Genomic DNA, 57671 nt, shown 5'->3' on the forward strand with positions numbered 1-57671 from the left:
CTGCCGCATCGAAGCGCCGTCTCTGCTCGTCGCGATATTGCTCAAGTTGCTCGACCGACTCGATGCCGACGCAAAGTTTAACCAGATTGAGTGGCATGCTGCGATCCGCCGCCTCTCTAGCCGAACATGCCAAGCATCCACCACCAGATGAAATCCAGAGGCAGGATGACGAGGAACGAAAGCAGCGCGAGCGCAAGACAGGCCCGCGCACCGGAGGCGAGCGGCACGTTGCCGAGCTGCATCCCGATAACGAAAGGCGGAACCTGATAGGGCATGATCACGGTCGAGAAGCCAACGACGATCAGGTTCATGACCTGAAAGAGCGGAAAGCCGCTCGCAGCGGAGAGTTCACTCGCGAGCGGCGCCAGCACCGCCGGCACGGCCGGCATGGTGGAGATCATGCCGAGGAAGGTGCCTAACCCGGCGATCACGGCAAAGGCCTCGGCGGGGTTTCCGGGTTCAAGTCCCTCGGCGGCGATGAGCTCGGCACCGACCCAGGTACCGAGACCGGACTGCGCGACCAGCGCCCCGACCGCGAGAATACCCGCGATATAGATCAGCGGATTGAACGAGATCTTCTGTCGATAGACATCGGGAGAAACCAGACCCGCGCCGGGCAACAGACAGACAATGCCGATCCCGAGAGAAATCCATGCCGGCGAGATTCCGTGCACCGCATCGGTCGCCCAGAGAACCAGCGCAATGGCAAGATAGAGCGCCATCTTCTTCTCGGAGAGGGTCATCCCAGCCCAGGTCGGCCCCGTCTCTTCCACCTCGTCCGCCTTCGGCTCGGCCGCTTCCCCGAACATCCAGGTGAGCAGCAGCGCGATCATCACCGCCTTGACGGCGCCGAGCACGGGAAAATGCAGCAGCAGATAGTCGAAATAACGGATCACCACACCGTGCGAGGTTTCGGCCGCGCCAACCAGGACATTGTTCGGGACATTGGAAGGAAGCACGCCGACGGAGCAGAGATAGGAGCTCAGGATCATCGCAAGGACCATGCCCTGCCGCCCCTTGCTGCCGTCGGCATACCCCAGCCGGTCCGCGAGGGCGAGAATGATCGGCATCAGCAGGACGATGCGCGACAGCGTCGAGGGCATGAGGAAGATCAGGACCACAGAGACCGTGACGATGCCGGCAATGACCGCACCGTAGCCGCCCGAAATCCGCGCCGTGATCGCCCGCGCGAGCCGCTTGCCGAGTCCGGTGACGTCGACTGCGGCGCCGATGATCAGGCCGCCGAAGACCAGCCAGAAGGCGCCCGAAGCGAATCCGGAAAACACCGTCGCGGGCGGCGCGATGGCGAAGACCATGGCGAGGAAGAAAAGCAGCATCGCCACCAGATGCTCGGCGATCGCCCCGGTCGCCCAGAGCCCGATGCAGAGCACCACCAGAGCGCCCGCCGGCGCCGCTCCGGGCGGCATGCCTTCCGGCGGCAGGAAGGCGAGCCAGGCGCCGATGGCCAAAACCGGCAACAGGATCAGGTGACGGGGCGCGAAACTCTGCATCTTCGGGATCTATCCAACTCTTTCGGACGGGACAATTCGGAACCGGACAGGTGCCCGGCCCCGTGCCGGCGGCTCAGCCCCCGCCGGCTTTCTCGAAGAGAAGCAGGTCCGCCCCCTCCTCGACCTGATCGCCGGCCGCAAAATGAAGCGCGGCCACCACACCGTCCTCCGGCGCGCGAATCACATGCTCCATCTTCATCGCCTCCAGCAACATCAGCGGATCGCCTTTGGACACTTCCGCGCCCGCAGCAACCTGCACCGCGATGAGCTTTCCTGGCATCGGTGCCGTGACATGGCCGGAATCCTCGCCCGCATCCGCACCGGAGGCCAGTGCGGATTTCAGATGATAGCGATGCGCCGCCCCACCCGAAAAGAGTGTCACACCATCACCGCCCGCGCGTAATTCGCCTTCGAACGTGACCCCATCGATCCGGACCGCGTAGCCTCCTTGTGCGGAGGGAAGAATCGTCACCAGCGCCGCATCGCCGTCATTCTCGAACAGGTATCCGGCGGCCACGATGCGGTAGGCGCGCTCGATCTCCTCACCGTCCCGCAGGAGTGTGATCCGGTGCAGCGGGGAATCGTTGAGGCGCCAGCCGTGCGCCAGCGCCCAGGGGGAGAAGGGATCACGGCTATGGCGGGCCATTTCGGCGGCCGCCACCCTCTGCGCCTCCATCGCGGCCGCGGCCGCGATCCGATGCAATCTCTCCTCGTCGCGCGGCGGCGCGGCGAGATCCGCGCCGTGGCGCTCGATGAATCGGGTGTCGAGTTCACCCGCGGCGAAAGCCGGATGGTCGACGATCCGCTTCAGGTAGGCGACATTGTTCGCGAGCCCGGCGATCCGGGTCTCTTCGAGGGCGCGCGAGAGCTTCCGCAGGGCCTCGGTCCGGTCCCGCCCGTGGGCGATCAGCTTGGCGATCATCGGATCGTAGTGAACGGTCACGGCATCGCCTTCCACAACGCCGCTATCGACACGAATGCCGTCCTCTTCCGCCGGGAAGGCCAGCCGCGTCAGGTGCCCGGTCTGGGGCAGGAAATCCCGTGCCGGATCCTCGGCATAGATCCGCACCTCGACCGCATGGCCGTTCGGACGAATCTCTCCCTGCGAAAGCGGCAGGACATGGCCCTCTGCCACCCGTAGCTGCCATGCGACGAGATCCTGACCAGTGATCATTTCCGTGACAGGATGCTCGACCTGGAGACGGGTGTTCATCTCCATGAAATAGAAACTGCCGTCCTCGTCCATGATGAACTCGACCGTGCCGGCGCCGACATAGTCGATCGCTTTCGCCGCGTTCACGGCGGCCTCCGCCATGGCGCTCCTGATTTCCTCGGCGAGTCCCGGCGCCGGCGCCTCCTCCACGACCTTCTGGTGGCGGCGCTGCACCGAGCAGTCCCGCTCGAAAAGATGCACGACATTGCCGTGCCGGTCCGCGAACACCTGCACTTCCACATGACGCGGGCGGGTCAGGTATTTTTCGATCAGCATGCGATCGTCGCCGAAAGCCGCCTTGGCCTCGCGCTTCGCGGCGGCAATCTCCGCTTCCAGATCCGGCTCCGATTCGACGACGCGCATGCCTTTGCCGCCGCCGCCGGCACTTGCCTTCAGCAAGACGGGAAAGCCGATCGCGAGGGCTTCTTTTTTCAGGATGCCTATATCCTGTTCGCCGCCATGATAGCCGGGCACCAAAGGCACGGCGGCCCTCGCCATGATCTCCTTCGCCGCCGCCTTCGAACCCATCGCCTCGATCGCCGGAACATCCGGTCCGACGAAAACGATCCCCGCCTCGGCGCAGGCTTTCGCGAAGCCCGCATTCTCTGAGAGGAAGCCGTAACCCGGATGAATGGCGTCGGCTCCCGCAAACCTCGCGGTTTCGATCAGGCGCGGAATGTCGAGATAGGATTTCGCCGCTTCCGCCGGCCCAATCGGATAAGCGGCATCAACTGCGGCAACATGCTGCGCCGACGCGTCCGCCTCGGAATAGACGGCGACGGTACGGATCCCCATGGCTTTCGCCGTCCGAGCGATACGGCAGGCTATCTCGCCCCGGTTGGCGATCAGGAGGGTGCGGATGGTCCGGATGCCGCTCATCGGGAAATCCAGTTCGGCTTGCGTTTCTCGAGAAAGGCGGCGAGGCCCTCGCGGCCTTCCGGCGATGCCCGCTGGTGAGCGATTCGCTGTGCCGCCTCACGGCGCGTGGTATCATCCACTTGGCGTCCGGCAATCTCCCGGAGCAGCGCTTTCGAGGCGCGGACAGCATCAGGGCCGGATTTCATGATCTCGCCGACTATTTTCGCAACCGCTCCGTCCAGTTCCTCCTGCGGATGGACCGCGTGAACAATTCCGATACGCTGCGCCTCGGCCGCCCCGATCCGCTCGCCGGTCTGGAACCAGCGATGTGCCTCGCGCACACCGATCGCCTGGATCACATACGGACTGATCACACCCGGAATGATCCCGAGCCGGACTTCGGAAAGAGCGAAGCTCGCGCTTTCCGAAGCCACAGCAATATCGCAACAGGTGCAAAGTCCGAAGCCGCCGCCCATGGCGGTTCCGTTCACCTTGGCGACAGTGGTCATCGGCAGGTTGTAGAGCGCGTCCATCATGTTCGAGAAGCGCATCGCATCCTCGAAATTGTCGTGCTCGCTATGGTCTGCCGCCCGCCTCATCCAGTTGAGGTCCCCGCCGGCCGAGAAGCTGGTCCCGCTGCCGGTCAGGATCAGCACGCGGACGTCGTCGCGCCCGGCCATGGCGCGGAACAGCACGTGCAGGTCTTTGATCAGGATCTCGTCGAAGGCATTGTGGATTTCGGGCCGGCTCAGCGTGACGGTGACGATGCCCGCCGCGTCCTCCACAAGGAGGCTTTCCGGCCGTTCCAATCGGTACTGGGTCTGCATGGACCTACATCCTGAAGATGCCGAACTTCGTCGGCTCGATCTCGCGGTTCAGCGAGGCTGAAATGGAAAGGCCGAGCACGGTGCGGGTATCGGCGGGGTCGATGATGCCGTCGTCCCAGAGCCGGGCACTCGCGTAGTAGGGATGCCCCTGGCTCTCATACTGCTCGCGGATTGGAGCCTTGAAGGCCTCTTCCTCGTCTTCCGGCCAGCCCTCACCCTTGGCCTCAAGACCGTCCCGGCGCACCTGGGCGAGAACGTTCGCCGCCTGCTCGCCGCCCATGACGGAGATCCGGGCGTTGGGCCACATGTAAAGCATGCGCGGACTGTAGGCCCGGCCGCACATGCCGTAGTTCCCGGCTCCGAAGGAGCCTCCGATGATCACTGTAAATTTCGGCACCTTTGCCGAGGCGACCGCGGTCACCAGCTTGGCGCCGTCCTTGGCGATGCCGCCGGCCTCGTATTTCCGCCCGACCATGAAGCCGGTGATGTTCTGCAGGAAGACGAGCGGAATGCCACGCTGGCAGCAGAGTTCGACGAAATGCGCCCCCTTCAGGGAGGATTCCGAGAACAGGATCCCGTTGTTGGCGACGATGCCGACAGGATAGCCCCAAAGATGCGCGAAGCCGGTTACCAGCGTGGTGCCATAGAGCGGTTTGAACTCGTCGAACTCGGAGCCGTCGACGATCCGGGCGATGATCTCGCGCACGTCGAACGGCTTGCGGCTGTCCTCCGAGACGACGCCATAGATCTCTTCCGCATCGTAGAGCGGCTCAACCGGCTCGCGGATGGCGACATTCGGATTCTTCACCCGGTTCAGATTTCCGACGATCCGCCGGGCGATGCCGAGCGCATGGGTATCGTCATTGGCGATATGGTCGGTCACGCCGGAGACGCGGGAATGCACGTCCGCACCGCCGAGATCCTCCGCGCTCACCACCTCGCCGGTCGCCGCCTTAACCAACGGCGGGCCGCCGAGGAAGATCGTGCCCTGCTCCTTCACGATGATGCTTTCGTCCGACATGGCCGGGACATAGGCACCGCCCGCCGTGCAGGAGCCCATCACCACCGCGATCTGCGGAATGCCGTCCGCCGACATGTTGGCCTGGTTGTAGAAGATGCGGCCGAAATGGTCGCGGTCCGGAAAGACCTCGTCCTGCGCCGGCAGGAAGGCACCGCCGGAATCGACCAGATAGATACAGGGCAATCGGTTCTGCCAGGCGATCTCCTGGGCCCGGAGATGCTTCTTCACCGTCATCGGGAAATAAGTGCCGCCCTTCACCGTCGCATCGTTGGCGACGATCATGACCTCCTGCCCCATGACCCGGCCGATGCCGGTGAGGATCCCCGCCGATGCGATATCGCCGGAATACATGCCATGCGCCGCGAGCTGGGAGAGTTCGAGCCAAGGCGCGCCGGGGTCGAGCAGGGTCCGGACACGTTCGCGCGGCAGCAGCTTGCCGCGCGCGACGTGACGGTCACGGCTCCGCATACCGCCGCCTTCCTTGGCGACGGCGACCTGGGCCTGAAGATCCGCAACAAGCCCCCGCATGTGTTCGGCGTTACGCCGGAAAGTCTCGTCCCGGCTGTTGAGCGCCGTCGTGAGAACACTCATTGAAATTCGCCTCTTACCAGCCGCCGGTGCTGAGCCAGCGCTCGATATGGTCGATCCGATCGGCGCCCCAGAACGGCTCACCGTCGACGATGAAATAAGGCGCGCCGCAGACGCCGGCCTCGATCGAGGCATCCACCTCGGTCTTCAGCTTCTCCTTCACGGCCGGATCGTTCAGCGCCGCCTTCAGTTCCTCAGGATCGACGCCGTTTGCGGCGGCGATCTCGATCACCGCCTCGGCGCTGTTGATGGCCTTTTTCTCCTGAAAGGCCGCATTGAACAGCGCCAGCGCGACCTTCTGCGCCAGGGCCTCGTCCTTTGATTTCAGCCACCAGACGGCACGCGCCGCGGCGACGGAAAGGAAGGGGAAGCTGTCGGGAAACTGCATCGGCACCCCGAACATCCGCGCGCAGCGATCGAGATCGCGGCGGGCATAAGCGCCTTTCAGCGGCTGATCCATCAACGGCTTGTTGCCGTTCATCTTGAAGACGGCACCGAGCAGGGTCGGCCGCCAATCGACCTCGCGGCCGTAGAGCTTGGCCACGTCGTTGATCTTGTGCGCGGCCAGATAGGCGAAGGGCGAGGAAAAGTCGAAGTAGAAGAGGATCGGATCGCCGCCCGTGTCACTCCCGGTCATGGTTTCGCTCCCTTGTATGCGTGCCGCCTACCAGGGCAGCCCGGTTCCGTCGTAGTTGAAGAAACGCCCGTTGTCGGAGGGCTTGAGATTGTCGATCACCGATTTGATCCCGGCCGCGCTCTCCGTCGCCAGGACAGGGGCAGAAGGACCGCCCATATCGGTGCGGACGTGTCCCGGATGGAACATGACCGCCGTGACTCCTTTCGGCGCGAACTCAAGCGAGAGACACTTTACCGCCATGTTCAGGGCCGTCTTGGAGGACCGGTACATGTAGGACCCGCCGGTACATTCGGCGACCGAACCCATTTTCGAGCTGATATAGGCCATCTGCTTGCGCTCGCCCGCGAGCACGTTCGCCATCAGCGCCTCGGAAACCCGCATGGGCCCGAACACATTGGCGTCCATTGTCTCCGCCCAGTTGCCGTAATCGATCTCGGAGAGAGTGGAGCCCCGGTGATTGATGCCTGCATTGTTCAGCACCACATCAATTGGCCGGTCCCCAAGCTGCTCCGCGAGAGCGGCAACGCTCGCCGGATCGGTGACGTCGAGAGCGACAATCTCGACACCGCCGACCGCTTTCAGATCCGTCGCGTTCTCCGGTTTCCGGCAGGTGCCGATGACGTTCCAGCCGTCCGCGGCGTAGGCGCGGGCGAGCTCGAGACCGATCCCGCGATTGGCTCCGGTGATGAGAACTGTCGGCATGGAAATCTCCTCAGCGTTCGTTGCCCTGCGGGCGATGGACCGTCTTTGCCGTCACTTCGACCTCGACCCGCATCTGTTCCTCCGCGAGGTCGCAGATGATCGTGGTGTTGGCCGGCCGCGCGGCGTCGCAATACTTTTTGATGATCGGCTTGATCCGGTCGAACTCTTCTCGGCTTGCCACGAAGATCCGAACCCGGAGCATGTTCTCGAGGTTGCTGTGCGCCTGGACGAGCGCTCGCTGGATATTATGAAAGCAGAGTTCGGCCTGTTCCTCGACACTATCGGGGAAGCTCATGGTTTCGGGATTGAAGCCGGTCGTCCCCGAGACATAGACCATGTCGCCATCGACGACGGCGCGGGCATAGCCGGCCATCTCCTCGAATGGCGAACCGGAATAGATGCGCTTGCCGATCATGTGTCCTCCCCGACGGTGCGGCACAGGCTACCGTCTCTCTCCGACCGTTACGTGACAACCCTCGACATGGTCATCGACCATGCCCATCGCCTGCATGAATGCATAGCAGGTCGTCGGCCCGACAAAGCTCCAGCCGCGCTTCTTCAGATCTTTCGAAAGTGCCGTCGATTCCGGTGTCACCGCCATCTGCCGGAGCGTCGGATAGTCGAGCCTCTCCGGCCCCCGGTGTTCTGCCCGGAACTGCCAGACATAGTCGGAAAGCGAGCCCTCCTTCTCGATCAGCTCGATTGCCCGGCGTGCATTGTTGATGGTGGAGACGATCTTGCCGCGATGACGGATAATCCCCGCATCCTTCACGCAGCGTTCGATATCGGCTTCCCCGAACGAGGCCACCTTTGCGATTTCGAAATTGGCGAAAGCGGCGCGAAAGTTCTCCCGCTTGCGGAGGATCGTCAGCCAGGAGAGACCGGATTGGAAGCCTTCGAGACAGATCTTCTCGAACAGCGTCCGGTCGTCGCGCACCCGCTGGCCCCACTCGGTATCGTGGTAGTGACGATAGAGATCGTCCCCAGCGCACCACCAGCAACGCGGTTTGCCGTCCGCCTCGATGACGAGGCCGTTATCGTGTTCGATGGCCAATTGGCCCTCCCCGTCAGGCGGTTTCCTTGAACAGTTCGCGCCCGATCAGCATGCGGCGGATCTCGCTGGTCCCGGCGCCGATCTCGTAGAGCTTGGCGTCGCGCAACAGGCGGCCGGTCGCGGTCTCGTTGATATAGCCGGTGCCGCCAAGGCACTGGATCGCCTCCAGCGCCATCCAGGTCGCCTTCTCCGCGGCATAGAGGATCGCGCCGGCCGCGTCCTTGCGGGTGACCTCGCCCCGGTCGCAGGCCTTGGCGACCGCGTAGACATAGGCCTTGGCCGAATTCATCGTCACATACATGTCGGCGATCTTGCCCTGCATGAGCTGGAACTCGCCGATCGGTTTGCCGAACTGTTTGCGCTCGTGGAGGTACGGCACGACGATATCCATGCAGGCCTGCATGATGCCGAGGGACCCGGCAGCGAGCACCGCGCGCTCGAAATCAAGGCCGCTCATCAGCACCCGCACGCCGCCATTCAGCTTGCCGAGGACGTTCTCCTCCGGCACCTCGCAATCCTCGAACACCAGCTCGCAGGTGTTCGATCCCCGCATGCCGAGCTTGTCCAGCTTCTGCGCCGTCGAGAACCCTTTGAAGCCCTTTTCGATCAGGAATGCGGTGATGCCGTGCTGATGCGCGTCGGGATCGGTCTTGGCATAGACCACCAGCGTGTCGGCATCGGGACCGTTGGTGATCCACATCTTGTTGCCGTTGAGGACGTAGCGGTCGCCCTTCTTCACGGCGCGCAGCTTCATCGAGACGACGTCCGACCCGGCGCCCGGCTCACTCATCGCCAGCGCGCCGACATTCTCGCCCGAGATCAGCTTCGGCAGATATTTGCGCTTTTGCTCCTCGGTGCCGTTGATGCGGATCTGGTTCACGCAGAGATTGGAATGGGCGCCGTAGCTGAGCCCGACCGAGGCCGAGGCCCGACTGATCTCCTCCATGGCGACGGAATGCTCGAGATAGCCCATGCCGGCGCCGCCATATTCCTCGCCGACCGTAACGCCGAGCACACCGAGATCGCCCAGCTTCGGCCAGAGATCCATCGGAAACTCGTTTGTCCGGTCGATATCGGCGGCCCGCGGCGCAATCTCGTCCGCCGAGAAGGATCGCACCGCGTCGCGCAGCATGTCGGCAGTCTCGCCCAGATCGTAATTCAGGGACGGAATGTCGTTCGGGATCATCCTCTGTTTCCTCCGCTGCGGATCTTTGTCCGCTCCGTAAATATTGTTCCGATCAGTAGACATTTGGGCCGTCGTCGCGGCCATGCATCAGCATCAGAGTGCCGAGCGCGGTGGCGACCAGTTTCTCGCTCCCGTTCTTCTCGGCATGGATATCGGCCTGGCAGACCACCAGCGAGCGCCCGGGGCGAACAACTTTCGCTCGCGCCACCAGCCGGTCCCCGTCGCCGGGCGAGACGATGTTCATCTTGTATTCGACGGTGAGGATGCTGGCATCGGCGGGGGCGAGCGTAAAGGCGGCATAGCCGCAGGCATTGTCCGCCAGCGTGCCGATCACGCCGCCATGAAAGAATCCGTGCTGCTGGGTCAGTTCCTCGCGATAAGGCAGAACGATCTCGCATCGCCCCGCTTCGACTTCCGTCAACACAGCCCCGATATGCGTCATGAAAGCCTGACGCGCGAAACTCTCACGCACCCGGACGGCGAAGTCGGGATTGGGGGTGCGGAGCGCGACCATCGGACTCTCGTTGACGTTCACGTCAATCATTTGCCTGCCCCGAGAGATCCGTCAATGTCTGAATGCAGCTTGCTTCGACGGAATCGAGCTCTTCGAGAATGCTGGTCAATTCCCGCACCTGCTCCTGCAACTTCGCGCGGCGCGCCCTCAGCTTACCGAGCAGCAGCAGGATCTGGCGCTCCTCGCCGCGTTCGGCATCGTAGAGATCGATGATTTCACGGATTTCCTCAAGCGCCAGGCCGAGCCGACGCCCCCGGGCAATGAGGCCCAACCGCACCCGGTCGCGCTGGCTGAAAAGCCGCGTACGGCCACGCCGCGCCGGCGCGATCAGCCCGACGGACTCGTAGTGCCGGATTGCCCGGGTGGTCAGCCCGAACTCGCGCGCAAGATCCGCCGTGGTGATTTCCTTCAGCATGGAGCAAGGAGATCACCGATTGACGTCCACGTCAATTAGGCAAGTCAGATGAGGAACAGCGCCGCCAGACCGAGGAAGGTAAAAAACCCGACCACGTCGGTCACCGTTGTGAGAAAAACCGTCGAAGCCACGGCGGGATCGACTTTCATGCGTTCCAGCGTGATCGGGATCAACGTTCCGGACAACCCGGCGACGAAGAGATTGATGACCATCGCCAGCGCCATCACCGCCGCGATCTCCCAGTCGCCGAACCAGAGCCAGCAGACACCCGCGGCGATGATCGCGAACATGATCCCGTTCAGCGAGCCGACGGTCATCTCCTTGATGACGAACTTGAGCGCATTGGTCGAACTGAGCTCGCGCATCGAGATCGCGCGAACCGCCACCGTCAGCGTCTGGGTTCCCGCGTTACCGCCCATCGAGGCAACGATCGGCATCAGGATCGCGAGTGCCACAATCTTGTCGATCGTGGTCTCGAACGCGCCGATCACGCCGGAGGCGAGTATCGCCGTCACCAAGTTGACTGCGAGCCAGGAGAACCGGCTGCGTGTGGTGTTCAGCAGCCCTCCATGGAGATCGTCATTGGCAACACCGCCGAGGCGCAGGATGTCTTCCTCGGCCTCTTCGTTCATCACCTCGACCACGTCATCCACCGTGATCATGCCGAGCAGCCGGTCATGTGCGTCGATGACCGGCGCGGAGACCAGACCGTATTGCCGGAACAGCATGGCGACGTCTTCCTGGTCCATCACCACAGGAACCTTGTGGAAGTCCGTCTGCATGATGTCCTCGACCAGCACCGGACGCTTGGTCCGGAGCAGGCGGCTCAGAGAGAGCTTGCCGAGCGGGCGGCGCGCCGGGTCAATGACGAAGATATCGTAGAACGAGTTCGGCAGCGCCGCATTGGTCCGCAGGAAATCGATCGTCTGGCCGACGGTCCAGTGCTCCGGCACGGTCACCAGTTCGCGCTGCATCAGGCGGCCTGCGGTTTCGTCCTCGTAATTGAGCCCTTCCTCGACGATCGCGCGCTCGCTCTCGGGCAGAACCTCGAGCAGCCGGGCCTGCTCTTCCTCGTCCAGCTCGCCGAGGATCTCGACGGCGTCGTCGGACTCCAGCTTCTGGAATGCGAGCTTCAGCACTTCCTCGTCGAGCAGCGGGATCACTTCCTCGCGCACCCGGTCATCGAGATAGGTCAGGGTCTCCGGGTCGAAATAGCGCCCGAGCACCGTGACCAGCCGCTCGCGCGCGCGGCCCGAATAGCGCTCGATAAGGTCGGCATGATCGGCTGCGTGAAGCGGTCGAACGAGGCGGTAGAGCTGGCGCGGATTGTCCTCCGCGAGCGCCTCGGCAACGGCGCGCTCCAGTTCCGGCGTCAGGCCGTAAAGCTTGGAGGCGGCCACACTGTCATAGACGGCGAGCTCCTGCTCCAGATCCTTGATCCGGCGCTTCAGCTTCTTTTGCTTGCGCTTCGCTCTGCGCGCACGCTGAACGGCGAGATCGTTTTCCGACGCCCCCTTCGATTCGGGCGCGGCCGCCTTCACGTTCGGCGATTCCGGTCCGTTCGGGGTTTCGTCGGTCATCCCGTCATTCCTTCTTGGAACGGGCCTGATGATGCGCCTGCGCGTCGACCACCGCGACCGCCGCCATGTTCACGATGCCGCGCACCGTGACCGAGGACGGCAGGATATGCATCGGATAGGCGGTGCCGAGCAGCATGGGGCCGACGGACAGGCCGCGCCCAAGGGTCTTCAGCAGATTGAAGGAGATGTTGGCCGCATCGATGCTCGGCATGACGAGAAGGTTTGCCGCTCCCGTGAGCCCGGCCTTCGGAAAGGCCCGCTCGCGGATCGACTCCGAGAGTGCCGCGTCCGCATGCATCTCGCCCTCGATCTCGACATCCGGGTAGTGCTTCTTCAGCGCCGCCACGGATTCGCGCATACGCACGGCCGATTCCAGGCTCGAAGAGCCGAAATTCGAGTGCGAGAGCAGCGCCACCTTGGGCTCGATGCCGAAGCTGCGAACCTCGGTAAGGGCGAGGCCAACCATCTCGATCAGGTCCGAGGCGGAGGGCTTCGGATTGACATGGGTATCGAGAATGAAGACCGGCCCCTGCGGCATGATCAGAAGGCTGAGCGCGGCGCAGCGATGCACGCCCTGTCGCGGACCGATGACGTCTATCACCTCGACCAGATGATCGCGCCAGCGTCCGATGGCGCCGCAGATCCCGGCGTCGGCCTCGCCGCGGCAGACCATCACGGAGGAGATCGCCGTCGGCCGGTTGCGCATGATTTGCCGCGCCCGGTCAGGCGAAACGCCGCGACGGGCCATCATGTCGTGGTAGGTCTCGGCGAAACTGTCCAGCCGCTCGTCCGCCTGCATATCGACGATGTCGATATCGACATCCGGACGCATACGCAGATGCAGCTCCTCAATCTTCTCGGCGATCACGTTGCGCCGGCCGACCAGAATCGGACGGGCGATCTGCTCGTCGACCACAGTCTGCGCCGCGCGGAGGATGCGGTCCTCCTCACCCTCGGCGAAGGCGACACGCTTCGGATCCTGCTTGGCGGAGAGAACGATCGGCCGCATCACCTGGCCGGAACGGTAGACGAACTGGCTGAGCTTCTCGTGATACCAGCCGAAATCGTCGAGCGGCATGGTCGCGACCCCGCTCTCCATCGCCGCCTTGGCGACACGCGGCGCGATCTCGAGGATCAGGCGCGGATCGAACGGCTTCGGGATCAGATAGTCCGGCCCGAAGGTCGGCGCCTCGCCGCCATAGGCGCTCGCAACCACATCGGTGACTTCCTGCTGCGCCAGATCGGCAATCGCCTCGACGGCCGCAATCTTCATTTCCTCGTTGATCGTCGTCGCCCCGACATCGAGCGCACCGCGGAAGATGTAGGGGAAGCAAAGGACGTTGTTCACCTGATTCGGATAGTCAGAACGGCCGGTGCAGATCAGCGCGTCGGGCCGCACCTCACGGACATCTTCCGGCAGGATCTCGGGATCCGGATTGGCGAGCGCCAGAACCAGCGGGTCCTTCGCCATCTTCTCGACCATCTCGCGCTTCAGCACGCCGGGCGCGGACAGCCCGAGAAAAACGTCGGCGCCGTCGATCACATCGCCAAGCGTGCGGGCGTCCGTGTCCTGTGCGAAGGGCTCGAGATGCGCGTTCATTGCGGCGCGGCCCTTGTAGACGACACCGTCGATATCGGTGACGGTGATATTCTCGTATTTGACGCCCATAGAGACGAGCAGCTTCAGGCACGCGAGCGCGGCGGCGCCGGCACCGGAGGTGACAAGCTTGATCTCTTCCAGCTTCTTTTCGACGCAGCGCAGACCGCTCAGGATCGCCGCGGCGACGATGATCGCCGTGCCGTGCTGATCGTCATGGAAGACCGGGATGTTCATCCGCGCGCGCAGTTTCTCCTCGATCTCGAAACATTCCGGCGCCTTGATGTCCTCGAGATTGATGCCGCCGAATGTCGGCTCCAGCGCCGCGACCACGTCGCAGAATTTGTCGACGTCGGTCTCATCGACCTCAAGGTCGAAAACATCGATATAAGCGAATTTCTTGAATAGAACCGCCTTGCCTTCCATCACCGGCTTGGAAGCCAGCGGGCCGATATTTCCAAGACCGAGCACGGCAGTACCGTTGGTCACCACGCCGACGAGGTTGCCGCGGGCCGTCAGGTTGCGGACTTCGGACGGGTCCTCGGCGATCGCGGTGCAGGCATAGGCGACCCCCGGGGAATAGGCGAGCGACAGATCGCGCTGCGTCGCGAGAGGCTTGGTCGCTTCGACCGTCAGCTTCCCTGGCCGCGGATGCTTGTGAAAATACAGTGCCGCGTCCTTCAATCCTTCAGCCACAATGGCTCTCCCCGATCAGATCTGCATCCGTCTCTTGGATAGACCGACGCCGTCCGGAACGCCACAGCCTATTGCGGCGCCGTAAGGCAATTATTTCATTATGATACAGAGAGAGATGGTGCGGTCGAGAAGACTCGAACTTCCACCCGTGTTACCGGACAGCGACCTCAACGCTGCGCGTCTACCAATTCCGCCACGACCGCACGATATATTGTGGCATCTGAGGGCTTGCGCCCTCGGGATGCGGGGGAGTAGCAAATCCCTCGAAGCGGATCAAGTGGCATTATGCCGAAAAAAGTGCGCGGGCGAAAAAACCGCGCATCTTGAGGAGAGTGAGCAGCATGAATGTCGAATGGCGGGTCTCGGACGATCCGGTTGCCTATCCCGACGCGGTCGCGGAGATGGAAACGCGCGCCGCGGCCATTCGCGACGGCAGCGCGCCGGAGCTCGTCTGGCTGCTGGAACATCCACCGCTCTACACCGCCGGCACCAGCGCGAAGCAGGCGGATTTGCTGCAACCGGACCGCTTCCCGGTCTACGAGGCCGGGCGCGGCGGCGAGTACACCTATCATGGTCCCGGCCAGCGTGTGGCCTACGTGCTGCTCGACCTGAAAGCGCGGAAACCGGATGTCCGCGCATTCGTGCAGGCTTTGGAGGATTGGGTGATCCGGACCCTCGCCGCCTTCAACGTGAAAGGCGAACGCCGCGACGGACGGGTCGGGATCTGGGTCACGCGCGGCGATCTGGGCGCGCCTTCGAAAGAGGACAAGATCGCCGCCATCGGCGTCCGCGTGCGCCGCTGGGTCACCTTCCACGGCATCTCGATCAATGTCGATCCCGAGTTGTCCCATTTCGAGGGAATCGTGCCCTGCGGCATCGCCGAGCATGGAGTAACGAGCCTGCACGATCTGGGTCAGCTCGCCGCCATGGCGGAGGTCGATATGGCATTGCAGGAGGCGTTCGAGGGCGTTTTCGGAAATGCCGGGGCTTTCGCCCGCCGGGAGCCGTCAATGCCGGTGGGCGGCGGCATGACCGCTCATGGCTGAAAGCCGCGAGACGATCCTCGAAAAAGCCAGCGGCCTTTTCCTCGCCCGGGGATATGGGGCCGTCGGAACGGCCGAGATCTGTCGCGTAGCGGGCGTGAACAAGGGGACGCTCTACCACTTCTACCCGACCAAGCTCGATCTGCTGCTCGCTGCGATAGACCGGTATGCCGAAGCGTTCAGGGACGACTTCAGGGCAATTGCCGTCTCGGGTCGCCCGGCGCCGGAGAAACTGAAGGCACTGTTCGGAGTCACAGCGCGCGCCAATCAGGACTGGAAGGAGCGGAACGGGCATGCGCAGGGCTGCCTTGTCGGCAACTCCGTGCTGGAACTCGGCGCCAGCGAAGAGGCGGTGCGCGCGCATGCCGAGGCGGCCTTCACGAGTTGGGAACGGGAAATCGCCCCGGTGATCGAGGAATTGCAGGCGAACGGCCAACTGGAAGGGCTGGACCCGCAACGCGGGGCGGCTGCCGTTATCGCCTTGATGCAGGGTGGCCTCGTTCTCGCGAAGTCGCGCAACGACCCTTCGGAGATCAGCCGGCTCGCCGGCGCCGCTATCGGCGCTCTGACAGCATTACAATCCGACTGAGTAACGAAATGCCAAGGCGTCCTCAGTCACGCTTTAGTGAATTTGACCGACCGGTCAGTTAAGATACAGATCGCCGTGTCACTTAACCCGACACGGAGTTCAGAAATGACCGGAATGACCCCAATCGATCCCGCCAATGCGGGCCCCGACGCCCTCGCCGCGATGAACGAAGCCAAGGCGCAATTCGGCGCCGTCATCAATCTGTTCAAGGTGGCGGCCAATGCGCCGAACGTCCTGATGGGGCTGATGCAGATGAAAAAGGCGATGCATGTCGGAAACGAACTCGACGCCAAGCTCACCGAGCAGGTGGCGATGCTCGTCTCGGCCCTCAACCGTTGCGACTACTGCGTCAACGTCCACATGCATGTCGGCAAGATGAATGGCCTCTCAGAACAGGAGATGCTCGGCGCAATGGCCGGAAAGGGGGCGGATGCGAAAGCTCAGGCCCTGATGGACTATGCCAATGAGGTCGTCCGCAACCGCGGCCTCGTCTCTGACGGCACGATGCGGAAAGTCCGTTCCGCCGGATTCTCCGACAAGGCCCTGCTGGAGACGGTCGGCGTCATCGGTTTCTACACCACGCTTCAATATATCCGGCATGTCGCCGATCCCGCCCACGATTTCCCGGTTGTACGGGACTTCGATCCGGAGCGGCACGGAACCAACGACGGACCGGCTTACGTGACCGCCTGATTTCGGGGCGAAGGCCAGCAGCTCGCCACAACGCAGCCCCGAAACCGATGACCGCCAATTTGTCTCGCGTTCGGGGCTACACACCTTTCTCGGAAAACCTCGCGAAAAAACAACTTAATCACGACGACTTTCATCGTACTATTTGGTGCCGCTTTACTCTTGTTGGTGCCGCCGTGTCTCTCCCCCGTCATGATCTCGCCCAGACCGTCAAAAACATGACCGCCGAGGAATGTGAGGTCTTCGACCTTCTTCTTCGTGGACACGATCCCTCGGACCGGCAGCAGCTCGAAATCTTTCTCTCTCGCATAACCTCGCCGCTGTCGGAGATCCTTCTGGGCATGATCAACAAGGGCGTTATCCGCAAGGTCGAGGGTAAAACAGCCGCGCATCTTGCCGTCGATCCGGCTGCCGCCTGGTTCCTCGCGTCGCCAGAGGACAGAGGCCGTCGCGGAGAGCCCAAAGAGCAATAGGCAGCTTAAGTAACTGCTTTTAAGAACAATTCGAAAGCGCGGCGCGCGTCCTGCTCCAGGGTTGCCGTGTTCCTCTCCAGGTCCTCGAGCGTGACCGCCGGCATCGGATCGTCGACATGGAGCAGGTGGTTCCGACGGTTCCGAAGCCAGACATAGTCGGCGCCGAAACGGATCTCGTTCTGGGCGAGCCCGTCTATCTCGCCCTGCTGCAGCTCGGCATCGAGCGCGGCCTGCGCCAGCACCAGAGCCGCGAGCCAGCAACCGGCGGCAAAGCAGTGCCGCATCTCGTCGAAGAGCGCTGCGGCCTGCGGGGACAGCGTCACCCCCTCCCCGTCGCTTACCTGATCGACGAGCCGATCGATCCAGCCGAGCCGCTGGCGCATTTCAGCCTGGGAAGGGAGTGCGCGGGCCGGCATCTGCGAGCGGCGTCTCAGAGCGTAGGACGTTGATGGAAACCGGACTGGCCCGGCGGGTCGGTATCGTCGAAACACTCGATGCCGCTGACCTGCGCTGCCGGAGGACCGGCTCGGCAGGCCTCGATCATCGCATCCACCCGCTCCGCCGGACCCGAAAAAACCGCTTCCACCGTCCCGTCGCTCCGGTTTCGGACCCAGCCGTCGAGACCGGTGGCGCTTGCCTCGCCAACGGTCCAGCCCCGGTACCAGACACCCTGAACACGCCCGGAGATCACCACACGCACTGTTGTCCGCGGTACATGCTCGCTCATCGTCCCGCCGCCTGTTCCCCGATGTTGCGCTCCTTAGGGAAGAGGTACCTAAAGCATGGCCCGCTGTATAGGCTGCGGTCGCAGAACCGGCCCGATTCCCGTCGATACACCGCAACCGCGGGCACCACCTTCCGCACTTCCGGCGGCAGTTTACGGGCTTCACCAGATCGGCCTTGCCGCCCTGCCGGGCCGGTGCGTATAAGAGCCCTTTAATGACTAGCTCTCAGCCATCGCCCCAAAGTGACGCGCCCGCGCTCCGACTCCAGCATCTGCTTGGAATCGAGGGACTGTCGCGCCCCGACATCGAAGCGCTCCTGGACCTTTCCGACCGCTATGTCGATCTGAACCGCCGCGCGGAAAAGAAAATGTCCAGCCTGCGCGGGCGGACCATCATCAACCTTTTCTTCGAGGACTCGACGCGCACGCGGACGAGTTTCGAGCTCGCCGGAAAGCGGCTCGGCGCCGACGTGCTCAATATGTCGGTCGGTACCAGCTCGGTGAAGAAGGGTGAGACGCTGATCGACACGGCGGTCACCCTGAACGCGATGCATCCGGATGTGCTGACCATCCGGCACGGAGATTCGGGCGCGGTTCACCTGCTGGCTCAAAAGGTCAATTGCGGCGTTATCAATGCCGGCGACGGCAGCCACGAACATCCGACCCAGGCCCTGCTCGACGCACTGACGATCCGGCGGCGCAAGGGAGACATCACCGGGCTGACCGTCGCGATCTGCGGCGACGTCGCGCACAGCCGCGTTGCCCGTTCCAACATCCACCTGCTTTCGATCATGGGGGCGCGGGTCCGCATCGTCGCCCCGCCGACGCTGATCCCGGCCGGCCTCGACCGGCTCGGCGTCGAGATCCACCACGATATGCGCACCGGTCTCGCCGACTGCGATATCGTGATGATGCTGCGGCTGCAGAACGAGCGCATGCAGGCGAGCTACATCCCCTCGGTCCGCGAATACTACAAGCTCTTCGGGCTCGACCACGAGAAGCTCGCGGTGGCCAAGCCGGATGCGCTGGTGATGCATCCGGGACCGATGAACCGGGGCGTCGAGATCGACTCGGACGTCGCGGACGATATCGAACGCAGCCTGATCCGCGAGCAGGTCGAGATGGGCGTCGCCGTCCGCATGGCCTGCCTCGAGGTACTGGCCCAGTCGCAGCTCGAACCGTGGGCGAAAAACCAGTGAACCGCACGATTTTCAAGAACGCCCGCCTGCTCGACCCCGCCGCGGGGCTCGATGTTTCGGGCGCGATGCTGATCGAAGGCGCCCGGATCGCCGATATCGGCCCGAACGTTTTCGTCGACGCGGTGCAGGACGATGTCCATGTGGTGGACTGCAAGGGCCTGTGTCTCGCGCCGGGGATCGTCGACATGCGGGTCTCCACGGGCGAGCCGGGGAACGAGCATATCGAGACCCTGGCCACAGCCGCCCAGGCCGCTGTCGCGGGCGGCGTCACCACGTTCGCCTGCCTGCCCAACACGGACCCGATCGTCGACGATGTCGCGGTGCTGGAATTCGTCGAGCGGCTCGGCCGCGATGTGGGACTGGTCAACATCCATTCCTACGCCGCCGCGACCAAGGGGCTGCAGGGCAAGGTGATGACCGAACTCGGCCTGCTGCACGAGGCAGGGGCGGCCGGCTTCACCGACGGCGGAAAGGCGATTGCCCATGCCGGTGTGATGCGGCGCCTGCTGGCCTACGCCAAGCTCTTCGACACCATGATCGTCCAGCATCCGGAACTCCCCGAGCTGGTGGGCAGCGGCGTGATGAACGAAGGCGAGACCGCGACCCGGCTCGGCCTTCCCGGCATTCCGGCCGTGGCCGAGGTCATGATGGTCGAGCGCGACCTGCGCCTGCTGGATCTGACCGGCGGGCGGCTGCACTTCTCCTGCCTCTCCACCCGGGACGCGATCGAGGCCGTGCGCCAGGCCAAGGCCCGCGGTCTCAGCGTCACCGCGGACACCGCCCCGCCCTATTTCGCGCTGACCGAATCCGAAGTGGTAGGCTACCGCACCTTCGCGAAGCTGTCGCCGCCGCTCCGCACCGAGGACGACCGCCGCGCAGTGATCGAGGGCATCGCCGACGGCACCATCGACGCCATCGTCAGCGCCCATACGCCGGGCGACCGCGACCAGAAGCGCCTGCCATTCGGGCAGGCCGATTTCGGCGGCGTCGGGCTGGAAACCCTGCTCTCCGTCTCGCTTGAACTGGTCCACAATGGCGACGTGCCGATGCTGACCGTGTTGAAGGCATTGACGGAAACCCCGGCCGAGCTTCTGAAATTCCCGGCGGGCCGCCTGCGCAAGGGCCATCTCGCCGATTTCATTCTGTTCGACCCCGACCGGGCCGTCCGGATCGACCGGGACGAGCTGCGCGGCAAATCCCGCAACACGCCGTTCGACGAACGGCCCGTTCAGGGACGGGTCGAGCGAACCTACCGGGCCGGCAATCTCGTGTTCGATATCGAGACCGCGCCGGCGCCGGAACGGCGGAGATTCCCGGATGCCTGACCTCTTGGGCTCGTTCGAATACACGTGGCCGTTCTACGCCTGCGCACTCGCGGCTTATCTGCTCGGCTCGATCCCGTTCGGTCTCGTCTTCACCCGGCTCGCCGGGCTCGGCGACGTGCGCAAGATCGGCTCCGGCAGCATCGGGGCGACGAACGTGCTCCGGACCGGCAACAAGCTGATCGCACTCGCCACGCTGATCTGCGATGCCGGCAAGGGTGCGGCGGCCGTGCTGATCGCCGCCCGCTACGGCCCAGACATGGCTGTGATCGCAGCGGCCTGCTCGCTTCTCGGGCACTGCTTTCCGGTCTGGCTCAAATTCAAGGGGGGCAAAGGCGTTGCAACTGCGTTCGGCACCCTCATCGCACTGTCTCCCGCCGTCGCGGCGCTCGCTGGCCTGACCTGGCTCGCGATGGCGGTGCTGTTCCGCTATTCCTCTCTTTCTGCCCTCACCGCCTGCCTCGCCGCGCCATCCTATATGGAGTGGCTGGTCGACCGACAGCACGCGGAACTGGCGGCCTTCATGGCGGTGCTGATCTTCATCCGCCACCACGCCAATATTCGCCGTCTTCTGAAAGGCGAGGAAAGCAAGATCAACTTGTCCAAGAAGAAACCCGCCGCCTGACCGTCGCCTTGACGCGCAGAAATCCTCCTGATCCGTCCATGACGAGGTGGAGAGGAGAGCTGCGATGGTCAGAGAATACAGAGCGCCCGGCGCCCCCGACGCGGCGGAACGGATGGCGCGCCTTCGGCTGATCCGGACGGAGAATGTCGGGCCGGTTACCTTCCAGCATTTGCTGACCCGCTTCGGCTCCGCAACGGAAGCGGTCGAACACCTGCCAGACCTCGCCCGCCGCGGCGGGCGGAAGGCGCGGCTGAAGATTCCGGCCGCTTCGGACATCGAAAAGGAAATTACGGCGAATGAGCTGGAGGGCGCCCGGATCGTGGTTATCGGGGAGCCGGACTACCCCGCCATGCTGGCGCAGATCGAAGGCGCCCCGGTCGCACTCTCCTTGATGGGGCATCCCCATCTCTTTCTCGAACCCTCGGTCTCCATCGTCGGCGCCCGCAATGCCTCCGGCAACGCCATTCGCTTCACCGAACGCATTGCGAAGGAACTGGGCGCGCACGGGATCGTGATCGTCTCCGGTCTTGCCCGTGGCATCGACACGGCAGCGCATCAGGGCGCACTGGAAACCGGCACCGTAGCGGTCGTCGCAGGCGGGGCCGATATCGTCTATCCGCCTGAGAACGAGGCGCTGCGCGCCCGCATCGTCGCTGAGGGGGCGCTGGTGGCGGAAGCACCGATCGGCACCCGCCCGCTCGCCCGGCACTTCCCCGCCCGCAACCGGATCATCTCCGGCCTGACAAGGGCGACGCTGGTGATCGAGGCGGCAAAGAAATCCGGCTCCCTGATTACCGCACGGTTCGCCGCCGACCAGGGCCGCGAGGTCTGCGCCGTGCCGGGATCGCCGATGGATCCCCGTTGCGCCGGAAGCAACGGGTTGCTCCGGGACGGCGCCCACCTGATCGAGCGCGCGGAGGACGTTCTGACGATCCTGCTCGCAGGCGGCATCCGGGAAGATACGGCGCCGGCGGAAGAATTTTCGATCACCGGCACGCCACCTCAAATCATTGAGGAAATCGACGACTCGACCCGGTCGTCGGTCCTCGCATTACTGGATGCGACGCCGCTACCGGTTGACGAAATCATTCGCCGGTGCCAATTGTCACCGCCGGTGGTCCTTACCATCCTTCTGGAAGCGGAGCTCGCTGGCGAAGCCGAGCGCCACCCCGGAAACAGCGTGGCGCGGCGCTATAACCCTCCGTAATTGCGAGGGTTTTCGATGCCGCTGCCGGGCCACCGCCGCTAAGGAAAGGACGTCCGGTTAGCCGCATGAAAGTTGTCGTCGTCGAATCGCCGGCCAAAGCGAAAACCATCAACAAGTATCTTGGCAGCGACTACAAGGTCCTCGCCAGTTACGGCCATATCCGCGATCTGCCGTCGAAAGACGGCTCGGTCGATCCCGAAGCCGATTTCGCCATGATCTGGGAAGCCCAGCCGCGGGCCGAGAAGCAGATCAAGGAAATCGCGAGTGCCGTGAAGGGCGCGGAAAGCCTCTATCTCGCGACTGACCCGGATCGCGAGGGCGAGGCGATTTCCTGGCACGTGCAGAACGTGCTTTCCGACCGCAAAGCGCTGAAGGGCGTCGACGTAAAGCGCGTGGTCTTTAACGAGATCACCAAGCGCGCCGTGCTGGATGCGATCGACAACCCGCGCGATCTCGACCAGGACCTGGTCGATGCCTATCTCGCCCGCCGGGCGCTCGACTATCTGGTCGGCTTCACGCTCTCGCCGGTGCTCTGGCGCAAGCTGCCGGGCTCGCGCTCGGCCGGCCGCGTTCAATCCGTCGCGCTGCGCCTGATCTGCGAGCGCGAAGCCGAGATCGAGGCCTTCCGCTCCGACGAATACTGGACCATCGACGCGACCTTCCGCACGAAAGAGCGAAAGAATTTCGTCGCGCGCCTGACCCATCTCGACGGCGAGAAGCTGGAGAAACTCTCCATCGGCACCGAAGCGGCCGCGAAAGCGGCCGTGGAGCGCCTCGAAGGCGGCAGCTACACGGTGCGCTCGCTTGAGAAGAAGCAGACCAAGCGCAACCCCTACCCGCCTTTCACCACCTCAACCCTGCAACAGGAAGCCTCCCGCAAGCTCGGCTTCGGCGCCTCGCGCACCATGCAGCTGGCGCAGAAGCTCTATGAGGGTATCGATCTCGGCGGCGAGACGGTCGGTCTCATCACCTACATGCGGACCGACGGCGTACAGCTCAGCCAGGAGGCCGTGTTCGCGATCCGCGACGATATCGGCAAGAATTTCGGCGACCGGTACCTGCCGAACAGCCCGCGGATGTACAAGAACAAGGCGAAGAACGCGCAGGAAGCCCACGAGGCGATCCGCCCGACAGACGTGCGCCGGCACCCGAAGCAGATGGCGGCCCATCTCGACAAGGACATGGCCCGGCTCTACGAGCTGATCTGGAAACGCTCCGTCGCCTGCCAGATGGCGAGCGCCGAACTGGACCAGACCACTGCGATCATCGGCGCCGCCGACAAAAGGGCGGAACTTCGGGCCACGGGCTCCATCATTACGTTCGACGGCTTCCTGAAGCTCTATCAGGAGACCCGTGACGATCCGGCGCAGGATGGCGATGAGGACGGCAAGCTGCTGCCCGCGATGGCCGAGGGCGAGGCGCTGGCGCACGATAAGACCGAGCCCGAGCAGCATTTCACCCAGCCGCCGCCGCGCTACAGCGAGGCGAGCCTGGTGAAGAAGCTGGAAGAGCTCGGCATCGGCCGGCCCTCGACCTATGCCAGCATCCTGCAGGTGCTGCAGGACCGGAACTATGTCCGGCTCGACAAGCGCCGCTTCATTCCGGAGGACCGTGGCCGCCTGGTCACCACCTTCCTCTCGAACTTCTTCACCCGCTATGTGCAGTACAACTTCACGGCGGAGATGGAGGACGCGCTCGACAATATCGCCGAGGGCACCATCGCCTGGAAGAAGGTCCTGCAGGACTTCTGGCAAGCCTTCCACGCCGCCGTGGACAACACCAAGGACCTGAAGATCTCCGACGTGCTGAATGCGCTGGACGAGGAACTCGGTCCGCATTTCTTCCCGGTCGACGAGAACGGCGAAAGCGTGCGCGCCTGCCCGACCTGCAGCAACGGCCGGCTCGGTCTCAAGCTCGGCAAGTTCGGGGCCTTCATCGGCTGCTCGAACTATCCGGAATGCAAATACACGCGGCAGATGACCCAGGCCGGCGACGGCAGCGAGGACGGCACCGCCGATCTCGCCAACGGCCCGAAGATCCTCGGCCAGGATCCGGCGACCGGGCTTGATGTCAGCCTGCGCAAGGGGCCCTACGGTACCTATGTGCAGCTCGGCGAAAAAACGGACGACAATCCGAAACCGAAACGGGCCTCGCTCACCAAGGGCATGAACCCCGCCGAGGTTACGCTGGAAACCGCACTCAGCCTGCTGGCCCTGCCGCGCGAAGTCGGACCGGACCCGGAAAGCGGCGAAATCATCCTCGCCGGGATCGGGCGCTACGGCCCCTATCTCAAGATCGGCAGCACCTATATCTCCATCCCCGCCGGTGACGATGTGCTGACAATCGGCATCAACCGTGCCGTCGACCTGATCGCCAACAATCCGAAGAAGAAGAACCCGGCCAAGGCACTCGGCGACTACGAAGGCAAGCCGATCACCGTCGGCGCAGGACGCTTCGGGCCCTATGTGAAGCATCAGAAGATCTACGCGACGATTCCGAAGAGCATGGTCCCGGAAGAGGTCACGCTGGAACAGGCGATTGAGCTGATCAAGGCGAAGGCCGAAAAGACCGGCGCCAAGAAGGCCCCGGCGAAGAAAACGCCCGCAAAGAAGGCCACGGCCAAGAAGAGCGCGGCGAAGAAGAAACCCGCGGCCAAGAAGACCGCCGCGAAGAAATCCGCCTCCGACAAGGACTCGGCCCAGGCGGCCGGGGACGACTAGGCCGGCGGAGCGCGTGGCCGCCCACAAGAAGCCCCACGGCCTGCCAAGCCGGGAGGCTGTCCTCGAATTCATCAATGACAGCCCGACCCCGGTCGGACGCCGGGAGATCGCGCGCGCCTTCAACATCAAGGGCGCCGACCGGATTCCGCTGAAGGCGATGCTGAAGGATCTCGCCGCCGAGGGCGCGATCGATCTCGGGCGGGGGCGGCGGGCCGCCGCGCCGGGCAGTCTGCCCGAAATCACCGTTGTGGCCATCACCGGCATCGACGAGGACGGGCATGCGAGCGCCCGCCCGCTCTCCTGGCGCGAGGAGGGCGAGCCGCCCGCCATTTCCATCCCGCCCTCCACCCGCGCGCCGTCCGTCGGCGCGGGCGACCGTGCGCTGGTGAAACTCGAGCGGATTGATCAGGGCAAATATCGCGGCCGCATCATGCGCAAGCTCGACAGCCGCGGCGAACGGGTCGTCGGGCAACTGAAACGCGAGGGCAAGGGATTCCGGATCCTCCCGGCGGACCGGCGGGCGCGCGGCGACTATGTGGTCGAGCCCGGCGAGACAGCGGATGCCAAACCGGGCGAACTGGTCATCGCCGACGTCTTGCCGCGCGGCCGCATGGGACTGCGGCATGCCCGCGTGGTCGAGGTGCTGGGCGATGCCGGAGCCCCCCGGGCGGTCAGCCTGATCGCCATCGCGGAGCACGAGATCCCCTCGGTCTTCCCGGAGGCCTGCATCGGCCAAGCGGAGGCGGCGAAACCGGTCACGCTCGGGAAACGGACAGATCTCCGGAAAATCCCGCTGGTGACGATCGACGGCAGCGATGCGCGCGATTTCGACGACGCCGTCCACGCCGTCGCAGACGAGGACCCGAAGAACCCCGGCGGCTTCCGCATCCTGGTCGCGATCGCCGATGTCGCGCATTACGTCCGGCCCGGCGACACCCTCGACATCGAGGCGCACAGGCGCGGCAACTCGGTTTATTTCCCCGACCGCGTGGTGCCGATGCTGCCGGAGGCACTGTCGAACGGGCTCTGCTCGCTCCGTCCGAACGAGGACCGGGCCTGTCTCGCGGTCGAGATGGTTATCAATGCCCGCGGCCAGAAGGTGCGGCACAAGTTCATGCGCGGCCTGATGCGCTCCGAGGCGCGTTTGACCTACGAACAGGTTCAGGCCGCCGCCGACGGCGCCCCCGACACGGATATCGTCCCGGACGGGGTGATCGAACCGCTCTATGGCGCCTTCCGTCTGCTGCTCTCCGCCCGCGAGGAGCGCGGCGCGCTCGACCTCGATCTGCCGGAGCGCAAAGTCGTGCTGGGCGACGACGGCAAGGTGGCCTCGATCGAACCGCGCCAGCGCCTAGACAGCCATCGGCTGATCGAGGAGTTCATGGTGCTGGCGAACGTCGCCGCCGCCGAGACGCTGGAAGCCAAGCGCCGGCCGTGCATGTACCGGGTGCACGAGACGCCGGATCCGGAAAAGATCGACGCTCTGAAGGAGTATCTCGAGGGCCTGGAGCTCGCCTTCGGCACATCCGGCGTGATCCGGCCGAAAAGCTTCAACGAGCTGCTCGCCAAGGTCCGCGGCGGACCGCACGAGACGATCGTCAACGAACTGGTGCTGCGCAGCCAGAGTCAGGCCGTCTACAGCCCCGACAATCTCGGTCATTTCGGCCTCGGCCTCCGGCGCTACGCCCACTTCACGTCGCCGATCCGGCGATACTCGGACCTGCTGGTACACCGCGCGCTTATCGACGCGCACGGCTTCGGCAAGGACGGGCTTGGCGAGATCGATCTGCAGGACTTCAACGAGACCGCAGAACATATCTCCATGACCGAGCGCCGGGCGGCGGCGGCGGAACGTTCCGCCATCTCGCGCTATGTCGCGGCCTACCTTACGGATCAGGTCGGCAACACATTCGAGGCCCGGGTGTCCGGCGTCGGCTCCGCCGGACTTTTCGTGGCTCTCGCTGGGATCGGCGCCGACGGCTTGCTGCCGATGAAGCGGCTACCCGGCGATTTCTACGACCTCGACGATCACCGCCATTCCCTCAGCGGACGGGCAACGGGTCTGACCTTCAAGATCGGCGACCCGGTCACCGTCCGCCTTGTCGATGCCGATCCTCTGACCGGCGGCGTATTGCTCGATTACATTTCGGGCGGCACCGAGGGGCAACCTGGCGGTCAGCGCCGGGGCCGCCGGGCCGGTGGATATCGCAAGCATCGCGGCCGGCACAAGCACGGCCAGTCGGGGAGCGCTCGGGGGCGCCCGAAGAAGTCCCGCTGACGCGTGCGGTTTTTCCGCCTATAGTGCGCGAATGGACCATAAGTTGTTGAACCGGCGCAAAGACGCCGAGAGAGCGAACTTGGGCGTTCTGCGAAGCGGCAGAGGGCGGTTGCTTGCCTGTGCGCTGCTGCTGGGCCTACTGACGGCCTGCGCAGCCCCGGTCGTTCCCGTCGACCCCATGGTCTATGACCGCGATGCCGCCGCCGAAGTCTTCTCCGCCGGGTTCGAAGGCATCACCAGTTTCTATATCGAGGAGACCGACCTCCCCTCTCTCGCTGTCGCCGGCCTGCATGGAATGCAGAATCTCGACGCCTCCGTTACCGTTGCCGATCGCGGCGACAAGGTCGTGATCGGTCATAACGGACGGGACGTGGCCGCCTTCACCGTGCCGGATTCCGACGACGTGGCGCGCTGGAGCATGCTGACCGCCGCAGCCCTCGATACCGGCCGCCGATTTTCGCCGACCATACGCGATGCGCCGCCCGAGACCCTCTACAACCTCGTCTTCAGAAGCGCGCTTGCCGATCTCGACAGGTTTTCCCGCTACACCACCGCAGCGAACGCCAACCGCAACAGGGCGCACCGCCGCGGCTATTCCGGCATCGGCGTCGTGCTTGCCGAAGAGAGCGGACGTGTATTCGTGCGGGAGGTGTTCGAAGACGGTCCCGCCGCCGAAAGCGGGATCGCGCCGGGGGACGTCATTCTGGCAATCGACGACAGGAGCGTCGCCGGGATTGATATGCAGGCAGTGTCCGACCTGCTCCGCGGACATGACGGCACCAAAGTCCGCGTCACGACCGAGGACGGGGAACGCGAGCGCACCGTATCCGTAACCCGCGCGCCGGTGATCGAGCAGACGGTCTATCTCAAGCGCTACGGCGACAGCGCCTATCTCGCGGTTCGCAGTTTCAACGAGGCCACCGCGTCCAGCCTCCGCCGCAAGGTCGCCGAGGCCGCGGCGGAAATCGGCCCGTCTCTGAACGGGATCATCGTGGACCTCCGGCATAATCGAGGCGGTGTCTTGCGCGACGCTGTTTCCATCGCCGATCTCTTTATCGAGGACGGACGGATCCTCCTGACCAAAGGGCGCCATCCGCGTTCGGAGAAAGAATTCAAGGCCGACCTGCCGGATATCGCCGTCGGCATCCCTCTGATCGTGCTGATCGACGGCGATTCCGCCTCCGCCTCGGAAGTCGTGGCCGGCGCGCTCCAGGACAGCGGGCGGGCGGTGCTGATCGGGTCGCGGACCTACGGCAAAGGCACCGTGCAGATGATCGTGAGACTGCCGAACGACGGCGAGCTGATCATCACCTGGGCCCGCATGTATACCCCTTCCGGCTATCCGATCGCGCCGTTCGGGGTCTATCCGACGATCTGCTCGGCGGAAATCGGCGACCCTGAACTACAGTTCGTCGGCTCGGAAGCCCGTGTCGCCGCCGTCCGTGCCCGCGAGCTGCTTCGCCTGCGCCGAATTGCCCATGATCTCGACGACAGTATCCAGTCCGCGCTCATGGAGCGATGCGGAACGCGGAAAACGACGAGATCGAGCAAGGATATGGACCTCGCCATCGCGCTGAAACTGCTCCGGGAACCCGGCCAGTTCGACCGCGCCTTCGAAGCCTCCCTGATCGCCTCGAAGTGGCCCTCTCCGGCGCAATAAACCGGCTACGCAAACAATCGGGGATCGGCGCTTGACAGCCGCCGGGATATGGATATGTTTGCGGCCTTCGAATTCACTCTGAACGATGGGGACCGGCCATGGCCAAGCCCGCGACAGTGCTTATCAAGCTCGTCAGCACCGCTGATACCGGATACTTCTACGTCACCAAGAAGAATCCGCGCACCCAGACCGAGAAGCTTCAGCTCAAGAAGTACGACCCGGTCGCCCGTAAGCACGTGCTCTTCAAGGAAGCAAAGATCAAGTAAGCGATTTTCGCCGAACGACTAGCTTAAGGGGCCGCTTTTGCGGCCCTTTTTGATTCTCGATTTCCTGAAACGGGAGCTGCCGGTCAGCCGGCAGCGGACGTATCCGCAACGACGCGGTTCCGGCCTGCCGCCTTGGCGCTGTAGAGCGCCTTGTCAGCGCGCCGGATCAAATCCTCAACCGTGAGGTCCTCCTCGCGGCGCATCGTCAATCCGATGCTGATATTCACCGTGATCGCCTCGTCGATACCATCGACGACCACATTGGTTTCGGCAACGCGCACGCGCAGGCGCTCCGCCACCATGCCGGCGAATTCCTCCGACGTGTCCGGCATAACGACAACGAACTCCTCGCCACCGATACGCGCGACCATGTCTACGGACCGCAGACTGTTGGTCAATGCATCCGCAACGGATTTCAGCACCTTGTCGCCAACCGGATGGCCATGCGTGTCGTTGACTTCCTTGAAGTGATCGATGTCCAGCATCAGGATCCCGAGAGGCTTGCGATGCTCCCCGGCGCTCTCCATCAGGCCCTTGAGATAGGTCTCAAGGTAGCGGCGGTTGTAGAGGCCCGTCAGGCTGTCGATCAGGGCCATGGACAGTGAGCGCTCGTAATTGTCGCGCAAGCGGTCCTGAAAACGCCGCCGCCGGATCTGGGTGCGCGTCCGCGCCGTAAGCTCGTTCTTGTCGAGCGGCTTCATGATGTAATCGTTGGCACCAAGGTCGAGCGATTTGGCGAGCTTGTCGAGCTGGTCCATTTCGCCGGTCATCAGGATCGGCACCTGCCGGGTCCGTTCCGACGCGCGGAACTGGGACACGAGACGCAGCGCATCGTCCGTCTCCAGATTCAGGCTGCAGACAATGAGCTCGATGTCGATCTCCGACGCGATCCGCCTTGCCTGGTCCACGTCTGCCGCGACCCGCACCCGATTGTCGTCGCGGTTCAGGATATTCTGCGTATTGGCCGCATCGATCGGATTGTCCTCGATGAGCAGAATGCGGCCGGCGGTATAGCCAACGGCATCCTGCGCACCGGGATCCAGGACCCCGAAATGGGCTGAGGTCTGCTCGCGCAAGAGCCACTCGTCCATCATCACCTTGAGGCGGAGGAGTGACCGCACCCGTGCGAACAGCGCCGTATCGTCGACCGGCTTGGTCAAGAAATCGTCCGCGCCCGCCTCGAGCCCGCGTACCCGGTCCGACGGATCGCTGAGAGCGGTCACCATGACGACAGGCAGATGCACCGTTGCCGGATTGCTGCGGATACGCTTGCAGACTTCGAAGCCGTCAATCCCGGGCATCATCACATCCAAAAGCACGATATCCGGCGTTTCGGACTGAATGATTTCCAGCGCTTCCGGACCGCTGGACGCTGTCCGGACGTCGAAATACTCGCTGATCAGCTTGGCTTCGAGCAGCTTGATATTCGGCAGGACGTCGTCAACGACGAGTACGCGTCCAGGCATCGTGCTCTACCCGAGGAATTTCTGTACCGTCTCCAGAAAATGGCTGACCGATATCGGCTTGGCGATATAGGCCTCGCAGCCACCTTCCCTGATTTTCTCCTCGTCGCCTTTCATGGCGAACGCGGTGACGGCGATCACGGGAATCGAGCTGAGATCGTCGTCTTCCTTGATCCATTTCGTGACTTCGAGCCCCGAAACCTCGGGAAGCTGAATATCCATCAGAATCAGGTCCGGACGCTTCTCGCGCGCGATCTTCAGCGCTTCCATGCCGTCCCGGGTGCCGAGGATGTTGTAGCCGTGCGCTTCGAGAAGATCGTGGAACAGCTTCATGTTGAGCTCGTTGTCCTCAACGATGAGCACTGTTTTTTCGACCGACGTTTCTGCCGCCACTCCGTCCTCCATCAGACCCCTGTCGCGGGCCTGCATCTCTGCAACCGACCCGCAGCCAATATGACCGGGGAAAAATAATAACTTACAAATGAATAAACAGTTTAAACACTCCAAGCGCAAGTGACCATTGATCTAAACGGGGGACGGAAATGGACGGAACTGGGCGCCCCCCATTCCGGATCGGCATCGATCTCGGCGGCACGAAAACCGAGGCCATCGTGCTTTCGTCCGTGGGAGAGGTCCTGGTGCAGGAACGCGTCCCCACTCTCAAGGGGAGTTACGAGGCGACGATCGAAACGATCCGCGCCCTGGTTTCCGGCGCCGAGGCAAAGGTCGGGCAACGCTGCTCAGTCGGCATCGGCATTCCCGGAACCGTCTCCCGCGATACCGGACTGGTCAAGAACGCAAACTCCACATGGCTGATCGGACACCCCCTGCACCGCGACCTGGAAGCGGCGCTCGAGCGCCCGGTCCGCCTGCAGAACGACGCGAACTGCTTCGCCGTCTCGGAGGCCGTGGACGGCGCCGGAAAAGGGGCTGAAATCGTCTTCGGCGTCATTCTCGGAACCGGCGTCGGCGCCGGCATCGCGATACGCCGCGAAGCTCTGGAAGGGCGCAACGGGATTGCCGGCGAATGGGGACACAATCCCTTGCCGGCCCCGCGCGATGACGAACGGCCCGGCGTCAAATGCTATTGCGGTCGGCACGGCTGTATCGAGACCTTTCTTTGCGGCCCGGCGCTGGAACGGCAATATCGCGCAGCAGCGGGCCAATTCGCTGATGCACGGGAAATCGCCGCACGCGCGGAGGCCGGGGAGAAGGTGGCGGAGACCGTTCTGCAACGCTACGAGGAGCGGCTTGCCCGCGCCCTCGCCCACGTCATCAACATCCTCGATCCGGACGTGATCGTACTTGGCGGCGGCTTGTCGAACGTGCGTCGGTTCTATGAGTCGGTGCCGCGCCTCTGGGAGCCGCACGTCTTTTCGGATATCGTGAGCACAAAGCTTCGGCCGCCGGTCCATGGAGATTCGAGCGGCGTCCGCGGCGCGGCCTGGCTCTGGCCGCATGAGACCTGAAGCAATACAGAAACGCCCTGACAGCGACGGGTAAGATGACCGAGCGCAATGCTCCGACGCGACATCCGGCACTCTGCCGGGACTGTTATTCCTGGCTGGAGGACATGCCGGTCGCGGAAACCCCGCGCTGCCAGCATTGCAGCTCGCCCCGCCTTTCGGCACACGCAGAGATTCGCACGCTCTCCATAGCGCATATCGATTGCGACGCCTTTTACGCGACGGTCGAAAAACGTGACAATCCTGAATTGTTGAGCAAGCCGGTTATCGTCGGCGGTGGAAAACGCGGGGTCGTCTCGGCCGCCTGCTATGTCGCGCGCACCTACGGCGTCCGTTCGGCGATGCCGATGTTCAAGGCCCTGAAAGCCTGTCCGCACGCTGTCGTCATCAAACCCGACATGCAGAAATACAGCCGGATCGGCAAGGAGATCCGCTCTCTGATGCAGTCCGTCACGCCGCTCGTCGAACCGATATCCATCGACGAGGCTTTCCTCGACCTCAGCGGCACGGAGCGGCTGCACCATGCGCCGCCCGCCGAAACCCTCTGCCGCCTCGTCGCGCGCATCGAAACCGAGATCGGTGTCACCGCCTCGATCGGCCTCAGTTACAACAAGTTTCTCGCCAAGGTCGCCTCCGATCTCGACAAGCCGCGCGGCTTCGCCGCCATCGGGAGATCCGACGCTATCGCCTTTCTGAAGGAACGCCCCGTCACCACGATCTGGGGCGTTGGAAAGTCGCTGCACGAGAAATTACGGCACGATGGGATCGAGACGGTCGGTCATCTCCAGGGGATGGAAGAAGACGCTCTCGTCCGCCGCTACGGCAGCATAGGAACCCGCCTCGCCCGCTTCGCCCTCGGGCGCGACGACCGCAAGATCGAGCCGCATTCGGAAACCAAGAGCGTGTCCTGCGAGACGACCTTTTCCGAAGACCTGACCACGATGGAAGCCCTCGACCCGATCCTATGGCGTCTTGCGGAGGAACTGTCCGGGCGCCTGAAAACCAAGGCTCTCAGCGGCCGGACCATCGTTCTCAAACTGAAAACCGCGGACTTCAAACAGATCAGCCGGCAGGTCCACCAGCCCGGACCGACACAGATGGCGGATACGCTCTATCGCGCAGGCCGGCGGCTGCTTGAGCGCGAGCTCGACGGGCGGGCATTCCGGCTTATCGGCATCGGCGTCTCCGACCTGGCCGATCCCGACGGGGCCGACTTGCCGGATCTCGCCGACCCCGGCCTGGACCGTCGGCGCAAAGTCGAGAGTGCGATGGATGCCGTCCGTGCGAAGCTCGGCAAGAAAGCGATCACAAAAGGCCGCGGTTTCGGTGACCGCATGGAGAAGCAGTGCGTCAGCGCGCGGCTGCCGGAAGAGGACAGCGACCCGGCGTGATCCTAGCAGCCTCCGTCCGGTAACTTTTCGAGACGTTGCAGCGTCACATCGACGGTAAAGTCATCGAAATGGATCTCCAGACCACGCGCGATGCCATTCGCATGCAGCTGGACGGTCAATTCGTAGTCCGGGGCTTCGCTGCTGTTGCCGGGTCCGAAGAAGGCCAGTCGCAGCGGCCAATAGGAACCGGACAGCAACGGATCGTCGCCCAGTTCGGCGATTTTCTTCCGGCCTATGGCCGCCGAAACGAAACTCTCCGCCTCGAATTCGGATCCGTCGAAGAGAGAGGCGGAATAGAGCTTCTCACCCGTCAGGACGCTGTCCAGCAACCGCAAGGTATGCGCGCTCGGGAAAATAATGTCGGCCGGAAGCTCCATGCTGACACTCTCGGGTTTGGAAAACGCGACGGCGACCGTGCCTGACGATGTCCGGACGGCCTTGCCTTCGATCGTCTCCTTACCCCCCTCTCCGAAATCCTTGTTCACCAGGAACCGGTAGGAAGACCCGTCCTTGGCCTCCCAGGTGCTCATCACGGAGTCGACGCTGCGGAAACTACCTTCGACACTTTGCAAGATCATCAGGTTGCGCTGGTTGACGGTCCATCCGTCACAGCTGTCCCGCCACTCGAATGACATCTGTCCCCCCACCCCGACGATATCGGAATTTCCGGCACTGCGTTTGAGGGAAAGCTTGTAGAGCGCCTTGTGCGGCACGATCCGCTCGGCCGCTCCGGCTTCGGCCTGCCCGGTCGGGGCAAAGCCGGCGATCAGCGCCGCGGCGATCGCAATTGCAGCCTTCGAGATAGCCTTCACATCGTCCTCCATCGGGTCATGGAACGCCGGAACACCCGGCAGAGCTTTCCTACTTCCCGGCAAATCCTGCCCGGCCTCCACCAATATGGCCCGGCAGGACGGAAATGAAACCGGCTATTGAAAGAAATACTGCATAAATTTCAATCAGTTCCAACCCATCTCATGGCTGGCACGGGCCGTGCATTCCTTCGGGGCGAGAAACAACAACCCGGTGGTGTGACATGTCTGGCTTCATGCACCCGCAAGACCTGAAACTGGAAGACACGCAATTGACGAGCGCTTTTGCAAATCTCGATGTCGGCAATCTTCTCTCCCGCATGCCGGCCGAGATCGCCACTCGTGCTTCTGAGATCGTCAAGGACGCGGAACTGGACGACACGGAAATCGCTCTCCGTCTTGCGATGATCGCGATGACCGAAGCCGAGAACCGGATCGCCCGTCAGGAAAAGCGCATTGCCCATCTCGAAAGCCTTTCGGTCACCGATGAGCTTACCGGCCTGCTGAACCGTCGCGGTTTTGCCGAGCGGCTACAGAGCGCGTTGGCGGCATGCAAGCGTCAGGGGATCACGGGCACGCTTCTGATGATCGACCTCGACAAGTTCAAAGCGGTGAACGACACCTACGGTCATGCCGCTGGCGACGCACTGCTCATAACCGTCGCGCGCATTCTTCAGTCCCGGACCCGCGAAACCGACAGCGTCGCCCGTCTCGGCGGGGACGAGTTCGCCGTCATCATGTCCGGCGCCGACGAGGACGATGCGCAGGCAAGGATCAATGCGCTCGACCACGAACTGAACACAAGGATCCTGCAGTGGAACGGATCCGCCATCCATCTTCACGCCAGTGTCGGACATGACGCCTATGGGCCGGACGACACGGAACCCGAATTGCTCGACAGGGTCGACCGCGCAATGTACGCGCGGAAACAGGAAAGCGTTTTCGCCGACCTGTAATCGATCCTGACGCGCAACCTACTTGTCGATACGGGCATTTGCCTCCTCTGTCGGCAAGCACCCAGAGCAAACCTTGAGGGAGCTGAGCAATCAGCTCCCTCTTTTTCCTTGCGATTCGGGTCCGCAAGGCGCCTTGCCCGGGATCTGCGAAAAGCCTAATTTCCGGGAGCGGCACTACCTCCCGCACTTCTCAATTCTCTTCGGGAGTGAGCCCGATGGCTTACCTCTATCTCGGGCTGGCGATCGTCGCGGAGGTGATCGGCACGATCGCGCTGAAGGCCACCAACGGGTTCACCGTGCTAGTCCCATCGCTCGTGGTGCTGATCGGTTATTCGGCGGCTTTCGTATTGCTGAGTTTCAGCCTCAGGGAGATTCCCGTCGGGATCGCCTACGGGATCTGGTCTGGTCTTGGCGTCGTGCTTGTGTCGGTCGCAGGGATCTTCATTTTCAAGCAGATACCCGACGCCGCGGCCGTCGTCGGCCTCACACTCATCGTGTCAGGTGTTGCGGTGATTCACCTTTTCTCGAAGGCCGGCGGACATTGAGAAAAGAGGGCGTCCGGCCGGGGCCTAGTTCGACACCTTCGAAGCCCAGGGCCGTTGTCCGAACATCGGCTCAAGGATCGAAACCATTTTAGCGGCCTCATTGCCGGAGAAGGGCCCCACTGCGACACGGTGCCAGAGACTACCTTTAAGGCGGACCGACATAATGACCGGCGACGGTACAGGGACACTCTGCTCGGACGCAAAACTGTCCTGCAGCAGCATCGCCCGGCTTTCCTCACGGAACGAACCAATCATCACGAAATGATCCGAACCCGCGCGGTCGGCCGCCACTTCGGCGGTATGCTCTACGGCCGCTTTACGGCTCGGGCGTAAAACCGGAAGAACCGGCATTTCCGCATCGTCTCCGGAAACAGGCGCAACGGACGTAATCGGCCGGACCGGCGACGGCTCCTTGCTCCAACTTCCCTCGGCCGATACCGGCAGAGTAAACTCCTCCGCCGCGACGGGAGCGCTCTTCAGCTTAAGCGGCGCCAACTCGAAAGACGCCTCAACCGGCGCGAAACCCGCGACACCAAGCTCCTTCACTGCCGCCAGCCCCGCACTGAGTGCGTCAGCAGCCTCTCCGGAGCCGTCACCCGTAGCCGGCTTCTCGACCAATAGCGTTTCCGCCTCCTGCTCACCCGGCCAGAAATCGGGCGCGGTGACATCAGGGTCCGCATCTGTGTTGATCGTCAGGATGGTTCTGCCGGAAATCGCGCCTTCCGGAATGGACGTGCCGTCCAGCCAGTCGTCTCCGTCGCCCGGATAGTAAGCGACGATTTCCGTCAGAGGCTTGTCATCGGCGTTTTCGTATTCCTGGCAGGGATCGTCGCCGAACGCGACTCGCATCAGAGAACAGTCTTCGTCGACCGCCGCGGATATCAAATGGTCCGTCGTGCTCTTGCCTGTGGCCAAGAAAGCCAGTCCCGACAAACCGGTCGACGCCAACTGAATCGCCGGTGGCAAGATTGGCAGACATCCCCCGAGCATGAGGGGAAGGGCTGCGATGAGCAGTCCTTTTTTCATCGTGATTCCCCCGCAAGAATCAACGGTTTATTTGCGTTTATTGTACCAGTTTCACAACTCTTGGCAAGACAAGCGGTTAATAAAATATTAGCACAACCGGGTAGGAAGACATAGTGCGTTGATTTAAGTGCATGGTTTTGCGAGACGGGTGGCATTCCGCTCGCCTTCTTTTCCGTGTATGAGAACCGGCATGACAATCATCACCGATACCGAAGCACTTGCCGCTGTCTGCGCCGAGTTCGCCACCGAGGACTTCGTGACCATCGACACGGAGTTCATGCGCGAGAAAACCTATTACCCGCAGCTCTGTCTGGTTCAGATCGGCAATGACGAGAAAGCGGTTGCAATCGACACTCTGGCCGACGGGATCGACCTGGCGCCTCTCGTCGAGCTTCTTAAGAATCGCGATGTCCTCAAGGTCTTCCACGCTGCGCGTCAAGATCTTGAAATATTCTATCACCTCTGCGGCGAACTGCCGGCACCGGTCTTCGACACCCAGATCGCTGCAATGGTTTGCGGCTTCGGCGACCAGGTTTCCTACGACAAGCTGGTTCAGAGCCTGACCGGCACCCGGCTGGACAAGAGCTCCCGGTTCGCCGACTGGTCACATCGGCCGCTCGGCGAGAGGCAGCTTGGCTATGCGCTCGCCGACGTGACCCACCTGCGCAAGGTTTATCGCAAGCTGGTCGAAAGAATCGAGAAGACCGGCCGTCAGGACTGGATCGAGGACGAGGTCGCCAAAATGGCCGACCCGGCGCTCTATGACCCGGATCCGGATACCTCCTGGCAGCGCCTGAAAGTGCGAAGCGGCAAGCCCAAGTTCCTTGCTGTGCTGCAACAGGTCGCGGCGTTTCGCGAGCGGGAAGCGCGCCAGCGCGATGTCCCGCGCAATCGTATCCTGCGCGACGATGTCCTGATGGATCTCGCCGCGCATGCGCCGACCACGCCGGAAGACCTCGCCCGCACCCGGACCTTCAATGCACAGAGCGCGAACGGACGGCTCGGCAAGGAAATCATCAAGGTGGTCGAGAAAGGCCTCGCGATCCCACCGGAAGAGTGCCCGATCCTCCCCGTGAAGGAAGACAAGCGTGAGGCGCCCGGACCGATCGTCGAGTTACTGAAGGTGCTACTCAAGATCCGCTCGGACGAGGAAAAGGTCGCCGCCCGCCTGATCGCCAACGCCTCGGAGATCGAAGCGATCGCGCTGGACGACGACGCCGACGTGCCCGCGCTGAAAGGCTGGCGCCGGGAAATCTTCGGTGGCGACGCGATCAATCTGAAGCATGGGCGCATCGGCCTCACCGCCGACGACGGCAAAATCAAGCTGATGCGGCTTTGAGCCGGCCTTCGCGCCGGTCGCTCAGCGCTCGATACGGATATCCTGGCCCAGCGCTTCCGATAGAGCGGCAATCCGCCGCGTGACGACATCGCCGGCAAGCCCCCCCTGATGGCCGTGCATGCTGATCACGAAGCCCCGTTCGCCGACCATATCGCGCTCCCGCTCCAACAATGCGCTTTCAAGCAGCTCTGTCGCGCCACCCGACAGGGTGAGCGCCAGTCTCAACGCCAGTCCGACATTGAGCGCGAGGTCGCGCCGGCGCAGCGACAGGAGTTTACGAACCCTTTGCGTTCCCTCCTCGTCGATACCGCCGGTATAGCGGGCAAGGATGGCATAGGCGAGAAAGACCCGGTCGGCATGATTGAGACCAACGACCGGCAGCCGCAGCACGCGCTGAAACGCGTGCTCGCCGCGATAGCTCGGATGCTCGTTCCAGGCGAAGTCGCTGAGGGCGCAGGCCGCCCGGATGAGACGCTGTTCGCTCGCCGGCACATCCTCGAAGAATGGCGCGATCCAGCGCTCCAGAACTTCCGGGTGCGGGCTGAACCGGCTGCTCTTGTAGGCGATATCCATGCAGCTATCGACCAGCGGATCGCGTGCCTGTTCGCCCTGCGGAAGACGGTCGTAGAGACAGCCCTCACGCAATCCGAAGGACGAGAACACCACCTGGCGTGCCTTGCCGAGCTCAATGGTCCGCTTCAAAACCAGGGCCGTCACCGGAAGCTTGTCGACACGACGCTTTGAAACCGCGTCGAGCGCCCGCAACTCCTTGCGGCCCATGCGTGCGATTTCCTCGAGAAACCGCACCGTCTCGTCCGCGCCGATCGCATAGTGATGAATTACTTCCAGCGGATAGTCGGTCAGCTCCATATGGGCCCTGGCAAGGCTTCGCCAAGCGCCCCCGACGGCGAAGAGATCGCGTCCCTCCAGCGCGTCCAGCCAGGAAACTTTCCGCAAAATGGTATCGATCCGCGCAGTCAGCTCATCCCGGTTCTGACGGGTCAGTTCGCCCAGCCGGAGCGGCCCGAGAGGCGTGGTTTCGAACCGTCGCGCCTGCCCGTTCTGGACATCCACCAGCTCGAGACTCCCGCCACCGAGATCGCCAACGACGCCGTCGGCCTGCGGGAACGCGCTGATCACGCCAAGGGCTGAGAGACGGGCCTCCTCGTCGCCGGACAGCACCATCACACGATGCCCGAACCGCTCCTCGATCGCCGAGACGAACTCGTCTCCGTTGCGTGCATCGCGGACCGCGGCAGTCGCGAGCACGCTGACTTCCTGCACGCCCATGCCTTTGGCGATGGTGAAATAGCGCTCCAGGTTCTCCAGCGCGGATCGGACACCCTGCTCGGAGAGATGGCCGGTTTCCTGCAGACCTGTGCCGAGGCCGCAAAGTGCCTTTTCGTTGAAGAGCGGGATCGGCATCCGCCCGTCGCCTTCGAAGACAACGAGACGGACCGAATTCGATCCTATATCGAGAACGCCGACGAGGCCGTGATGATCGAGATGAGTGCCGGATTTCCAGGCATCATGCGAGATGGATACAGACAAGCCTTATTCCGCGCCGCTCAGCTTCTTGGGCATCTCGTTCGACCGTTTCAGAGCACTGCCGCGGCCTGACAGGCTCGGGTTGGTCATAAAATAATTATGCGCCGAAAACGCCCCGCTGTCCGCCTTCACCCGGACATAGTGGCCATCTGGCTGACCGATCCAGGAGTTGGTCTCGTCCTTCAGGTTGGCGACCATGATCTGGTCCAGCACCTGCCGGTGAACCGTGCGGTTCTCGATCGGCACGAAATGCTCCACCCGCCGGTCCAGGTTCCGCGTCATCCAGTCGGCGGAGGAGATGTACACTTTCGCCTGATCGGAGGGAAGCTTCCGCCCGTTGCCGAAGCAGAAAATTCGCGAATGCTCGAGAAAGCGTCCAATGATGCTGCGAACCTGAATATTCTCCGATAGCCCTGCCAGTCCGGGACGCAGACAGCAGATCCCCCGGATTACGAGATCGATCTTCACCCCCGCACCGGAGGCCCTGTAGAGCAGGTCGATCAGGTCGGGGTCGACAAGCGAGTTCATCTTGGCCCAGATCGCGGCCGGCTTGCCTTGCTTGGCGAACGCGATTTCCGCCTCGACGAGATCCTGCAGGGTCTGGCGCATGGTCAGCGGCGAGAGCGAGAGTTTGTCCATCTCCTGCGGCGTCGCGTATCCGGTCATGTAATTGAACATGCGCGCCGCGTCGCGACAGAGCACCGGATCGCAGGTGAAGAAGGAAAGGTCGGTATAGATCTTCGCCGTGATCGGGTGGTAGTTGCCGGTGCCGAAATGCACATAGTTCCTGAGACCGTTGCCTTCCCGGCGGACCACCAGAGATATCTTCGCGTGGGTCTTCAGGTCGACGAAACCGTAGACGACCTGCACACCGGCACGCTCTAGATCCCGGGCAAGCCGGATATTCGCTTCCTCGTCGAAGCGGGCCTTGAGCTCGACCATCGCCGTTACCGACTTGCCGGACTCCGCCGCCTCGATCAGCGCGCTGACGATCGGGCTGCCTTTCGACGTCCGGTAAAGAGTCTGCTTGATCGAGACCACCGCCGGGTCGGCCGCCGCCTGGCGCAGGAACTGCACGACGACGTCGAAGCTCTCGTAGGGGTGATGGACCACGATATCCTTGGCCCGGATCGCCGCCAGACAGTCGCCGCCGAAATCGCGGATCCGTTCGGGGAAGCGAGGATTGAACGGCTTCCAGAGCAAGTCGGGACGCTCGCTGACAATGAGCTGCGAGAGATCGGCCAACCCGACCATTTCGTCCAGCGTGAACACGTCCTCCGGCGCGACCTTCATCTCCTCGACAACGAAAGCGCCCAGAGATTCGGGCATGTCGCGGTTCATCGACAGGCGAATGACGTTGCCCCGCCGGCGCCGCTTCAGCGCGGATTCGAACGAGAGCACCAAATCTTCGGCCTCTTCGTCGATTTCCATCTCGCTGTCGCGCAGCACGCGGAAGATACCGTGTCCAGCAACGGTGAAATTCGGAAACAGCTCATCGGCATATTTGATGATCACCTGCTCGATGGCGATGAACCGGATATCCTTGCCCGGCAGGCGCACGAAGCGGCTGATCTGCGCCGGCAGAGGCAGCAACGCCTCCATCTCCGCACCGGACGCGGCCTCGTTCAGCTGCAGAGCCAGGCAGACACCGCCATTCGGCAGAAACGGAAAGGGATGCGCCGGATCGATGGCGAGCGGCGTCAAGAGCGGGAAGATCTGGTCGATGAAATGCGCATCGAGCCACTTCCTGTCGGCCGCCGTCAGGTCCTCACCATTGACAAGATGGAAGCCGGTCCTGCGCAACTCGGTCAGAAGCTTGGTCAGATATCGCTGCTGCACCGCGATCAGCTCGGCGGCCTTTTCGGCGATAGCGCGCAGCTGGTTGCTCGGCGAAAGCCCGTCCGCGCTGGCGGTGGTCACCCCGGCATTCACCATGCCTTTCAGGCCGGCCACACGCACTGTGTAGAACTCGTCCAGGTTGGAGGCGGAAATCGAAACGAAGCGCAGGCGCTCCAGCAACGGATTGGCCGGGTTGTCGGCCTCTTCAAGAACGCGGTGATTGAAGCCGAGCCAGGACAGTTCCCTGTTGAAAAAGCGCTCGGGCGACGCGGGATCGACCCGCGTAATGTTTTCCGGCTGGCTCTCGCTCACGGGACCGCCTCCTTGATGTCGCGACAGACTTGCTGGACCTTGCAGCGCAAACAGCGCTTCTGCTGTCTTAACACAGGTCGGCCCGGGATATGGAATATCCCGGGCCGGAAACTAGTCCTGTCGCGTTTCAGTTCGATGACGATTTTCCCGAGATCTCGGGGAAACCTGCCGGTCCTAGAGCGTGCTCCGGAACGCGCCGCCGTCCATCAGTAGGTTCTGACCGTTGATGTAACCCGCATGCGCGCTGCAGAGGAAGGCGCAGGTCTGGCCGAACTCGTCCGGCGTGCCGAAGCGGCCGGCGGTGTGCTCGGCGCCGTGCTGCGCGAAGAAGGTCTCGAAATCGACGCCCGCCTTCTCCGCCTGGATCTTCATGTTGCCGCGCAGCCGGTCGGTATCGAACGGGCCCGGCAGCAGGCCGTTGATGGTAACCCCGTCTTTGGCGACCTCACGGGCGATGCCGGCGCAAAAGCCGGTCAGGCCCGCGCGGGCGCCGTTGGAGAGACCGAGGATCGCAATTGGCGACTTCACGGCGCCGGAGGTGATGTTGACGATGCGGCCCCACTTACGCTCGATCATGCCGTCGATCGTCGCCTTGATGAGATCGATCGCGGTCAGCATGTTGCCGTCGACCGCCTTGATCCAGTCGTCCCGGGTCCAGTCGCGGAAATTGCCCGGCGGCGGGCCACCGGCATTGTTCACAAGTATGTCGATCTTTGCGTCGAACGGCGCCAGCGCCTTCTCGCGGCCTTCCGGCGTGGTGATGTCGCAGGCCACCGCATGCACGGTCACACCGGTGGCTGACCGGATCTCGTCGGCCGCCGCCTCGATCGCCTCTGGCGTCCGCGAGCAGATGGTGAGGTCGACACCGTTCTGCGCGAGCGCCAATGCAGAGGCCTTGCCGAGCCCCTTGCTCGAAGCGCAGACGAGCGCCTTCTTCCCTTTGATTCCCAGATCCATCGATAGTGCTCCGTTTGTTGATTGTTTTCGGTCCCCAGCGGCCGATGCTAACCGGCGCCCCGATCCTCCAGAACCCGGCGGGCGAGCGGCAGGGTGATCCGGCGCCCTTCGGCCAGCGACAGGGCATCGATGGCTTCCACCAGCGCCCGCGCCTCGGAGAATGATCGTTCCATGCGCCCGACCAGGAAGGCCAGAACCTCTTCAGCAACGAACAATTGCCTGTCGCGAAAGAGTTTGTCCATCACGCCGGCGATCAGCGCATCGTCCGGATCGCTGATCGCCACCGCCGGCAGCGCGGCGAAACGCGATTTGGCATCGGCCGGTGTCAGGTTCATCCGGGAGACCGGCGTGCGGGACAGCACAAGGAGCGCTCCGCGCCGTTCGACGATCATGTTGTAAAGGTGGAAGGCCGGCACGCCGGGCAGGCTCTCATCGACATCCTCCAGCACGACATGACGCTTCTCGCCAAGTAAGACAGGCAGGCCCGCAACGTCGAGATCGGACGGCAGCAGCAGCACGGCATCGGCTTTGCGCGCCCAGACTTCCGCCAGATGCGATTTTCCCGAGGCTTCCGGGCCATGGACATTGAGGCCCCAGGTCGCCTCCGGCCAGGCCGGCCAGGAATCGATCCAGGCCGTTGCCCCCTCGTTGCAGCTGGAGACGAGGTATTCGCCGCGATCGAAGGCCGGGCGATGCTCCAGCACGAGAGGGAGTTGCCGGCCGGCGCCGCCAGCGGGGCGTCCTGCTTTGTTCTGTTCCGTCATTCGTTTCGTAATTCCGGTCAGTTGCCGTCGGTCTCGTCGTCCGCCGGCGGTATCCCATGTAGATGGAGCGGGCTCGCCAGATATCGAGAGAGCGCGAAGCGCACGAGCACGCCTATGACCGCGGCGACCGGCACCGCGATCAGCACACCGAGGAATCCGAACAGAGCGCCACCTGCCAGGAGCGCGAACATAACCCAGACCGGGTGCAGGCCGACTGCGTCGCCGACAAGGTTCGGAGTCAGGAAGTTACCCTCGATCGCCTGCCCCGCGACGAAGATCGCCGCGATGATAGCGATCGGAGTCAGGGAATCGAACTGCAAGGCGGCAAGGCCAATGCTGAGCGCTCCACCGAAGATCGAGCCGACGAACGGCACGAAGGATATCAGCCCGGCGAAAAGTCCGATGATGACACCGAAATCGAGTCCGGCGAGCGAAAGCCCAACCGCATAGAAGCCGCCGAGGATCAGGCAGACCGTTCCCTGCCCCCGGACGAAAGACGCCAGCGTGCTGTCGATGATCCCGGCCTGCTCGCGGATCGTGTTCGCTTGCGCGCGCGGCAGCCAGCCGTCGATTGCGGCCACGATGTGGTCCCAGTCCCGCAGCAGATAGAAAGCGACAATCGGCGTAATCACCAGCAACGAGACCAGGTTCGCGAGCGCCGCGCCACCGCTCAGCAGTTCGCCGGCAAAAGAGAGGATCCATTTGCCTGCCTGGGTCGCGATGGCCGGCAGGTTCAGCTTGTCAGCCCCACCATCGCCGAGCCAGGCGCGCGCCATGTCGAGGAGCGGCTCAGCCATGATCGAGAGACGCTCGATATATTTGGGCAAGGTTTCGGCCAGCAGCACGACCTGCGCCTGAATAAGCGGAATCAGAAGCAGCAGCACACCGGTCCCGGCAAGAAAAAAGCCAAGCAGAACGACAGCGGTTCCGAGCGTCCGCGACATGCCGATACGCTCGCAGCGGTCCACGATGGGGTCGAGGAAATAGGCGATCGCCATGCCGGCCGCGAACGGCACCAGCACGCTCTTCAGTACATAGACCGCGAGCAGGAAGGCGGCCAGAAGACCGACCCAGAAGGCGAGCCGTTCACGCTGCGTCATGAGCCGTTCCTCGCATCAGTCATTGCACCAGCGGCGGCAGAACGAGAGGCTGGGCCGGCGCAGGAAATGCTTGCGGCACCGGTTCAACCGGCAAGGTCTCCTCCGGCAATGGCGCCGGTCGGTACCGCTCGGGCAGCTCGGTACCGTCCTTGTAGAGCAGCCAGCTATCCTGCCACTGCGTCAGAACGAAGTTCCGCTGCTTGAGCGCCAGCGCGAGTTGATCCGCATCGCCGTTTACCCAGACGTCCAGCAATGCCTCGTTACGGGATATCCGCAGCAATTCCCGGCGCGAGATTGACGAGATCTGCTCAAGCCCGTCGCGCACGTCGAGCCAGTATTCGAACGAGGAAACCGGCACCAGGACCGTAACCCGCGTCTCAAAGCCGGGGCTGATCAGATTTTCAGATTTCCAAGACTCCTGAATCTCGGTGCTCGCGGCCCTCGCGGCCGCGGAAAGCAGATCGCCTTGCGGGTCGCCGGGATCCGGTACCACCGTGCGGATCAGCGACTGGCCGTCGGCTATCCCTCCGACATAGGTCAGGTTCAATTCGACGGCCTGAGTGCCGCCCTCCGCGCCAACGGTTCGGGCATTCGCCACCACCGCCTGTGCCGCGCCGTAGCGCGCCGCGATCGCCTCAATCGCGTCGCGGTCGATCAGCACTGCCTGCACAGCGGTAATGTCCCTGATGTCCGCGAGATCGCCGTATGGCACCGTGATCGGCACCAGCCCGTCACCGAAACTCCGGTCCAGCCAGGCGGCGAGCCACGGACTCTCCTCTTCCCAGAGCAGCGGCTTTTGGCCGTCGTTATAGACCGGGAGAATCAGCACCGGGCGCGAGGCAACTTCGGCATAGCCCACACCGTAGGCCCCGAAATGCTGACGCACCGCCGCCGGATTGAAGCGGAAATTCAGCGAGCCGAGATAGCGGACGTCCGAGGTCCGCTCACGCGCGACTTCGTAACCGACCGTAAGCCCCACCAGCTCGTCGCTCGAGATCGGCGGCAACAGCGTTTGCTGCCCGGCAGGCACGAGACGGTCGACCAGACGGTCCCATGCCGTCCGGCGGCCCTCCATGATCGCCTGGGCCTGCGCTTCCGCAGCGGTCGCGGCCTGCACGTCGACGGCCACGCCTCGGATCTCGAAAACCCGGTCGACGTCCGATTGCGCCCGAACTCCTTCCGGCGTCACGCAGAGCAGCATTGCGCATGCCGCAAGCAACCGGACACAGACGACGCCGATTCTTCCCGCCGGCTGCCGTCCTGCAGCCGTTTTCGCTATCCGTTCGAACATCCCTGAACTCTCCGGCCCGCGGCCAAATCCGCTTGCGGTCCAAGCGCCCCCGTCATAAACCCTCAACCGGGCAGAATGAAGGCACCCGGCACTGCCCGACCCTTATACCGGATGGCTGAGGAGGAGACCATAACAGGCCTCGACAGACCCAACCGCCCCCTCACCTACAAGGAAGCGGGCGTCGATATCGATGCGGCGGACCGGCTGATCGACTTCATCAAGCCGCTCACCAAATCCACAATGCGTCCGGGCGCGGACGGTTCCATCGGCGGCTTCGGCGGCGTGTTCGATCCGAAGGCGGCCGGTTTCAATGATCCTGTCTTCGTCGCCGCGACGGACGGGGTCGGCACCAAGCTCCGCCTCGCCATCGATACCGGGAACTATTCCGGCGTCGGCACCGATCTCGTCGCGATGTGCGTGAACGATCTGGTCGTCCAGGGCGCAGAGCCGCTCTTCTTCCTCGACTATTACGCCACCGGCAAGCTCGATGTCGAAGCCGCGCGGACGGTCGTCGCCGGGATCGCCGAAGGCTGCCGCCAGTCCGGATGCGCGCTGATCGGCGGGGAAACCGCCGAGATGCCGGGCATGTACGAGGACGGGGATTTCGATCTCGCCGGATTCGCGGTCGGCGCGGCCGAGCGCGAGAACCTTATCCTTGAGCCGCGCGCGTCGGCCGGCGACATCATGCTCGGTCTCGCCTCCTCCGGCGTGCATTCCAACGGTTTCTCCCTGGTTCGGCGGATCGTCGACCGCTCGGGCCTCGGCTGGTCCGACCCGGCGCCGTTCGACAAGAGCCAGTCCCTCGGCGACGCGCTGCTGGCGCCGACCCGGATCTACGTCAAATCCTGCCTCGCGGCGCTCGCGACCGGCGGCGTCACCGGCTTCGCCCATATCACCGGCGGCGGCCTGCTCGACAATCCGCCGCGCTCCTACGCCGACACGATCGCGGCCGAGATCGATGTGACCACCTGGGATCTGCCCCCTGTCTTCCGCTGGCTGGCCGAGACTGGGGGCGTTCCGGCCTCGGAGCTCGCACGGACCTTCAATTGCGGTATCGGCATGACCGTGACCGTGTCCCCCGACAAGGTCGACGCCGTCACCGAGGCGCTGAGCGCCGGTGGCGAAACCGTCTACCATATCGGCCGGCTGGTCGAGCGCGTCGACGGTGCGCCGTCCGTGACGCTGGAAGGGCTCGGGACCTGGCCCGCGTGACCAGCAAGCTCAAGGTCGGCGTGCTCGTTTCGGGCAGCGGCAGCAATCTGCAGGCGCTGATCGATTCCTGCGCCGCTCCGGATCATCCGGCGGAGATCGTTACCGTGATCTCCAACCGGCCGGGGGTGAAGGCTCTCGAACGCGCCCGTAATGCCGGGATCGAGGCTGTGACGATCGATCACAAGACCTTCGCCGACCGGACCGGTTTCGATGCGGAAATGCAGCGGGCACTCGATGCGGCCGGCGTCGAGTTCGTCTGCCTCGCCGGCTTCATGCGGCTGCTGACAACCGAATTCGTCGAGCATTGGTCCGGACGGATGATCAACATCCATCCCTCGCTGCTGCCCGCCTTCAAGGGGCTCAACGTACAGCAGCGGGCGATCGATGCCGGTGCCCGCTTCTCCGGATGCACCGTGCATTTCGTAACCCCGGAGATGGATGTCGGCCCGATCATCCAACAGGCCGCGGTACCGATTCTCCAGGGCGACAGCGCCGAGAGTCTCGCGGCGCGCATCCTCGAACAGGAGCACCGCATCTATCCGGGCAGCCTGCGCTGGATCGCCGAAGGCCGCGTGAAGATCGAGGGCGAGCGCGTGCTGCTCGACGGCGCCACGGCGCCATCCGCCTCCCTGCTCAACCCGGCACCCGACGCCGAGCGATAGGGTCTTGGCGCTCCGGGCGCGGTGATTTATACGTTTTCCTGAACAAACGACCCGGGCTGCGGGCCTGGCGGGGCAAAATTAGCGGAGGTGATATGGCTGCGAACAACGCATCGTCCGAAGGCGAAGTCCTTGAGCACAAGCAGAATTACGAGGGTTTCATCACCCTTCTGAAATGGTCGACCGTCAGTGTCATCATCCTGCTGATCCTGATGGCGATCTTCCTCGTCTGACGGACCTCTGCTTCAGAATCAAAAAGGGCCGGTCGCACTGACCGGCCCTTTTCGTTTGCCTGAGATCAGGATCAGCCGACGATTTCGTTGCCGCTGAAGAACTGGGCGATCTCGATAGCAGCGGTTTCCGGCGCGTCGGAACCGTGCACGGAATTTTCGCCGATCGACTTCGCATAGGCCTTGCGGATGGTGCCTTCGGCGGCTTCCGCCGGGTTGGTGGCGCCCATGACGTCGCGATACTTCACGATGGCGTCTTCGCCTTCGAGAACCTGCACGACGACCGGGCCCGACGTCATGAACTCGACCAGCTCGCCGAAGAACGGACGCTCGCTATGCACGGCATAGAAGGTCTCGGCCTGGGCCTGGGTCATCCGGATCCGCTTCTGCGCAACGATGCGCAGGCCGGCTTCTTCGATCATTTTGTTCACGCCGCCGGTCAGGTTCCGCTCGGTGGCGTCCGGCTTGATGATGGAGAAAGTGCGCTGAATGGCCATCGTGTCTCTCTTCTGGTTCCGCAGAACAGCCGGAGCCGCCCGCGAGATGCGATTGAAACTGGACGGGCGCAAATGCGCCCGGCGCGCGCCTTATAGCGGGGGGAACCGGGCGGGGCAAGCCGCCCGGTCTGCCACGGTCAGCCGCGGCGTTTGGCGACGGCGCGCTCAATCCGCTCCAGAGCCTCCGTCAGGATCGAACGGGGACAGGCGATGTTGATGCGCTCAAAGCCATCGCCTTCGGAACCGAAGACATAGCCTTCGTCGAAGAGGACCTTAACTTCCTCGTGCATCATTGCTTCAAGCTCAAGTTTGTCGAGGCCGAGGCCACGGCAATCGAGCCAGACGAGATAGGTGCCTTCCGGATGGATCACCTTGATCTCCGGAATACGCTCGGCGACGAAGCTCTCAAGAAAGTTCGCGTTTTCGCTCAGGTAATCGAGCACCTGGGAAAGCCACTCCTCGCCCTCGTTGTAGGCTGCCTTGGTCGCCTCGAGCCCGAAGGTGTTCATCCCGCCGATCCCGGAGGCGCCGATCTCCTTCACCAGCGCTTTGCGATGCGCCTCGTTGGAGACGATCATGTTCGAGGTGTGCAGGCCGGCGAGATTGAAGGTCTTGGACGGCGCCGTGCAGACCACGGAATTGTCCATGAACTCCCGTCCGAGCTTGCCGTAAGGCACGAAGGTGGAGCCGTTAAGCATCAGGTCGCCATGGATCTCGTCCGCGATGACGACAACGCCGTGCTTGTTGCAGATCTCGCCGAGGCGGCGCAGTTCCCCCTCGGTCCAGACCCGGCCGACCGGATTGTGCGGGCTGCAGAGGATCAACAGCTTGGTCTTCGGATCCGCCGCCTTCGCCTCCAGGTCGTCGAAATCCATCCGGTAGACACCGTTCTCCATCACCAGCGAATTGGAGACGACCTCGCGGCCGTTATTCTCGATCGCGTAGGTAAACGGGTAATAGACGGGGCGCTGGATCAGCACCTTGTCGCCGGGCTCGCTGAGCGCCCGGACCAGCAGGTTCAGGGCCGGAACGACGCCGGGCGTATTGACGATCCAGTCGGGATCGACCTTCCAACCGTGACGGCGCTCCATCCATGAGGTGACCGCCTCGTTGTAATCGGGCGTGCGCACGACATAGCCGAAGATCGGATGGTCGATCCGCTTGCGCATCGCATCCAGGATCGGCTGCGCGACCGGAAAATCCATATCGGCGACCCACATCGGCAGGGTGCGATCCTCACCGAGATCCGGGTCGGTTCCCTCCCAAAGCTCGCGCTTGTCGCCCCGCCAGTAGATCTGCCATTTAACGGAGTGGGTACCGGTGCGCCGGATTTCCTGATCGAAGTCGTATTTCACCTGTTGCTCCAGGGTTTCAGGTTGTCGGTTTCGCCGGCGCTCAGCCGGCCTTTTCCCATCCGCCGGCATCCGTCTGCCGCCAATAGGCAAGCGTATGTCCGGCGTCCTTGTATTCCTTCCAGCGGCCCCGCGCCGCCGCCACCGCATCGTCGTTGCGGCCGTCGAACAGCTCGAACACCCGTTCGAATTCCCCGACCTTCTCCGAAACGGCACCGTCCGTCAGGAACAGAAAGCGCGCGCCGTTCGGGTTTTCGTCTTCCGTCGTCAGCCAGATCGGCTGCTCCTCCGGATGCCCGTCCTTCTCGCTGCCATGCGGCAGCCAGCTGTCCGGGTCGTAAGACCAGAGATGCCCGTTCAGGTTCGCAACCCGCTCCTCGCTCGACGCCATCACGACCACGCGCGCCTCCGCCTGAAGCGACTTTTCAAGCAGCTTCGGCAGAGCCCATTCCAGGGGACGCGCGGTCAAGTGGTAGAAGTTGATGTCGGTCATCGCGGGAATCGGCAGGCCCATCAGGCCTCGTAGTTCGCCCGGACCATCTCGTCGAGCAGACGGACGCCCCAGCCGGTGCCGCCTTTCGGAACGGTCGCCGAAGGCTTGGAAGACCAGGCCATCCCGGCAATGTCCATATGGACCCAGGGCAGCTTGTTGACGAAGCGCTCGAGGAAACAGGCGGCCGTGATGCTGCCGCCCCAGCGGGCGCCGGCGTTCTTCACGTCGGCGATGTCGCTGTCCATCATCTTGTTGTACTCCTCGCCAAGCGGCATCCGCCAGATCTTCTCGCCGGACGCCTTAGAGGCGGCTTCGAGCTTTTCGACCAGCTCGTCGCTGTTCGAGAAATAGCCGCAATTGACCTGCCCGAGCGCCACCATCATGGCCCCGGTAAGGGTCGCCAGATCGAGCATGAACTGGGGCTTGAAGCGCTCCTGCGTGTACCAGAGCGCATCGGCCAGCACGAGCCGGCCCTCGGCGTCCGTATTGATGATCTCGATGGTCTGGCCGGACATGGATGTCACCACGTCGCCCGGCCGCTGGGCATTGCCGTCGGGCATGTTCTCGACCAGACCGACGACGCCGATGACGTTCGCTTTCGCCTTGCGGCCGGCGAGCGCCTTCATCAGGCCGACGACCGTCGCCGAGCCGCCCATGTCCCATTTCATGTCTTCCATACCGCCGGCCGGCTTCAGGGAAATGCCACCGGTATCGAAGCAGACGCCCTTGCCGACGAAAGCGATCGGCTGCTGCCTCTTCGGCCCGCCCTCCCAGCGCATGATCACGAGACGGCTTTCCCGCTCGGAGCCCTGACCGACGCCGAGCAGCGCGCCCATGCCGAGCTTGGCCATCTGCTTCTCGTCCAGCACCTCGACCTTGAGACCGAGATCTTTCAGCTCCTCGCAGCGTTTTGCGTAGGAAACCGGATAGAGAACGTTCGGCGGTTCGCTGACGAGATCGCGGGCGAGGAAGACGCCCTCGGCAATCGCTTCCAGGGCGACGAAAGCCTTTTTCGCCGCCGTACTCTCGCCGGTCATGACCGTCAATTTCTGCAGCGCCGGCTTGTCGTCCTTTTTCAGCGTGGTCCTGTATTTGTCGAACCGGTAGGTCCGCAGCAGGCCGCCGAATGCCAGCCGCGCCGCGCGCGCCGCGGTGCCTTCATCGTCGAGGCCGCTCTCGCTGTGCGGCTCTAACAGGACGGAGACTTCCTTGTCGCCGGCGCCCAGAATCGCCGCCACGATCGAGCCGCCCGCATTCTCGCACCAGAGCTCGTCGATATCGCCGCCGTCGCCGAGGCCATAGAGAAGCACCGTGCCGGTCTCGCCGAAGACCGAAAGGGTCTGCTTCGCCTTGCCGGTGAATTTGTTGGCCTTCATCGCCCGGGAAAGCAGCCCGCCGAGCTGTTCGTCCAGTTCCGCCCCGAGCGGCAGCAGCTTGCCGCCGTCCATCACTCCGACAACGACCGCACCCTTTTTCGGCAAGGCCGGCTTCTGAAACCCGATCTTCATTCCGATTCTCTCCCGTCCAGGTCAGCATTCCGCACGACGGCCGCCGGTCCGGGACCGGCGCGGAAATGCGCGGCAGACGCTGCGCCACCGCGTACCGTAACGTGCTCGGGGAACAAGCCTGTGATGCTTCACATCCTGATTAAGTTCGTGATTGGAAACACTTGAAACATCGCTATCATGCGCCTTTAAACGCGGGTAGCGCAAGGACCCGCCGGAGCGGCTCCGGCCGAACGGAACAATCCAGCCAGACGGGCCAGCCAAACGGGACCATGAGGATCGACCGCTACGTCATTCGCCAGATCTTGGCCGCGATGATTATCGTGGTGGTCTCGCTGACCTGCGTAATCTGGCTGAGCCAGTCCCTGCGCTTCATCGACATGATCGTCAACCGCGGCCTGCCGCTGGCAACCTTCATCTATTTCACAGTACTGCTCATGCCGACCTGGCTGTCGCTGGTGCTGCCGATCGCCTGCTTCGCAGCGACCATGTTCGTCTACAGCCGGATGTCCGGCGATCGTGAGCTCGTCGTGCTGACCGCGTCAGGTCTCGGTCCGCTCGGTCTCGCCCGCCCGGCGATCGTCGTCGCGCTTGTCGTGACGGCCCTCGGCTACCTGCTCAGCCTCTATCTCGTGCCGATCTCCTATCGCGGCTTCAAGGAGCTGCAGTTCCAGATCCGGCACAATTACACGAACGTGCTCCTGCGCGAGGGCGTCTTCAATTCGATGGGGGACGATGTCACCGTCTTCGTCCGTGCCCGCCAGCCGAACGGCGACCTTTCGGGCATCATCGTGCAGGACGACCGGGAAGCCGATGAGTCCGTGACGCTGCTGGCAGAAAGCGGCGCCCTGATCCTCGACCGGGGCAGCCCGCGCGTGCTGATGGTCAACGGTAACCGTCAGGCAAAAAACAACCAGACCGGCCGCATCAACATCCTCTATTTCGACCGCTACACGGTCGATCTCGGAGGTCTGCAGGAAGCGGTCCAGCGCACCGCCCGCGACCAGAACGAACTATTCGTCGACGAGTTGCTCAATCCGACGGAACGGATCACGCAAGAGCGAAATTTCGGCAAATATATCGCAGAGGGACATAGCCGGCTGGTGACCCCGCTTCTCGGGCTTGCACTCCCCTTGATCGGACTTGTGGTGGTTCTGCGCGGCGAGTTCAGCCGGCGCGGACGAAACTCCCGGCTCGTCGCGGCGGTCCTTCTTGTCGGCCTCGTGCAGGCCGCGGTACTGGGCTCGAAATACTCGGCCGCAAAAGAGCTGAGTCTGCTGCCTTTGATGTATAGCGCCGCTATCGTTCCCATCCTCGTTTGCCTGATCCTGCTCGCACGTCAGCGTATGCGCCGCCCGCGCTCCGGCACCATCCCCACGGAAGGAACGCCGGCATGAAGCTCTCGGGGACTCTCTCGCTCTATTTCGGCAAGCAGTTCCTGTTATGGGTGCTCGGGACCTTTCTGGCGATCATGGCCATCGTCTATCTGCTCGATTCCATCGAACTGCTGCGCCGCGGGGCGGACCGGGAGGCGGCCACCCTGACCCTGATGCTGCAGATGGCGGCCCTGAAAGCCCCGCAGATGGGCCAGACAATCCTGCCTTTCGCGACCCTCTTCGGCGCGATGCTCGCTTTCACGCGGATGACACGGACCAATGAGCTGGTTGTCGCCCGGGCGGCGGGCGTCTCCGTCTGGCAGTTCCTGCTGCCGGCGCTGACCATCGCGTTCCTGATCGGCGTCTTCAAAATCGCCGTCTTCAACCCGGTCTCGTCAGTGATGACGGCAAAATACGAGGCGCTGGAGAACAAGGTCCTGCGCGACAAGGGCAACTTCATGGCCCTCACCGATGGTGGCCTCTGGCTGCGGGAGCGCACCAGCACCGGGCATTTCGTCCTGCACGCAACGGGTGTCGCGGCGGACGGCGCAAGCCTCTCCGGCCTCACCATCCTGTTCTTTCAGGGAGAGGACAGGTTCGAGGCCCGTGTCGATGCTGCGGAAGCGACGCTCAGAACCGGTTTCTGGGAAATGTACAACGCGGTGCTGACGACCAAGAGCGCGATCCCGGAAGCGCGCGAGGTCTACCGCCTTCCGACCGCCCTCACCTTGGAAAACATTCAGGACAGCTTTTCCCCGCCAGAAACCATGTCCTTCTGGGAACTCCCGCGCTTTATCTCAATCCTGGAGAGCGCGGGCTTTTCAGCGGTCCGCCATAGGCTCTACTGGCACGCTCTGCTGGCTTCGCCGCTGCTGCTGTGCGCCATGGTCCTGATCGCAGCCACCTTTTCTCTCCGGCTGACCCGGCGGGGCGGTACGCTGGTCTGGGTCAGCGCCGGACTCTTCTCCGGTTTCTTTCTCTATTTCGCGTCCGATCTGGTCTTCGCCCTCGGACTATCGGCCCGTATTCCGGAGGTTCTTGCCGCCTGGACTCCGGCCACCGTCACGGCACTTCTCGGATGTGCCAGCCTGCTGCATCTTGAGGATGGCTGACCGCATGGGATTGGACCGGACTTCATTGGGCCGAGTGTTGCTCCTGCAGGAAAAGGCCGCCCGGACCTTGCTGGGAGCGCTTTTTCTCTGCTGCGCAGTCGCCGCGGCGACCGTCCAGGCCCAGGAGCGTGATGTCAGCGACGCTCCCGTTCTGATGCAGGCGGACGAACTGGTTCATGACGAGACTCTCGGCACCGTCACGGCGCGGGGATCGGTTGAACTCTCCCAGGGCGAACGCGTCCTGCTTGCCGACAGCGTGACCTACAACCAGCGTGAAGACACCGTCATTGCAACCGGGAACATCACCCTCCTGGAGCCCACCGGCGAGGTTCTGTTCAGCGATTATGTGGAGCTGCATAACGAACTGAAGACGGGTTTCGTCGACAATATCCGGCTCCGCATGACGGATGGCTCCCGTCTCGCCGCCAACCGGGGGCTCCGGACGGCGGACAATCGGAAAATTTTGTCGCGCGCCGTCTTCACTCCCTGCGACAGCTGCAAGGAAGACCCGGATCGCCCGCCACTCTGGCAGATCAAAGCGCGCAAGGTCGTGCATGACGAGCAGGCGAAGGACGTGATCTATAACGATGCGACACTGGAGATGTTCGGTGTGCCGGTGCTTTATACGCCCTATCTCCGGCACCCCGATCCGACGGTCGAGCGCCGTAGCGGCCTGCTGCCCCCGACACTCGGCCTGTCCGACGAACTCGGTTTCATCTATGGCCAACCTTATTACCATGTGATCGACCAGTCCCGAGACCTCGAGGTAACACCGATCCTGTTCTCCGAAGAGGGCGGTGTCGTGAAAGGCCGCTACCGGCAGCGGTTCACCAACGGCATGATCGACTTCCAGGGCACCGGTGGCCTCCTCGACCAGCGCGAGAACAATGTAGAGACCGGCGACAAGGACTTCGAGGGCAGCGTCGATCTCGAAGGCCGCTTCGATTTCGACCGGACCTGGCGCGGCGGTTTCGATTTCGAGCAGTCCAGCGCCCGGACCTATCTGCGCCGCTACCGGCTCGACAGCCGCGAGGTCCTGACGACACGCGCATATACCGAGGGCTTCCGCGGCCGAAACTACGCCTCCGTGCAGGCACTGAAGTTCCAGGGGCTGAACGCAGGCGACTCACGGGACAAGTCACCGGTGGTCGCGCCCTTGATCGACTACAATTACATCGGCGAACCGGACCGGGCCGGCGGCCGCTTCCAGCTCGACACGACTGTAATGTCGTTGACCCGCCAGACCGGTGCCGACAGCAAGAAGATCGCGATCCGCAGCGGCTGGTCTCTGCCTTACATAGCCCCGGCGGGCGATATCTATACGCTGACGGCAACCCTCGACACCGACTACTTCCACAGCGATGGCCTGGAGAGTGGCGATGATGGGGATACCGGGCGGATCTTCCCGCAGCTCGGCCTGAATTGGCGTTATCCCTTCGCCAGGTCCGGCGAGACCTACCACCAGACCGTCGAGCCGATCGTCAATGTCGTGCTGTCGCCGAACGGCCACAATCCGGACGAGATCTCCAACGAGGACAGCCAGTCCTTCCTGTTCGACGACACCAACCTCTTCCGGATGAACCGTTTCACCGGCAGCGATCTGGTGACCAGCGGAAGCCGAGTGGATTATGGCTTCAAGGCCGGCGTCTACGGCGATGGCGGCGGCTCGACCAGCATGCTGTTCGGACAGAGTTACCGCTTCATGGGCGACGGACCGTTCGCCGAAGGCTCGGGGCTGGAAGACGATCTTTCCGATTTCGTCGGCCGAATTCATGTCGATCCGACGGACAATCTCGATTTTCTCTTCCGCTTCCGCCTCGACAAGGACGATCTCGATCCACGACGCGGAGAGATCGGCATGCGCTACTCGAACCCGCGCTTCTCGCTTGTGGCAGACTATGTCTTGCTTGACGACCAAACCGATTCCGATGACATCGCAGGCGAGACGTCCTTCCTCGAACGCGAACAGCTGGATCTTTCCGGAAGCCTCAATCTGAACCCGTTCTGGAGCGTCAACGGACGTATCGTGCAAGACTTCTCGGACGACGCGAACCGCACACTGATCGCCTCGACCGGCCTCGTCTATGCCGATGAATGCTTCACTTTCGGCCTCGTCTATGAAAGAAGCGAGCTCGAAGACGATGATATCGAACCGGAGCAACGCGTCATGCTGCAGATCGCTTTCAAACATCTCGGCGGATTTGCCAGCAACTAGCGGACCCGGTTTTCAAGGCATATGTCTAAGTTTATGGCGAGATCCCGATTGAGTTTCATGAAGCGCCCGGTTCCGGTGATGATGCGGTACCTCCTGGTGGCAGGCATCCTCGCCCTGTCGATCCTCGGCACGAACGCTCCGGCGTTGGCCCAGAACGCGCTCCGCATCGCCGCGATCGTAAACGATGACATCATCACGGTGCGCGACCTCGACGAGCGCGTCCGCATGGTGATCGTGGCTTCGAACCTGCCGCGCACCGCACAGACCTACCAGCGGGTCTGGCCGCAGGTTCTCCGAAGCCTGATCGACGAGCGGCTGAAATTGCAGGAAGCCGAGCGCCTTTCGATCGTGGTCACCGAAGCCGATATCGAACAGGCCAAGCGCACGATGGAACAGCGCAACAAGCTCGCGCCTGGCTCTTTCGACCGGTCGCTCCGTAACGACGGCATCTCGCCGGACACGGTTATCGAGCAGATGCGGGCGGATATCGCCTGGGCCAAGCTGGTCCGGCGCCGCTTCCAGAGTACGGTCGAAGTCACCATCGACGAGATCGACGATGCGCTTGACCGCCTGGAACGCAACAAGGGCGCGCCCCAGTACCGCATCCGCGAGATCGTCCTCAATATCGACGATCCGGCTGTGGACGAAGAGGAACTGGCCAAGCGCCTGGTACAGCAGCTGCGCTCGGGCGCACAGTTCGATGCCATCGCACGGGAGTTTTCGACCGGTGCCACGGCGGCGACCGGAGGCGATATCGGCTGGACAACGAGAGAACAGCTCGGAGACGAGGTTGCCGCAAGAGTCGACGAGATGGAGCCGGGCGATATCAGCGAACCGATCAGGACGATCTTCGGATATCAAGTCATCCAGCTGACGGACCGGCGTATTCTGAGCGGTCCCGACCCGCTGAAAGCGAAAGTGACCCTGAAGCAGGTCTTTCTCCCCATTCCGCCGAATTCCGGTGCGGATGCGGAGGCGAGCCAGCGGAGCATAGCGCTCGCCGTTTCCGAGACGGCACA

54 protein-coding genes and 1 tRNA gene (2 of these 55 running past the window's edge) are annotated in these 57671 nt (G+C 63.3%); 24 read left to right on the plus strand and 31 right to left on the minus strand.

Translation table 11 applies throughout. The features are described 5' to 3' along the window. The 15 genes from NUH88_RS04220 to NUH88_RS04290 all read right to left on the minus strand — a co-directional run. Positions 1-97: the start of a DUF1489 family protein gene (locus NUH88_RS04220; RefSeq protein WP_257770149.1), read on the minus strand. It extends 344 nt beyond the left edge of the window; 97 of the gene's 441 nt are visible here — the first part of the coding sequence; the start codon lies at positions 95-97; the stop codon falls past the left edge of the window. Positions 98-116: 19 nt separating this feature from the next. Then, positions 117-1511 (minus strand): SLC13 family permease, encoded by a 1395-nt coding sequence (locus NUH88_RS04225; RefSeq protein WP_257770150.1) that lies wholly within the window; start codon positions 1509-1511, stop codon positions 117-119. A 73-nt stretch (positions 1512-1584) separates the two neighbouring features. After that, positions 1585-3603 carry an acetyl-CoA carboxylase biotin carboxylase subunit gene (locus NUH88_RS04230; protein ID WP_257770151.1) on the minus strand — a complete coding sequence of 673 codons (2019 nt, stop codon included), beginning with the start codon at positions 3601-3603 and terminating at the stop codon, positions 1585-1587. Next, entirely contained in the window at positions 3600-4409 is an 810-nt protein-coding gene (locus NUH88_RS04235) for an enoyl-CoA hydratase/isomerase family protein (protein ID WP_257770152.1), read from the minus strand. Before NUH88_RS04235 ends, NUH88_RS04230 begins: the two co-directional genes overlap by 4 nt. A gap of 4 nt (positions 4410-4413) precedes the next feature. Further along, a complete protein-coding gene (locus NUH88_RS04240; RefSeq protein WP_257770153.1) occupies positions 4414-6021 on the minus strand; it encodes a carboxyl transferase domain-containing protein in 1608 nt (535 codons plus the stop codon). Positions 6022-6034: 13 nt separating this feature from the next. Beyond that, positions 6035-6655 (minus strand): 2-hydroxychromene-2-carboxylate isomerase, encoded by a 621-nt coding sequence (locus NUH88_RS04245; protein WP_257770154.1) that lies wholly within the window; start codon positions 6653-6655, stop codon positions 6035-6037. 27 nt (positions 6656-6682) lie between these two features. Continuing rightward, a complete protein-coding gene (locus NUH88_RS04250) occupies positions 6683-7357 on the minus strand; it encodes an SDR family oxidoreductase (protein WP_257770155.1) in 675 nt (224 codons plus the stop codon). 10 nt (positions 7358-7367) lie between these two features. After that, positions 7368-7772, minus strand: a complete 405-nt coding sequence (locus tag NUH88_RS04255; protein ID WP_257770157.1) for a RidA family protein — start codon at positions 7770-7772, stop codon at positions 7368-7370. Positions 7773-7799: 27 nt separating this feature from the next. Next, positions 7800-8411 (minus strand): DNA-3-methyladenine glycosylase I, encoded by a 612-nt coding sequence (locus NUH88_RS04260; protein ID WP_257770159.1) that lies wholly within the window; start codon positions 8409-8411, stop codon positions 7800-7802. Between the two features lie 13 nt (positions 8412-8424). Continuing rightward, positions 8425-9597 carry an isovaleryl-CoA dehydrogenase gene (locus tag NUH88_RS04265; RefSeq protein ID WP_257770161.1) on the minus strand — a complete coding sequence of 391 codons (1173 nt, stop codon included), beginning with the start codon at positions 9595-9597 and terminating at the stop codon, positions 8425-8427. 52 nt (positions 9598-9649) lie between these two features. Then, complete coding sequence (locus tag NUH88_RS04270; protein WP_257770162.1) at positions 9650-10141, minus strand: PaaI family thioesterase; 492 nt, start codon at positions 10139-10141, stop codon at positions 9650-9652. Then, complete coding sequence (locus NUH88_RS04275; protein WP_257770163.1) at positions 10134-10526, minus strand: MerR family transcriptional regulator; 393 nt, start codon at positions 10524-10526, stop codon at positions 10134-10136. The genes NUH88_RS04270 and NUH88_RS04275 overlap by 8 nt, the downstream gene beginning before the upstream one ends. Before the next feature lie 44 nt (positions 10527-10570). After that, positions 10571-12106, minus strand: a complete 1536-nt coding sequence (gene mgtE, locus NUH88_RS04280; protein WP_257770164.1) for a magnesium transporter — start codon at positions 12104-12106, stop codon at positions 10571-10573. 4 nt (positions 12107-12110) lie between these two features. Then, entirely contained in the window at positions 12111-14399 is a 2289-nt protein-coding gene (locus NUH88_RS04285) for an NADP-dependent malic enzyme (RefSeq protein WP_257770165.1), read from the minus strand. A 116-nt stretch (positions 14400-14515) separates the two neighbouring features. Then, positions 14516-14602, minus strand: a tRNA-Leu gene (locus tag NUH88_RS04290). 129 nt (positions 14603-14731) lie between these two features. On the opposite strand from NUH88_RS04290, the gene lipB reads away from it, so the two are divergent. The 4 genes from lipB (at position 14732) to NUH88_RS04310 (ending at position 17194) form a co-directional block, all read left to right on the plus strand. Then, the gene (gene lipB, locus NUH88_RS04295; RefSeq protein ID WP_257770166.1) at positions 14732-15445 is read left to right on the plus strand and encodes a lipoyl(octanoyl) transferase LipB; all 714 of its coding nucleotides are present in this window, start codon (positions 14732-14734) and stop codon (positions 15443-15445) included. After that, a complete protein-coding gene (locus tag NUH88_RS04300; protein ID WP_257770167.1) occupies positions 15438-16031 on the plus strand; it encodes a TetR/AcrR family transcriptional regulator in 594 nt (197 codons plus the stop codon). The genes lipB and NUH88_RS04300 overlap by 8 nt, the downstream gene beginning before the upstream one ends. Before the next feature lie 105 nt (positions 16032-16136). Continuing rightward, positions 16137-16724: a carboxymuconolactone decarboxylase family protein gene (locus NUH88_RS04305; protein ID WP_257770168.1), complete on the plus strand. Its 588-nt coding sequence runs from the start codon at positions 16137-16139 to the stop codon at positions 16722-16724. A gap of 47 nt (positions 16725-16771) precedes the next feature. Further along, positions 16772-17194, plus strand: coding sequence for a hypothetical protein (locus NUH88_RS04310; RefSeq protein WP_257770169.1), 423 nt, complete (start codon positions 16772-16774; stop codon positions 17192-17194). A gap of 5 nt (positions 17195-17199) precedes the next feature. On the opposite strand, the gene NUH88_RS04315 is transcribed toward NUH88_RS04310, so the two are convergent. Both NUH88_RS04315 and NUH88_RS04320 read right to left on the minus strand, forming a co-directional pair. Further along, positions 17200-17610: a hypothetical protein gene (locus tag NUH88_RS04315; RefSeq protein ID WP_257770170.1), complete on the minus strand. Its 411-nt coding sequence runs from the start codon at positions 17608-17610 to the stop codon at positions 17200-17202. Positions 17611-17624: 14 nt separating this feature from the next. Then, on the minus strand, positions 17625-17921 hold the full coding sequence (locus tag NUH88_RS04320) for an acylphosphatase (protein WP_257770171.1): 297 nt from the start codon (positions 17919-17921) through the stop codon (positions 17625-17627). 212 nt (positions 17922-18133) lie between these two features. Between NUH88_RS04320 and NUH88_RS04325 the strand changes: the two genes are divergently transcribed. From NUH88_RS04325 to rpmG, 8 genes are all read left to right on the plus strand, one after another. Further along, a complete protein-coding gene (locus NUH88_RS04325; protein ID WP_257770172.1) occupies positions 18134-19117 on the plus strand; it encodes an aspartate carbamoyltransferase catalytic subunit in 984 nt (327 codons plus the stop codon). After that, positions 19114-20442, plus strand: coding sequence for a dihydroorotase (gene pyrC, locus NUH88_RS04330; RefSeq protein WP_257770173.1), 1329 nt, complete (start codon positions 19114-19116; stop codon positions 20440-20442). The genes NUH88_RS04325 and pyrC overlap by 4 nt, the downstream gene beginning before the upstream one ends. Next, on the plus strand, positions 20435-21064 hold the full coding sequence (gene plsY / locus NUH88_RS04335; RefSeq protein WP_257770174.1) for a glycerol-3-phosphate 1-O-acyltransferase PlsY: 630 nt from the start codon (positions 20435-20437) through the stop codon (positions 21062-21064). Before pyrC ends, plsY begins: the two co-directional genes overlap by 8 nt. 64 nt (positions 21065-21128) lie before the next feature. Beyond that, positions 21129-22271 (plus strand): DNA-processing protein DprA, encoded by a 1143-nt coding sequence (gene dprA, locus NUH88_RS04340; protein ID WP_257770175.1) that lies wholly within the window; start codon positions 21129-21131, stop codon positions 22269-22271. A 65-nt stretch (positions 22272-22336) separates the two neighbouring features. Beyond that, positions 22337-24991, plus strand: a complete 2655-nt coding sequence (gene topA, locus NUH88_RS04345) for a type I DNA topoisomerase (RefSeq protein WP_257770176.1) — start codon at positions 22337-22339, stop codon at positions 24989-24991. A gap of 13 nt (positions 24992-25004) precedes the next feature. Beyond that, positions 25005-27269 carry a ribonuclease R gene (gene rnr, locus NUH88_RS04350; protein ID WP_257770177.1) on the plus strand — a complete coding sequence of 755 codons (2265 nt, stop codon included), beginning with the start codon at positions 25005-25007 and terminating at the stop codon, positions 27267-27269. A gap of 79 nt (positions 27270-27348) precedes the next feature. After that, positions 27349-28929, plus strand: a complete 1581-nt coding sequence (locus NUH88_RS04355) for a S41 family peptidase (protein WP_257770179.1) — start codon at positions 27349-27351, stop codon at positions 28927-28929. A gap of 98 nt (positions 28930-29027) precedes the next feature. Continuing rightward, positions 29028-29195 (plus strand): 50S ribosomal protein L33, encoded by a 168-nt coding sequence (gene rpmG, locus NUH88_RS04360; RefSeq protein ID WP_257770181.1) that lies wholly within the window; start codon positions 29028-29030, stop codon positions 29193-29195. Positions 29196-29278: 83 nt separating this feature from the next. On the opposite strand, the gene NUH88_RS04365 is transcribed toward rpmG, so the two are convergent. Together NUH88_RS04365 and NUH88_RS04370 are read right to left on the minus strand one after the other, a co-directional pair. After that, entirely contained in the window at positions 29279-30661 is a 1383-nt protein-coding gene (locus NUH88_RS04365; RefSeq protein ID WP_257770183.1) for a PleD family two-component system response regulator, read from the minus strand. 6 nt (positions 30662-30667) lie between these two features. Continuing rightward, positions 30668-31051: a response regulator gene (locus NUH88_RS04370; protein WP_257770185.1), complete on the minus strand. Its 384-nt coding sequence runs from the start codon at positions 31049-31051 to the stop codon at positions 30668-30670. 149 nt (positions 31052-31200) lie between these two features. Here NUH88_RS04370 and NUH88_RS04375 point away from each other — a divergent pair, with 149 nt between their 5' ends. After that, positions 31201-32127 (plus strand): ROK family protein, encoded by a 927-nt coding sequence (locus NUH88_RS04375; protein WP_257770186.1) that lies wholly within the window; start codon positions 31201-31203, stop codon positions 32125-32127. A gap of 35 nt (positions 32128-32162) precedes the next feature. Then, a complete protein-coding gene (locus NUH88_RS04380) occupies positions 32163-33515 on the plus strand; it encodes a DNA polymerase IV (protein WP_257770187.1) in 1353 nt (450 codons plus the stop codon). Positions 33516-33517: 2 nt separating this feature from the next. Here the strand turns inward: NUH88_RS04380 and NUH88_RS04385 are convergent, their stop codons facing one another. After that, positions 33518-34327, minus strand: a complete 810-nt coding sequence (locus NUH88_RS04385) for an EipB family protein (RefSeq protein ID WP_257770188.1) — start codon at positions 34325-34327, stop codon at positions 33518-33520. A 221-nt stretch (positions 34328-34548) separates the two neighbouring features. Here NUH88_RS04385 and NUH88_RS04390 point away from each other — a divergent pair, with 221 nt between their 5' ends. Continuing rightward, the gene (locus NUH88_RS04390) at positions 34549-35280 is read left to right on the plus strand and encodes a GGDEF domain-containing protein (RefSeq protein ID WP_257770189.1); all 732 of its coding nucleotides are present in this window, start codon (positions 34549-34551) and stop codon (positions 35278-35280) included. A gap of 215 nt (positions 35281-35495) precedes the next feature. Beyond that, entirely contained in the window at positions 35496-35825 is a 330-nt protein-coding gene (locus tag NUH88_RS04395) for a DMT family transporter (protein ID WP_257770190.1), read from the plus strand. A gap of 24 nt (positions 35826-35849) precedes the next feature. Here NUH88_RS04395 and NUH88_RS04400 read toward each other — a convergent pair whose 3' ends face one another. Beyond that, positions 35850-36740, minus strand: coding sequence for an SPOR domain-containing protein (locus NUH88_RS04400; protein WP_257770191.1), 891 nt, complete (start codon positions 36738-36740; stop codon positions 35850-35852). Between the two features lie 301 nt (positions 36741-37041). Here NUH88_RS04400 and rnd point away from each other — a divergent pair, with 301 nt between their 5' ends. After that, the gene (rnd, locus tag NUH88_RS04405; protein ID WP_257770192.1) at positions 37042-38190 is read left to right on the plus strand and encodes a ribonuclease D; all 1149 of its coding nucleotides are present in this window, start codon (positions 37042-37044) and stop codon (positions 38188-38190) included. A 21-nt stretch (positions 38191-38211) separates the two neighbouring features. On the opposite strand, the gene NUH88_RS04410 is transcribed toward rnd, so the two are convergent. The 6 genes from NUH88_RS04410 to NUH88_RS04435 all read right to left on the minus strand — a co-directional run bounded on the left by NUH88_RS04410 (position 38212) and on the right by NUH88_RS04435 (position 46001). Beyond that, positions 38212-39741, minus strand: coding sequence for a Ppx/GppA family phosphatase (locus NUH88_RS04410; RefSeq protein ID WP_257770193.1), 1530 nt, complete (start codon positions 39739-39741; stop codon positions 38212-38214). Positions 39742-39744: 3 nt separating this feature from the next. Next, positions 39745-41889 carry an RNA degradosome polyphosphate kinase gene (locus NUH88_RS04415; protein WP_257770195.1) on the minus strand — a complete coding sequence of 715 codons (2145 nt, stop codon included), beginning with the start codon at positions 41887-41889 and terminating at the stop codon, positions 39745-39747. A 174-nt stretch (positions 41890-42063) separates the two neighbouring features. Beyond that, positions 42064-42846: an SDR family oxidoreductase gene (locus NUH88_RS04420; protein WP_257770196.1), complete on the minus strand. Its 783-nt coding sequence runs from the start codon at positions 42844-42846 to the stop codon at positions 42064-42066. A gap of 47 nt (positions 42847-42893) precedes the next feature. Continuing rightward, the gene (locus NUH88_RS04425; protein ID WP_257770197.1) at positions 42894-43610 is read right to left on the minus strand and encodes an HdaA/DnaA family protein; all 717 of its coding nucleotides are present in this window, start codon (positions 43608-43610) and stop codon (positions 42894-42896) included. A gap of 17 nt (positions 43611-43627) precedes the next feature. Continuing rightward, the gene (locus NUH88_RS04430) at positions 43628-44710 is read right to left on the minus strand and encodes an AI-2E family transporter (RefSeq protein WP_257770198.1); all 1083 of its coding nucleotides are present in this window, start codon (positions 44708-44710) and stop codon (positions 43628-43630) included. 19 nt (positions 44711-44729) lie between these two features. Beyond that, the gene (locus NUH88_RS04435; protein WP_257770199.1) at positions 44730-46001 is read right to left on the minus strand and encodes a DUF2066 domain-containing protein; all 1272 of its coding nucleotides are present in this window, start codon (positions 45999-46001) and stop codon (positions 44730-44732) included. 111 nt (positions 46002-46112) lie between these two features. Between NUH88_RS04435 and purM the strand changes: the two genes are divergently transcribed. The 3 genes from purM to NUH88_RS04450 all read left to right on the plus strand — a co-directional run bounded on the left by purM (position 46113) and on the right by NUH88_RS04450 (position 48105). Then, positions 46113-47213, plus strand: coding sequence for a phosphoribosylformylglycinamidine cyclo-ligase (gene purM / locus NUH88_RS04440; protein ID WP_257770200.1), 1101 nt, complete (start codon positions 46113-46115; stop codon positions 47211-47213). After that, positions 47210-47875: a phosphoribosylglycinamide formyltransferase gene (gene purN, locus NUH88_RS04445; protein WP_257770201.1), complete on the plus strand. Its 666-nt coding sequence runs from the start codon at positions 47210-47212 to the stop codon at positions 47873-47875. Before purM ends, purN begins: the two co-directional genes overlap by 4 nt. A gap of 92 nt (positions 47876-47967) precedes the next feature. Next, positions 47968-48105 (plus strand): aa3-type cytochrome c oxidase subunit IV, encoded by a 138-nt coding sequence (locus NUH88_RS04450; RefSeq protein ID WP_257770202.1) that lies wholly within the window; start codon positions 47968-47970, stop codon positions 48103-48105. Between the two features lie 71 nt (positions 48106-48176). On the opposite strand, the gene ndk is transcribed toward NUH88_RS04450, so the two are convergent. The 4 genes from ndk to NUH88_RS04470 all read right to left on the minus strand — a co-directional run bounded on the left by ndk (position 48177) and on the right by NUH88_RS04470 (position 51952). Beyond that, positions 48177-48599: a nucleoside-diphosphate kinase gene (gene ndk / locus NUH88_RS04455; RefSeq protein ID WP_257770203.1), complete on the minus strand. Its 423-nt coding sequence runs from the start codon at positions 48597-48599 to the stop codon at positions 48177-48179. 137 nt (positions 48600-48736) lie between these two features. Beyond that, positions 48737-49954 carry a MalY/PatB family protein gene (locus NUH88_RS04460; RefSeq protein WP_257770204.1) on the minus strand — a complete coding sequence of 406 codons (1218 nt, stop codon included), beginning with the start codon at positions 49952-49954 and terminating at the stop codon, positions 48737-48739. 40 nt (positions 49955-49994) lie between these two features. Continuing rightward, complete coding sequence (locus tag NUH88_RS04465) at positions 49995-50465, minus strand: DNA polymerase III subunit chi (protein WP_444329686.1); 471 nt, start codon at positions 50463-50465, stop codon at positions 49995-49997. Next, positions 50465-51952, minus strand: a complete 1488-nt coding sequence (locus NUH88_RS04470) for a leucyl aminopeptidase (protein ID WP_257770206.1) — start codon at positions 51950-51952, stop codon at positions 50465-50467. Before NUH88_RS04470 ends, NUH88_RS04465 begins: the two co-directional genes overlap by 1 nt. Before the next feature lie 269 nt (positions 51953-52221). Here NUH88_RS04470 and lptF point away from each other — a divergent pair, with 269 nt between their 5' ends. The 4 genes in view from lptF to NUH88_RS04490 are tightly spaced (at most 57 nt apart) and all read left to right on the plus strand, a layout consistent with a single transcriptional unit that may run on beyond the window. Then, complete coding sequence (gene lptF, locus NUH88_RS04475; protein ID WP_257770208.1) at positions 52222-53346, plus strand: LPS export ABC transporter permease LptF; 1125 nt, start codon at positions 52222-52224, stop codon at positions 53344-53346. Next, positions 53343-54437 (plus strand): LPS export ABC transporter permease LptG, encoded by a 1095-nt coding sequence (lptG, locus tag NUH88_RS04480; RefSeq protein WP_257770210.1) that lies wholly within the window; start codon positions 53343-53345, stop codon positions 54435-54437. Before lptF ends, lptG begins: the two co-directional genes overlap by 4 nt. Positions 54438-54441: 4 nt before the next feature. Continuing rightward, entirely contained in the window at positions 54442-56652 is a 2211-nt protein-coding gene (locus NUH88_RS04485; protein ID WP_257770211.1) for an LPS-assembly protein LptD, read from the plus strand. A 57-nt stretch (positions 56653-56709) separates the two neighbouring features. Further along, a protein-coding gene (locus NUH88_RS04490; RefSeq protein WP_257770212.1) for a peptidylprolyl isomerase crosses the window boundary here: on the plus strand, positions 56710-57671 show its 5' portion. 319 nt of this gene lie beyond the right edge of the window; the window shows 962 of its 1281 coding nt (coding positions 1-962); it begins with the start codon at positions 56710-56712; its stop codon lies beyond the right edge, outside the window.

Source organism: Nisaea acidiphila (assembly GCF_024662015.1).
Classification (GTDB): Bacteria; Pseudomonadota; Alphaproteobacteria; order Thalassobaculales; family Thalassobaculaceae; genus Nisaea; species Nisaea acidiphila.

Excerpts from the sequence above, each read along its gene's own strand:
- NUH88_RS04225 (WP_257770150.1), bottom strand. The coding sequence starts at position 1,511 with ATGCAGAGTTTCGCGCCCCGTCACCTGATCCTGTTGCCGGTTTTGGCC.
- NUH88_RS04230 (WP_257770151.1), bottom strand. The coding sequence starts at position 3,603 with ATGAGCGGCATCCGGACCATCCGCACCCTCCTGATCGCCAACCGGGGC.
- NUH88_RS04235 (WP_257770152.1), bottom strand. The coding sequence starts at position 4,409 with ATGCAGACCCAGTACCGATTGGAACGGCCGGAAAGCCTCCTTGTGGAG.
- NUH88_RS04240 (WP_257770153.1), bottom strand. The coding sequence starts at position 6,021 with ATGAGTGTTCTCACGACGGCGCTCAACAGCCGGGACGAGACTTTCCGG.
- NUH88_RS04245 (WP_257770154.1), bottom strand. The coding sequence starts at position 6,655 with ATGACCGGGAGTGACACGGGCGGCGATCCGATCCTCTTCTACTTCGAC.
- NUH88_RS04250 (WP_257770155.1), bottom strand. The coding sequence starts at position 7,357 with ATGCCGACAGTTCTCATCACCGGAGCCAATCGCGGGATCGGTCTCGAG.
- NUH88_RS04255 (WP_257770157.1), bottom strand. The coding sequence starts at position 7,772 with ATGATCGGCAAGCGCATCTATTCCGGTTCGCCATTCGAGGAGATGGCC.
- NUH88_RS04265 (WP_257770161.1), bottom strand. The coding sequence starts at position 9,597 with ATGATCCCGAACGACATTCCGTCCCTGAATTACGATCTGGGCGAGACT.
- NUH88_RS04270 (WP_257770162.1), bottom strand. The coding sequence starts at position 10,141 with ATGATTGACGTGAACGTCAACGAGAGTCCGATGGTCGCGCTCCGCACC.
- NUH88_RS04275 (WP_257770163.1), bottom strand. The coding sequence starts at position 10,526 with ATGCTGAAGGAAATCACCACGGCGGATCTTGCGCGCGAGTTCGGGCTG.
- mgtE (WP_257770164.1), bottom strand. The coding sequence starts at position 12,106 with ATGACCGACGAAACCCCGAACGGACCGGAATCGCCGAACGTGAAGGCG.
- NUH88_RS04300 (WP_257770167.1), top strand. The coding sequence starts at position 15,438 with ATGGCTGAAAGCCGCGAGACGATCCTCGAAAAAGCCAGCGGCCTTTTC.
- NUH88_RS04305 (WP_257770168.1), top strand. The coding sequence starts at position 16,137 with ATGACCGGAATGACCCCAATCGATCCCGCCAATGCGGGCCCCGACGCC.
- NUH88_RS04310 (WP_257770169.1), top strand. The coding sequence starts at position 16,772 with ATGACCGCCAATTTGTCTCGCGTTCGGGGCTACACACCTTTCTCGGAA.
- NUH88_RS04315 (WP_257770170.1), bottom strand. The coding sequence starts at position 17,610 with ATGCCGGCCCGCGCACTCCCTTCCCAGGCTGAAATGCGCCAGCGGCTC.
- NUH88_RS04320 (WP_257770171.1), bottom strand. The coding sequence starts at position 17,921 with ATGAGCGAGCATGTACCGCGGACAACAGTGCGTGTGGTGATCTCCGGG.
- NUH88_RS04325 (WP_257770172.1), top strand. The coding sequence starts at position 18,134 with ATGACTAGCTCTCAGCCATCGCCCCAAAGTGACGCGCCCGCGCTCCGA.
- plsY (WP_257770174.1), top strand. The coding sequence starts at position 20,435 with ATGCCTGACCTCTTGGGCTCGTTCGAATACACGTGGCCGTTCTACGCC.
- dprA (WP_257770175.1), top strand. The coding sequence starts at position 21,129 with ATGGTCAGAGAATACAGAGCGCCCGGCGCCCCCGACGCGGCGGAACGG.
- topA (WP_257770176.1), top strand. The coding sequence starts at position 22,337 with ATGAAAGTTGTCGTCGTCGAATCGCCGGCCAAAGCGAAAACCATCAAC.
- rpmG (WP_257770181.1), top strand. The coding sequence starts at position 29,028 with ATGGCCAAGCCCGCGACAGTGCTTATCAAGCTCGTCAGCACCGCTGAT.
- NUH88_RS04365 (WP_257770183.1), bottom strand. The coding sequence starts at position 30,661 with ATGCCTGGACGCGTACTCGTCGTTGACGACGTCCTGCCGAATATCAAG.
- NUH88_RS04375 (WP_257770186.1), top strand. The coding sequence starts at position 31,201 with ATGGACGGAACTGGGCGCCCCCCATTCCGGATCGGCATCGATCTCGGC.
- NUH88_RS04380 (WP_257770187.1), top strand. The coding sequence starts at position 32,163 with ATGACCGAGCGCAATGCTCCGACGCGACATCCGGCACTCTGCCGGGAC.
- NUH88_RS04390 (WP_257770189.1), top strand. The coding sequence starts at position 34,549 with ATGTCTGGCTTCATGCACCCGCAAGACCTGAAACTGGAAGACACGCAA.
- NUH88_RS04395 (WP_257770190.1), top strand. The coding sequence starts at position 35,496 with ATGGCTTACCTCTATCTCGGGCTGGCGATCGTCGCGGAGGTGATCGGC.
- rnd (WP_257770192.1), top strand. The coding sequence starts at position 37,042 with ATGACAATCATCACCGATACCGAAGCACTTGCCGCTGTCTGCGCCGAG.
- NUH88_RS04420 (WP_257770196.1), bottom strand. The coding sequence starts at position 42,846 with ATGGATCTGGGAATCAAAGGGAAGAAGGCGCTCGTCTGCGCTTCGAGC.
- NUH88_RS04425 (WP_257770197.1), bottom strand. The coding sequence starts at position 43,610 with ATGACGGAACAGAACAAAGCAGGACGCCCCGCTGGCGGCGCCGGCCGG.
- NUH88_RS04430 (WP_257770198.1), bottom strand. The coding sequence starts at position 44,710 with ATGACGCAGCGTGAACGGCTCGCCTTCTGGGTCGGTCTTCTGGCCGCC.
- NUH88_RS04435 (WP_257770199.1), bottom strand. The coding sequence starts at position 46,001 with ATGTTCGAACGGATAGCGAAAACGGCTGCAGGACGGCAGCCGGCGGGA.
- purM (WP_257770200.1), top strand. The coding sequence starts at position 46,113 with ATGGCTGAGGAGGAGACCATAACAGGCCTCGACAGACCCAACCGCCCC.
- NUH88_RS04450 (WP_257770202.1), top strand. The coding sequence starts at position 47,968 with ATGGCTGCGAACAACGCATCGTCCGAAGGCGAAGTCCTTGAGCACAAG.
- ndk (WP_257770203.1), bottom strand. The coding sequence starts at position 48,599 with ATGGCCATTCAGCGCACTTTCTCCATCATCAAGCCGGACGCCACCGAG.
- NUH88_RS04465 (WP_444329686.1), bottom strand. The coding sequence starts at position 50,465 with ATGGGCCTGCCGATTCCCGCGATGACCGACATCAACTTCTACCACTTG.
- NUH88_RS04470 (WP_257770206.1), bottom strand. The coding sequence starts at position 51,952 with ATGAAGATCGGGTTTCAGAAGCCGGCCTTGCCGAAAAAGGGTGCGGTC.
- lptF (WP_257770208.1), top strand. The coding sequence starts at position 52,222 with ATGAGGATCGACCGCTACGTCATTCGCCAGATCTTGGCCGCGATGATT.
- lptG (WP_257770210.1), top strand. The coding sequence starts at position 53,343 with ATGAAGCTCTCGGGGACTCTCTCGCTCTATTTCGGCAAGCAGTTCCTG.
- NUH88_RS04485 (WP_257770211.1), top strand. The coding sequence starts at position 54,442 with ATGGGATTGGACCGGACTTCATTGGGCCGAGTGTTGCTCCTGCAGGAA.